General features: G+C 55.2%; 52 protein-coding genes (1 of these 52 only partly in view). 25 read left to right on the top strand and 27 right to left on the bottom strand.

Annotated elements, in window-relative coordinates; genetic code table 11:
- A protein-coding gene (locus H6F46_RS10700; protein WP_190355237.1) for a Mo-dependent nitrogenase C-terminal domain-containing protein crosses the window boundary here: on the top strand, positions 1–14 show its 3' end. Its footprint begins 247 nt before the window's first position; 14 of the gene's 261 nt are visible here — the last part of the coding sequence; the start codon falls outside the window, past its left edge; its stop codon occupies positions 12–14.
- 57 nt (positions 15–71) lie between these two features.
- Here H6F46_RS10700 and H6F46_RS10695 read toward each other — a convergent pair whose 3' ends face one another.
- The 5 genes from H6F46_RS10695 to glgA form a co-directional block, all read right to left on the bottom strand.
- A complete protein-coding gene (locus H6F46_RS10695; protein WP_190355238.1) occupies positions 72–773 on the bottom strand; it encodes a diacylglycerol/polyprenol kinase family protein in 702 nt (233 codons plus the stop codon).
- Positions 774–890: 117 nt separating this feature from the next.
- Positions 891–1,898 (bottom strand): hypothetical protein, encoded by a 1,008-nt coding sequence (locus H6F46_RS10690; RefSeq protein WP_199291505.1) that lies wholly within the window; start codon positions 1,896–1,898, stop codon positions 891–893.
- 29 nt (positions 1,899–1,927) lie between these two features.
- On the bottom strand, positions 1,928–2,068 hold the full coding sequence (locus H6F46_RS10685) for a hypothetical protein (protein WP_190355239.1): 141 nt from the start codon (positions 2,066–2,068) through the stop codon (positions 1,928–1,930).
- Positions 2,069–2,183: 115 nt separating this feature from the next.
- A complete protein-coding gene (locus tag H6F46_RS10680) occupies positions 2,184–2,420 on the bottom strand; it encodes a photosystem II protein, Psb35-related (protein WP_099532531.1) in 237 nt (78 codons plus the stop codon).
- A gap of 335 nt (positions 2,421–2,755) precedes the next feature.
- Positions 2,756–4,207: a glycogen synthase GlgA gene (glgA, locus tag H6F46_RS10675; RefSeq protein ID WP_099532530.1), complete on the bottom strand. Its 1,452-nt coding sequence runs from the start codon at positions 4,205–4,207 to the stop codon at positions 2,756–2,758.
- Positions 4,208–4,684: 477 nt separating this feature from the next.
- Between glgA and H6F46_RS10670 the strand changes: the two genes are divergently transcribed.
- The 7 genes from H6F46_RS10670 to H6F46_RS10640 all read left to right on the top strand — a co-directional run bounded on the left by H6F46_RS10670 (position 4,685) and on the right by H6F46_RS10640 (position 13,161).
- On the top strand, positions 4,685–5,641 hold the full coding sequence (locus H6F46_RS10670; RefSeq protein WP_099532528.1) for an RNA polymerase sigma factor, RpoD/SigA family: 957 nt from the start codon (positions 4,685–4,687) through the stop codon (positions 5,639–5,641).
- 329 nt (positions 5,642–5,970) lie between these two features.
- Positions 5,971–6,933 carry a glycosyltransferase family A protein gene (locus H6F46_RS10665; RefSeq protein ID WP_190355240.1) on the top strand — a complete coding sequence of 321 codons (963 nt, stop codon included), beginning with the start codon at positions 5,971–5,973 and terminating at the stop codon, positions 6,931–6,933.
- 767 nt (positions 6,934–7,700) lie between these two features.
- On the top strand, positions 7,701–8,582 hold the full coding sequence (locus tag H6F46_RS10660) for a CPBP family intramembrane glutamic endopeptidase (RefSeq protein ID WP_190355241.1): 882 nt from the start codon (positions 7,701–7,703) through the stop codon (positions 8,580–8,582).
- A gap of 163 nt (positions 8,583–8,745) precedes the next feature.
- Positions 8,746–10,674: a tRNA uridine-5-carboxymethylaminomethyl(34) synthesis enzyme MnmG gene (gene mnmG, locus H6F46_RS10655; RefSeq protein ID WP_190355242.1), complete on the top strand. Its 1,929-nt coding sequence runs from the start codon at positions 8,746–8,748 to the stop codon at positions 10,672–10,674.
- An 84-nt stretch (positions 10,675–10,758) separates the two neighbouring features.
- A complete protein-coding gene (locus H6F46_RS10650) occupies positions 10,759–12,270 on the top strand; it encodes a hypothetical protein (RefSeq protein WP_190355243.1) in 1,512 nt (503 codons plus the stop codon).
- Positions 12,271–12,507: 237 nt separating this feature from the next.
- A complete protein-coding gene (locus H6F46_RS10645; RefSeq protein WP_190355244.1) occupies positions 12,508–12,843 on the top strand; it encodes a nucleotidyltransferase family protein in 336 nt (111 codons plus the stop codon).
- 90 nt (positions 12,844–12,933) lie between these two features.
- Entirely contained in the window at positions 12,934–13,161 is a 228-nt protein-coding gene (locus tag H6F46_RS10640) for a DUF86 domain-containing protein (protein ID WP_199291504.1), read from the top strand.
- Between the two features lie 34 nt (positions 13,162–13,195).
- Here H6F46_RS10640 and H6F46_RS10635 read toward each other — a convergent pair whose 3' ends face one another.
- Complete coding sequence (locus tag H6F46_RS10635) at positions 13,196–13,453, bottom strand: hypothetical protein (protein WP_190355245.1); 258 nt, start codon at positions 13,451–13,453, stop codon at positions 13,196–13,198.
- Positions 13,454–13,567: 114 nt separating this feature from the next.
- Between H6F46_RS10635 and H6F46_RS10630 the strand changes: the two genes are divergently transcribed.
- The gene (locus H6F46_RS10630) at positions 13,568–14,086 is read left to right on the top strand and encodes a DUF2199 domain-containing protein (protein WP_190355246.1); all 519 of its coding nucleotides are present in this window, start codon (positions 13,568–13,570) and stop codon (positions 14,084–14,086) included.
- 24 nt (positions 14,087–14,110) lie between these two features.
- Here the strand turns inward: H6F46_RS10630 and H6F46_RS10625 are convergent, their stop codons facing one another.
- From H6F46_RS10625 to psbM, 6 genes are all read right to left on the bottom strand, one after another.
- Positions 14,111–14,788, bottom strand: a complete 678-nt coding sequence (locus H6F46_RS10625; protein ID WP_190355247.1) for a Uma2 family endonuclease — start codon at positions 14,786–14,788, stop codon at positions 14,111–14,113.
- Between the two features lie 347 nt (positions 14,789–15,135).
- Entirely contained in the window at positions 15,136–17,772 is a 2,637-nt protein-coding gene (gene alaS, locus H6F46_RS10620) for an alanine--tRNA ligase (protein WP_190355248.1), read from the bottom strand.
- Between the two features lie 66 nt (positions 17,773–17,838).
- Positions 17,839–18,792, bottom strand: coding sequence for a hypothetical protein (locus tag H6F46_RS10615; RefSeq protein WP_190355249.1), 954 nt, complete (start codon positions 18,790–18,792; stop codon positions 17,839–17,841).
- A gap of 64 nt (positions 18,793–18,856) precedes the next feature.
- Entirely contained in the window at positions 18,857–21,013 is a 2,157-nt protein-coding gene (locus H6F46_RS10610) for an alpha/beta fold hydrolase (protein ID WP_206753585.1), read from the bottom strand.
- 123 nt (positions 21,014–21,136) lie between these two features.
- Positions 21,137–22,282 carry an alanine--glyoxylate aminotransferase family protein gene (locus H6F46_RS10605; RefSeq protein ID WP_190355251.1) on the bottom strand — a complete coding sequence of 382 codons (1,146 nt, stop codon included), beginning with the start codon at positions 22,280–22,282 and terminating at the stop codon, positions 21,137–21,139.
- Between the two features lie 630 nt (positions 22,283–22,912).
- A complete protein-coding gene (gene psbM, locus H6F46_RS10600) occupies positions 22,913–23,026 on the bottom strand; it encodes a photosystem II reaction center protein PsbM (protein WP_099532510.1) in 114 nt (37 codons plus the stop codon).
- A 1,683-nt stretch (positions 23,027–24,709) separates the two neighbouring features.
- Here psbM and H6F46_RS10595 point away from each other — a divergent pair.
- From H6F46_RS10595 to H6F46_RS10580, 4 genes are all read left to right on the top strand, one after another.
- A complete protein-coding gene (locus tag H6F46_RS10595) occupies positions 24,710–25,123 on the top strand; it encodes a hypothetical protein (RefSeq protein ID WP_143472955.1) in 414 nt (137 codons plus the stop codon).
- A 118-nt stretch (positions 25,124–25,241) separates the two neighbouring features.
- Entirely contained in the window at positions 25,242–25,697 is a 456-nt protein-coding gene (locus H6F46_RS10590; protein WP_099532508.1) for a peroxiredoxin, read from the top strand.
- Between the two features lie 88 nt (positions 25,698–25,785).
- Positions 25,786–26,268 carry a glutathione peroxidase gene (locus H6F46_RS10585; protein ID WP_099532507.1) on the top strand — a complete coding sequence of 161 codons (483 nt, stop codon included), beginning with the start codon at positions 25,786–25,788 and terminating at the stop codon, positions 26,266–26,268.
- Between the two features lie 510 nt (positions 26,269–26,778).
- On the top strand, positions 26,779–27,354 hold the full coding sequence (locus H6F46_RS10580) for a DUF3747 domain-containing protein (RefSeq protein WP_199291503.1): 576 nt from the start codon (positions 26,779–26,781) through the stop codon (positions 27,352–27,354).
- A gap of 124 nt (positions 27,355–27,478) precedes the next feature.
- On the opposite strand, the gene H6F46_RS10575 is transcribed toward H6F46_RS10580, so the two are convergent.
- Both H6F46_RS10575 and H6F46_RS10570 read right to left on the bottom strand, forming a co-directional pair.
- Complete coding sequence (locus tag H6F46_RS10575; protein WP_190355252.1) at positions 27,479–27,859, bottom strand: hypothetical protein; 381 nt, start codon at positions 27,857–27,859, stop codon at positions 27,479–27,481.
- A gap of 42 nt (positions 27,860–27,901) precedes the next feature.
- Positions 27,902–29,479: a photosystem II high light acclimation radical SAM protein gene (locus tag H6F46_RS10570; RefSeq protein WP_099532576.1), complete on the bottom strand. Its 1,578-nt coding sequence runs from the start codon at positions 29,477–29,479 to the stop codon at positions 27,902–27,904.
- Positions 29,480–30,160: 681 nt separating this feature from the next.
- Here H6F46_RS10570 and H6F46_RS10565 point away from each other — a divergent pair.
- Together H6F46_RS10565 and H6F46_RS10560 are read left to right on the top strand one after the other, a co-directional pair.
- Complete coding sequence (locus H6F46_RS10565) at positions 30,161–30,520, top strand: DUF1830 domain-containing protein (RefSeq protein WP_099532504.1); 360 nt, start codon at positions 30,161–30,163, stop codon at positions 30,518–30,520.
- Between the two features lie 298 nt (positions 30,521–30,818).
- Entirely contained in the window at positions 30,819–31,292 is a 474-nt protein-coding gene (locus H6F46_RS10560; RefSeq protein ID WP_190355253.1) for a DUF4079 domain-containing protein, read from the top strand.
- 33 nt (positions 31,293–31,325) lie between these two features.
- On the opposite strand, the gene argH is transcribed toward H6F46_RS10560, so the two are convergent.
- From argH to pgl, 8 genes are all read right to left on the bottom strand, one after another.
- Positions 31,326–32,741 carry an argininosuccinate lyase gene (gene argH, locus H6F46_RS10555; protein WP_190355254.1) on the bottom strand — a complete coding sequence of 472 codons (1,416 nt, stop codon included), beginning with the start codon at positions 32,739–32,741 and terminating at the stop codon, positions 31,326–31,328.
- Between the two features lie 145 nt (positions 32,742–32,886).
- Positions 32,887–33,066, bottom strand: a complete 180-nt coding sequence (locus H6F46_RS19845; protein ID WP_370567123.1) for a hypothetical protein — start codon at positions 33,064–33,066, stop codon at positions 32,887–32,889.
- Between the two features lie 403 nt (positions 33,067–33,469).
- Positions 33,470–34,978, bottom strand: coding sequence for a PP2C family protein-serine/threonine phosphatase (locus H6F46_RS10545; protein ID WP_190355255.1), 1,509 nt, complete (start codon positions 34,976–34,978; stop codon positions 33,470–33,472).
- A gap of 205 nt (positions 34,979–35,183) precedes the next feature.
- Entirely contained in the window at positions 35,184–36,962 is a 1,779-nt protein-coding gene (ftsY, locus tag H6F46_RS10540; protein WP_190355256.1) for a signal recognition particle-docking protein FtsY, read from the bottom strand.
- Between the two features lie 75 nt (positions 36,963–37,037).
- Positions 37,038–37,676 carry a transcription antitermination factor NusB gene (gene nusB / locus H6F46_RS10535; RefSeq protein ID WP_190355305.1) on the bottom strand — a complete coding sequence of 213 codons (639 nt, stop codon included), beginning with the start codon at positions 37,674–37,676 and terminating at the stop codon, positions 37,038–37,040.
- Between the two features lie 593 nt (positions 37,677–38,269).
- The gene (locus H6F46_RS10530) at positions 38,270–38,647 is read right to left on the bottom strand and encodes a single-stranded DNA-binding protein (protein WP_099532498.1); all 378 of its coding nucleotides are present in this window, start codon (positions 38,645–38,647) and stop codon (positions 38,270–38,272) included.
- Positions 38,648–38,780: 133 nt separating this feature from the next.
- On the bottom strand, positions 38,781–39,527 hold the full coding sequence (locus tag H6F46_RS10525; protein WP_099532497.1) for an FHA domain-containing protein: 747 nt from the start codon (positions 39,525–39,527) through the stop codon (positions 38,781–38,783).
- A 137-nt stretch (positions 39,528–39,664) separates the two neighbouring features.
- Entirely contained in the window at positions 39,665–40,546 is an 882-nt protein-coding gene (pgl, locus tag H6F46_RS10520; RefSeq protein ID WP_099532496.1) for a 6-phosphogluconolactonase, read from the bottom strand.
- A 453-nt stretch (positions 40,547–40,999) separates the two neighbouring features.
- Here pgl and H6F46_RS10515 point away from each other — a divergent pair, with 453 nt between their 5' ends.
- From H6F46_RS10515 to H6F46_RS10505, 3 genes are all read left to right on the top strand, one after another.
- Entirely contained in the window at positions 41,000–41,812 is an 813-nt protein-coding gene (locus H6F46_RS10515) for an HpsJ family protein (protein ID WP_143472951.1), read from the top strand.
- A gap of 147 nt (positions 41,813–41,959) precedes the next feature.
- Entirely contained in the window at positions 41,960–42,733 is a 774-nt protein-coding gene (locus H6F46_RS10510; protein ID WP_099532494.1) for an HpsJ family protein, read from the top strand.
- Positions 42,734–43,074: 341 nt separating this feature from the next.
- Entirely contained in the window at positions 43,075–43,950 is an 876-nt protein-coding gene (locus H6F46_RS10505) for a glycosyltransferase family 2 protein (RefSeq protein ID WP_190355306.1), read from the top strand.
- Positions 43,951–44,065: 115 nt separating this feature from the next.
- Here H6F46_RS10505 and H6F46_RS19580 read toward each other — a convergent pair whose 3' ends face one another.
- Entirely contained in the window at positions 44,066–44,191 is a 126-nt protein-coding gene (locus tag H6F46_RS19580; RefSeq protein ID WP_255407529.1) for a hypothetical protein, read from the bottom strand.
- Positions 44,192–44,273: 82 nt separating this feature from the next.
- Here H6F46_RS19580 and H6F46_RS10500 point away from each other — a divergent pair, with 82 nt between their 5' ends.
- Positions 44,274–46,238, top strand: a complete 1,965-nt coding sequence (locus H6F46_RS10500; RefSeq protein ID WP_242027906.1) for a DICT sensory domain-containing protein — start codon at positions 44,274–44,276, stop codon at positions 46,236–46,238.
- A gap of 87 nt (positions 46,239–46,325) precedes the next feature.
- On the opposite strand, the gene H6F46_RS10495 is transcribed toward H6F46_RS10500, so the two are convergent.
- Together H6F46_RS10495 and H6F46_RS10490 are read right to left on the bottom strand one after the other, a co-directional pair.
- Positions 46,326–47,714 carry an LCP family protein gene (locus H6F46_RS10495; RefSeq protein WP_190355257.1) on the bottom strand — a complete coding sequence of 463 codons (1,389 nt, stop codon included), beginning with the start codon at positions 47,712–47,714 and terminating at the stop codon, positions 46,326–46,328.
- 304 nt (positions 47,715–48,018) lie between these two features.
- Entirely contained in the window at positions 48,019–49,059 is a 1,041-nt protein-coding gene (locus H6F46_RS10490; RefSeq protein WP_190355258.1) for a hypothetical protein, read from the bottom strand.
- Positions 49,060–49,364: 305 nt separating this feature from the next.
- Here H6F46_RS10490 and H6F46_RS10485 point away from each other — a divergent pair, with 305 nt between their 5' ends.
- Positions 49,365–49,982 carry a phycobiliprotein lyase gene (locus H6F46_RS10485; protein ID WP_190355259.1) on the top strand — a complete coding sequence of 206 codons (618 nt, stop codon included), beginning with the start codon at positions 49,365–49,367 and terminating at the stop codon, positions 49,980–49,982.
- A 453-nt stretch (positions 49,983–50,435) separates the two neighbouring features.
- Entirely contained in the window at positions 50,436–51,197 is a 762-nt protein-coding gene (locus H6F46_RS10480; protein ID WP_190355260.1) for a phycobilisome rod-core linker polypeptide, read from the top strand.
- A 345-nt stretch (positions 51,198–51,542) separates the two neighbouring features.
- On the opposite strand, the gene groL is transcribed toward H6F46_RS10480, so the two are convergent.
- Entirely contained in the window at positions 51,543–53,249 is a 1,707-nt protein-coding gene (groL, locus tag H6F46_RS10475; RefSeq protein WP_099532486.1) for a chaperonin GroEL, read from the bottom strand.
- Positions 53,250–53,489: 240 nt separating this feature from the next.
- Entirely contained in the window at positions 53,490–54,098 is a 609-nt protein-coding gene (locus H6F46_RS10470) for a hypothetical protein (RefSeq protein ID WP_190355261.1), read from the bottom strand.
- Between the two features lie 180 nt (positions 54,099–54,278).
- On the opposite strand from H6F46_RS10470, the gene pheS reads away from it, so the two are divergent.
- From pheS to folK, 4 genes are all read left to right on the top strand, one after another.
- Complete coding sequence (gene pheS / locus H6F46_RS10465; RefSeq protein WP_099534160.1) at positions 54,279–55,283, top strand: phenylalanine--tRNA ligase subunit alpha; 1,005 nt, start codon at positions 54,279–54,281, stop codon at positions 55,281–55,283.
- 56 nt (positions 55,284–55,339) lie between these two features.
- Entirely contained in the window at positions 55,340–56,089 is a 750-nt protein-coding gene (locus tag H6F46_RS10460) for a pantothenate kinase (protein ID WP_190355262.1), read from the top strand.
- A gap of 143 nt (positions 56,090–56,232) precedes the next feature.
- A complete protein-coding gene (locus H6F46_RS10455) occupies positions 56,233–57,006 on the top strand; it encodes an SDR family oxidoreductase (protein ID WP_099534158.1) in 774 nt (257 codons plus the stop codon).
- A gap of 96 nt (positions 57,007–57,102) precedes the next feature.
- Entirely contained in the window at positions 57,103–57,513 is a 411-nt protein-coding gene (gene folK / locus H6F46_RS10450) for a 2-amino-4-hydroxy-6-hydroxymethyldihydropteridine diphosphokinase (RefSeq protein WP_190355263.1), read from the top strand.
- Positions 57,514–57,518 lie beyond the last annotated feature (5 nt).

Here is a 57,518-nt window from a genome sequence, read left to right as displayed (position 1 = left end):
TGGCTTTGGGTTAACCAACACTGGGCTAATCAACGGTTCACCAACTAACCAGCGCACCAACTAGCCAACAATCAAAGCCAGAGCCGATCGCCCAACAGGGCAATCACGCTGCTCGCAATGGGCACGGTGAGGTTGTCGATTCCCCACTTGGAGAAGGCTTCCAACCCCGTTGCCAACCCGGCAATTCCCAGGGCGATCGCCCCAGCCGGCCAACTGAACCCTTGGGTGCTAAACAAAATACTGGCGGCCACCAGAAAACTAACGATGGCCATGGTGGCACTACCTTCCCAACTTTTGGTGATGCCGCCTAATTGATATGGATGGCGGCCAAACCGCTGCCCCACCAGGGCCGCCAACCCATCACCCCAGGCCATGACCAAAATGCCCAGCGCTGCATATTGGGGGCGATCGGCCGGCCAGCAAAGGGCAATGACAAGACCAATGCTGATGGCATAAAACAGCGTGCCCAAACTCCGGCGACCTACGCCGTTCACGCTGGGGAGCAGGGGTAGGTGATAGGACAGCCAGGCCCCCAAGGCGGCCAACAGAGAGGCCGTGATCCCCACCCAGGCCGGAATTTGCAACCACCAGGCCAAGAGCAACACATGGCCGGTGCTGATATGTACCACTTTGCGCCCCACTTCGGGCCCAGCAACCTGGCGGCGATAGAGCCATTCGGCGGTGAAGATGGTGGCTCCCAACCAGGCGGCCACTAGGGCGATCGACCCCAGCAAAGAGGGTGTGAGGTTGAGGTGAGGATCAAGAAAAGACATGGGAGTTGCAACGCAGCCGAACCCGATCCACTCTAGCCTGGATTGCGGCGCTCCCGATTTCCCCAACTGGGAGCTGCGAATTAACCAGCCGCCCGGTCAGCTTCGTTTGCAACTCAGCTAGCGGCGACGGCCGCTGCTGCCAAAACCACTGCGCCGACTGGAAGATCCCGAGCTACGCGATCGCTCCCGCGCGGAAGAACCGGACGATCGAAAGGTGCTGCTGCCAAAGCCGGCCCCGGTCGATCGGCTGCCATCGCGGCTTGGGGAACGAGTGGCGCTGGACGGCGTGGCGGTTGTGGTGGAGTCAGGGGTTGTGCTGGGCGTGGCGGCCGGAGATGAACCACTGGTGTTGGAACCAAAGCCGCTCGATCGGGAAGTGGGGCTAGGGCTGCGGGTGGGGCTGTTTGCTGGCGAAGGTCGCAAATTTTGGGTGGTGCGGAAGTTGCGATTTTGCACGGGCGCTGGGGGAGCGTTGTAGCGCTGTTGGTATTGCCCGGCGGCCTGTTCATAGGTTCCGCCATAGCCGCCAAATCCCGTCAGCACCGATCCCGATCGATAGGGCGGCGGCACGTAGTAGTAGGGCTGATAAAAATCCAGGTCAATTTCCAACTCCCCACCGCGCTGCATCGGTTGCCAGTAGGTAGGTTGCAGTCCCGCCTGTTGCACTTGGGTCGGTTCACCGCTCAACATTTCAATTTTGAAAGTGGGCAGCAGATGCAACACCGGAGAACTCGTGGGGCTGCTGACGGCCAGATAGCTGGTTTTGCCCGCTTTGGCTTCAGCTTCCGGAATCTGAGCCATTTGCAAGTTGCTGATCCGGTAGGGACTCATCCCCGGCGGCGCATTCAGCAACATGAGGGTATATTCCCCGGTGCTGTTGTTGTAGCTGGCCTGTTGCACGGGATAGTTACCCGCCACCGCAGGCGCAGCGGCCCTTTGGTTGACGATGCCATTGTTCGTCGAGCTGTTGGCATTATTGGCATTGTTGGCGGAACCACCGCAGGCCGCCACACCACCCCCCAGGGCGATCGCCAAAGCCAGCACAGTGAAACGCCGGAGGGCCACCGATCGCGATCGAGACCAAACGGGAGCCAAAGAGTCTGCCAACAACCGATGAGAAACCATAGCAACCACATCAATCAACCATCACGACTCTACAAAACTTTCGGGATGGCCAGCAATGGCGAAAAGTGAGTGATGACCGATGGCCGGCTATTGCGGCCCGACGAGTCCTGATCGCCCCACCGCCCGATCGCTTCCCGATCGCCCAAGGACTCAAAACAGCAAAACAGCAAAACGACGGCTCAGCACAAAGACTGAAGCCGTCGAGAGAGGAGAAAAGAAATGAGACGATTAACGCGGCTGAAATTCAGCTAAAGGCTTTTGAAGCTTGCAGTTCAAAACCTGCCCCTACTGTTGGGTCACCTGCTTGCTGGTATACGCATCCATGGCGTAGGCATAGGCGGGGCGGCGCTTGCCGTAATCGATCGAGGAACCCGTGATCGCTTGGGCCAGGGTTTCAAATTCTTGGGAATTCCAGTTGCGCGAGTGGATCGGTTTGGTCTGCTCGCCCAGGAAATAGGCTTGGGTTCCGAGGACGACGGCTGCGAGCCAGCCGATCGCGAACAGTGCGATGAGTAAAACCATGACAACCTCTCGGGGTGATCGCAACGCTTTGTTGCCTTATGTAAATAAATGTAACAACATATTTACGATCTGTCAAGCAAATCCCTCGGGACGGTTTTCCTCGCATTGCCTTACCATGCCCAAAGTCAGCTAATCCCGCCCGTTCAAGGGTTTCTGGTGACGGTAATGGCCGGGTTTGATCCCTCCAAAGTCCGGTTTTTTGCCCCGAGCCACCCAAGACAGCCCATCAAAAAGCGATCGGCCATGGCCGATCGCTGAGGAACAAAAGCCCGGATTCTGAGAATCTGGCTCAAATTGTTAAAGAACGTTGCAAGCTTGGGAAGCGGAATCAGCCCCTAGGACAAGGCCGCCTCCAGGCGATCGTGGGCGGCCGGTTCCGCCACGGGCGTTAGGATCCCCAGTTCCGATTCTGGGATTCCCAGCAGGTTGCCGTAAAGCTTCACGTATTCGATCGCGGATTTTTCCCAACTGAAATCTTGGCCCATGGCCCGCTGCTGCAACTTGAGCCATTCCGCCTTGAACCGGAAGGCTTCCGAAGCCCGCACCATGCAGGTAAACAAATCCAGCGGTTCATAGCGATCGAAACAATAGCCCGTGCCCGCTTGGCCCACGGGATCGTTATGTTGCACCGTGTCCACCAGGCCGCCGGTCCGCCGCACGATCGGGATGCAACCATAGCGCATGGCCAGCATTTGACTGATTCCGCAAGGTTCAAACCGCGACGGCATCAGGAACGCATCGCACCCGGCATAAATCCGGCGGGAAAGGGCATCGTTGTATAGCAAAAAGACTGAAACGCGGCCAGGATGGCGGGCCGCCAGTTCCCACATCTGGGTTTCATAGTAGCGATCGCCCGTTCCCAGCAGCACAAACTGCGAATCGGTGTAGGCCAAGAAGCGATCGATCGTTTGCATGATCAGATCCACCCCTTTTTGTTCCACCAACCGCGACACCATCCCCACCAGGAACGTGTTGGCATTGATCTCTAGGCCCATCTCCTCTTGCAGGGCCACCTTGTTCAACCGGCGATTCTCGATCGTCTCGGCCGTGAACGGTTTGACCAAAGCGCGATCGGTGGCTGGGTCGTAAACCTCCGTGTCAATCCCGTTCACAATTCCCGACAGCTTGCCGCTAATCCAAGACATCAACCCCTCCAACTGCTCGCCATAGGTGGGGGTTTGGATTTGGTGGGCATAGGTGGGCGACACCGTGGTGACCCGATCGGCATATTGCACCGCCGCCGCCAAGGTGTTGTGGCCCTGCATATACCAAGGACACCAGGTCATTTGCTCCAATTTCCAGCGCCAAGGCCCTTGGTAAGCCAGGTTGTGAATCGTAAAGACCGTCGAGATGTCCGGCGATTGGTGCATCCAAACCGGAATCATGCCCGTGTGCCAATCGTGGCAGTGAATAATCTGAGGTTTCCAATAGTTCCAGGCAAATTCCGAGGCGGCATTGGCAAACAGGGTAAACCGCCAATCCTCGTCATCCCCAGAATAGATACGCCGCGGCCAAAATGCCGGATGCCCCATTAGGTATAGGGGAACATCGGTTCCCGGCAGGGTTGTTTCATAGACGGCAAACCGCTGAAACATGGCATCGCTCCACCAAATTGGCTCCTTGGGCGCGTCCACTAACTTGTCAGCGATGAAGCCATAGAACGGCATAAAGATCCGCACGTCGTGGCCCATGGCCCGCAACACCTTGGGCAACGCACCAACCACATCGCCCATGCCACCCACCTTGGCCAGGGGAGCTACTTCAGCGGAAACAAACAGGATTCTCATGGGGCGATCGCTTCTATATAGAGATCAGATGCTATGCAGGGCTGTAACTGTTTTACCAGCGGTTCGGTGTTTTGGGAGTGCTTATTGCTGCCGATCCCCACCGATCCCCTGAAGCCGATCGCCCCGTGGGGCCCCATCAGGCAGTCACGAATTTTGCAAACCGGGTTTTGTGCGCCCATCCATCTTGCTTATTGCGAAAATCAGCACATTTTTGCCCGATCTCAGCCGCTGGTTTCCCTGATCGCCCTGGTTTTTTCAAACCCTGGCCAGCCGCACAATGACGGGCAATTCAGGATTTTGTGATTCAAGATGCAGACCACCTCGCCAAAGGTGGGTATCCTAAAATTAGAGAACGCAATGATTTCGAGTTTTGATATTTCTTTACTAATTTGCCGTCAAAACTGCAAAACGACTTCAAAATTCGTTACTATAGAGTTTCCTCAGTTGCCCAGCGGTCGTTCGCGGAGCCGAACTGCCATGAAAAAAGACCCCACAGCTACGGATCTCGTTCGCGCCTACCTTCGTGAAATTGGTCGCGTTCCCCTGCTCACCCACGAGCAAGAAATCGTCTTGGGCAAGCAGGTACAACGCCTCAACGTTCTGCAAGAGGAAAAAGACAAGCTGACCCTGCGCCTGGGCTATGAACCCGGCTTGGCGGAATGGGCAGCAGCAATTGGCTTGAGCCTAGATGAGCTGAAAGCCGCCATTCGCGAGGGCGATCGCGCCAAACGCAAAATGGTGGAAGCAAACCTGCGCCTCGTGGTGTCCGTTGCCAAGAAATACATCAAGCGAAATGTGGACCTTCTGGATCTGATCCAAGAGGGCACGATCGGGATGCAGCGCGGCGTTGAGAAGTTTGACCCCACCAAGGGCTATCGGTTCAGTACCTATGCCTATTGGTGGATCCGTCAGGCCATCACTCGGGCGATCGCGGAAAAGGGGCGCACCATCCGCCTCCCGATCCACATCACCGAGAAACTGAACAAAATCAAAAAAGCCCAGCGCACCCTGTCGCAACAACTGGGCCGCAGCGCCACCATCGCCGAGTTGGGCGACGAAATTGGCCTCTCTCCCAAGCAAATCCGGGATTACCTGGAACGGGCCCGCCAGCCCCTATCGTTGGATTTGCGAGTGGGCGACAACCAAGACACGGAACTTGGTGAGCTGCTCGAAGACGAAGGGCCCTCCCCGGAGGAATTCGCCACCCAGTCTTCCCTGCGCGGCGACATTGAAACCATCATGGCCGACTTGACCCCCCAACAGCGGGAAGTGCTTTCCCTACGCTTTGGGTTAAGTGACGGTCAGGCACTCACGTTGGCCAAAATTGGCGATCGCCTGCAAATTAGCCGCGAGCGCGTCCGCCAAATTGAACGCGAAGCTCTCACCAAGCTCCGCAAACACAAGGCAGACATCCGTGAATACCTAGCCAGTTAAGGATTTGGTGCTCATTTGTTGCTGAACTTCTGTTGCTGGACTTGAGTTCGTCTCTTAATCGACCATTTATATTACTATAGTACGCTGGGTCAAGTTGATCCGGCGTATTTTTTGGCTTTATAGGGAACGGGGCGATCGACTACCTCGGGGGTTCTTGGCGTGGAGCGAAATCCGGAGAAAATATAAAATCTTCATGAGTTTTTCACAATCCAAATCGCCATTATGAAGTGTTGATGAAGAGACTAGGCGAAAAAGGTCTCAAAATCTATGATTGGGATCAAGCGGTACTTAACCAAATGTTCTTCTACGTCTTCATTTGGTGACTCTTCATGAAATTCTCAGTTGTTATCCCCTGCTATAACGCCGAACAATGGATCAATCAGGCTTTGCAAAGCATTGCCGAACAAACCATTCCAGCTAGCGAAGTCATTGTGGTTGATGATGGTTCCACCGATCGCTCGATCGAGTGTCTCCGTTGCAGCCCAGTGCCAACCAAAATTTTGCGCACACCCAATCTGGGCCCCGGAGGAGCCAGAAATGCAGGAATTGCCACCGCCACTGGTGATTGGGTTGCTTTTTTAGATGCCGATGATTGGTGGAAACCAAACCACTTAGAACGCATTCAAGACTTAGTTGGCAACTCGGACGATGTGCTTTATTTGGCTGCCGCTGAGCACTATTCCATCAGTGCCGATCGAGTGGTTTCCATGTCCGATACAGGCCCATTTTCAGAGCCAACGGGGCAACTAGATCACGCCACTTATTTCCAGCTTTATCGCAAGCATGGCATCTTGGAACTGTCGAGTTTGGCCGCCCGTCGATCGCACCTGCAAGCCGTTGGCGGGTTTGATGAAAAAGCATCCGGTGCAGAGGATTTAGAATTGGTTTTGCGGGTCATTCATGGCCAAACCTGGGCTTACGATCCCGTGCCTTCCAGCCTGTATCGATGCAGCAATCCTGCTAGCTACTCCCGCACTGCCCATGCCAACGAGCAGCGCTTAACCGCTAAGTTTCGGGTCTTTTTGAAGCACCGCGATCACTATCAAATCAGCCAATCAATCTTCATGGAGCTGGGCAAAACCATGATGAGCAAGGCAATTATGAGCGGTGATTGGCAAATGCAACAGCGGGTTAAAGAGTTGGTTTATTACTACCTGTCAACTCCCCAGAAAGCTGTTTTCTCGATCGCTGGACAGTTACCCACCTTCTATAGCCTATTGAATCAACTGCGCAATCAACTGAAAGGAGAGCAGTACCGACCTCGCAAGGTGTTGAACCCGGTCAGTGCTTGATCTCTTCAACGTTGCTTCCTAGGCTTTCATACCATTGCATTGCTCTTGATTGGGGTCACTCCATTTCAGACCCAATTTCAGAGCCTGCTAAAAGCGGTTCACAGCTAGCTGTCAATCGAGTTCTGTACTTTCATCTTTCACAGAACCGGAGCATTCAATTTGTTCTGGTTCTATTTTATTTTTCGATTTTTCCTATATTTCTGATTGATTTCTATATTTTGAAGATGAATAGTAGCTCCGTTGACTTTGACTTTCTGGCAATCCAGATGACCATGCCACAGATAGGCCACTTAAACATCGCCAGACTTCGTTTGATCAGTCTCGATCACAAAGAAACCGCCTAATTTTCCTGATTAGTGGCGTGAGAAATTGAGCAAATTGCCGCATGATTGCCACATAATCGATCTCCGTCAAATCCGGTGAGGTCGTCTTGGCCTCGCCTTGGCTGGCAGGAGGTCTGAAAAACCAAAACTGCTACCCTGTGGATCGCCTCGATCGACGCAGACCGGGGGCTGAAGCTCCTTGAACCCGGGACTCTTGGCGCTTTGCCAGTCCCCCAAGTGACTTCTCAGGCATCTTCATTTAGGTCTAAATTGACCTGTTGATGAACCCTGAGTTGACCCTGATTTGGCTCTCAGTTAGTTCTGAGTTAGTTCTAAACTGACCCATTGGAACCGCAGCCCTCAGCTTCAGCCACCCGCACCAGCCTGAGTGCGCCGTGCCGTTGACTGCGTTAGTCCTGCCACGACGGAGAAACTGTAGCGCTCATGTTCGATCGCCTCTTGGCCCAAGCTCCCAAGCTCGCGGCCTATCCCCTGCCCTTGCGGATTGCCAGCTTCATCGGTGTGTTGTTGGTGTTGTGGTTGCCGGTGGCGGCCCTCACCTGCTGGCCGCTGGTGCTGTCCCTGGGTTGGAGCCACAACCTCACCAACCTGATGGCGGTGTTGACCTTATATTTGGCCATTCTGACCACCCTGTGGCTGTGGGGGCGACGGGTGCGCGGTCAGCAACGGCCGCTCTCTGCCTATGGTTGGTCTTGGAACCGGGGCATGGTGCAGGATTTGGCGATGGGCGTGGCGATCGCGATCGGGAGTTTTGCCCTGCTCCATGGTCTCTATTTCCTGTTGGGTTGGTTTTGGTGGGAAACGCCGCCTAATCAGTCCTGGTTAACCATTTGGCTGAATGGCATTCTCAACGGAGTGGGGATTGCGTTCCTCGAAGAACTGTTTTTCCGAGGTTGGTTTTTGGCAGAATTTCGCCACTCCATGCCCCGGAAGCAAGCGGCCATTTGGACGAGCGCAATTTTTGCGACCCTGCATTTTTTGAAGCCTTTGGATGCGGTTTTGGCCACTTGGCCCCAATGGCCGGGCCTGTGGCTGTTGGGAATGACCATGGTGCAGGCGCGGGCCTTGGGGCGGGCCCAACCGGGCAGTTTGGGTTGGTCGATCGGGATGCATGGCGGTTGGGTTTGCACCATTACTGTTCTGAGCCTCAGCGGCATGGGACACTACAGCCCGGCCGTGCCCGCTTGGCTCACGGGCATTGGTGGTAACCCATTGGCCAGTGTGTCGGGGTTGGCCTTCATGGCGATCGTGTTTGGGCTGTTGCGCTGGCGATCGCACCGGCAATCCATGCCCCCCATCCACTAAAAATTGCTTAGGAAATCCTTGGGAAAGCGCCTGGAAATCTCATCAAGATTTGGTCGCCATCTGATCACCTGAATGATCCTCTGATCAGCCCCATGGCGAATCCAAGACCTCAGCCAAATATGTCAAAATTCCTGTACGCCTTGATTTGCGCCCCAAATTTCCCATGACTGTCGCCGCTCTCGATCGCCCCGTTCAACCCGATTTCCAAGACGACTTCGATGTGATTGTCGTGGGAGCCGGCCATGCGGGCTGCGAGGCGGCCTTGGCGGCGGCCCGGCTCGGTTGCAAAACCCTGCTGATCACCCTGAATTTGGACAAAATCGCCTGGCAGCCTTGCAACCCAGCCGTGGGCGGCCCAGCCAAGTCGCAGCTTGTCCATGAAGCCGATGCATTGGGCGGCGAAATTGGCAAAATCGCCGATCGCACCTATCTGCAAAAGCGTGTGTTGAATGCCTCCCGCGGCCCAGCAGTTTGGGCGCTGCGGGCCCAAACGGACAAGCGCGAATATGCCGCCGAAATGAAACAGGTGGTGGAAAACCAGCCCAACTTGCTGATCCGAGAGGCGATGGTCACGGATCTGATTTTGGGAAACAACGACGAAATCATCGGCGTAGAAACCTATTTTGGCGTGGCGTTCCGCTGTCGATCGGTAGTGCTGACCACGGGCACGTTCCTGGGCGGGATCATCTGGGTCGGCAACAAGTCGATGCCCGCCGGTCGCGCCGGGGAATTCGCCGCCGTGGGGCTGACGGACACCCTGAAACGGCTGGGCTTTGAGACCGATCGCCTGAAAACCGGCACGCCCGCCCGGGTCGATCGGCGATCGGTGGACTTCAGCAAAATGGAACCCCAGCCGCCCGACCCCGATAACCGCTGGTTTAGCTTCGACCCGGCGGCTCACATTGAGCGGGAGCAAATGAATTGCTATTTAACCCGCACCACCGCCAAAACCCATCGCCTAATTCAAGAAAACCTGCATTTGTCGCCGGTCTATGGCGGCTGGGTTGATGCCAAGGGGCCGCGCTATTGCCCCAGCATTGAAGATAAAATCGTGCGCTTTGCCGACAAGGAATCGCACCAAATTTTCATTGAACCGGAAGGGCGCGAAATTCCAGAACTTTACATTCAAGGTTTTTCAACGGGCTTGCCGGAACGCTTGCAAATTACCATGTTGCGATCGCTGCCGGGGCTGGAAAATTGCACGATGTTGCGCCCGGCCTATGCAGTGGAATATGACTATTTGCCCGCCACCCAGTGCTATCCAACGATGATGACCAAAACCGTGGAAGGGCTATTTTGTGCGGGGCAAATTAACGGCACGACAGGTTACGAAGAAGCAGCCGCCCAAGGGTTAGTCGCGGGCATCAACGCAGCTCGGTTGGCACAACAAAAACCGCCGATTATTTTGCCGCGTGAAAGCAGCTATATTGGCACGCTGCTCGATGATTTGTGCACGAAAGAATTGCGCGAACCCTACCGAATGCTGACCTCGCGATCAGAATATCGGCTGTTGTTGCGATCGGACAATGCCGATCGCCGGTTAACGCCTTTGGGTCGCGAAATTGGCTTGATTGACGATCGCCGCTGGGATCTGTTCCAAACCAAACAGGCGAACATTGCCGCTGAACAGGAACGGCTGCAAACCTCGCGGGTCAAGGAAAATGACCCATCAGCTCCGGCGATCGTCGCGGCAACGGGTGGCCCGATCAAAGGCTCCGTAACCCTGGCGGAGTTGCTGAAGCGGCCGGGCTTCCACTACGAACAATTGGCGGAGTTTGGGTTAGGCAATCCTGATCTCGATCGCGCCGAAACGGAAGGGGCAGAAATCGAAATCAAATATTCTGGCTACATCCAACGGCAACAACGACAAATCGAGGCGATCGCCCGCCAAGAAAATCGCCGCTTACCGGAAAATTTGGATTACCAGGCGATCGACACGCTCTCGAAGGAATCGCGCGAAAAACTAGCAAAGGTGCGTCCCCTTACGGTGGGTCAAGCATCGCGAATCGGTGGTGTAAACCCGGCGGATATCAACGCGCTGTTGATCTATTTGGAACTGCGCGATCGGCAGCCTACGGCTACCATCGGCTAGTAGCTTTTAGGGTTTTCAATACTACACTCGTGCTGCTCTGCTCTATACGATTGGATTTAGGCTCTTCAAATTGCTAATAAAGGCATGAATATTTTTTTGTTTTCGCTGGAAAAGACAGAAAGTAAATTTACTCATGCTTCTCTTAGAGAACACCTTTTGGAGAATGAGGATTTTAAAATAGCTGTCAGCCTTCCATCTATTGGCTGGGCGCAGTCTCCTGTGAGTATTGCTGATGACTATCTATTTGCTTTGTATTTTGGTGAATCCATTAGCCCTTTTTGTCAAGAAATATCTTGTACTATAGAACATAGTCGAGAGTGTCATCAAGTAATTTTCGATGTTCATCCAATCAAAGAAGAAGCTACTTTGAATAGTCTAGTATCTGAAATATTGCGCTTCTCTGATGTGGATGATGAAAAGGAATCAGGTATGAGATTCTGGGATACTCTTGAAGAGTTTAGAATAGATTTATCCCCAGACCAAATACTGACCTTTCCTGAATTAGCTGATGAATACATGATCAACTCAATAGCTGGCATCAATGACTGGGATTTTAGTCCAGATGAAGAACGAGAGCACTATGAAAGATATCCCGAAGAAGAGTTTGGTTTCTTTCATTCATATGTCAGCCCCCATATTGGCTATGCTGTTTATACCTCTACATGGGCTTGGATAGTTCCTTCTTATTCTGCTCATAGGGAGTTTATTCCTGATCTCGATCAATTACTGCTGCTATATGCAGGCTTTGGAAGTAAGTTACCCGTGATGCAAGAAGCTAATGTTTTTTCAATTGGAGTTTTACAGCCGGTGGTTTTGAATAAATTGGTAATGATGTTTTTTCCTAGAGAAAATTACGAAATTGCAAGAGAATGTACAGATGCTATTTTGAGAAAAATGATGACTTTTACCAAGAAAGAGTGTTCACAAAAGTCCGTAGCAAGTCTCTTTCAAGCGCCAAGACCACTTCTTTCCTTCTCCGTAAAACTATCAGAGGATGGTCACCTAATGATTATCCGGGATGAGGTCGCACAGTATATTTTCTTTAGAAGCAGTCTTGCATCTCTCAGCAATTTACAAGAAGGGAGTTATGAATTTGCTCTTGAGCAATTATCAGAGAAGATTGGTGATCTAGCAGGACATAGTGTTGATATATCCTGTCCTTGGGAAAAAATAGATGATGATTTATTTGAACAACTTTGTTACGACTTGATTATACATTCTCCTGACTTTGACCCAGATACCAGGCAAAAAATGGGGAAGTCACGTTCCCGAGATGGTGGGCGCGATATTGAAATATACACTTACAGTCGGTTGAATCGACCAAGAAGAAAATGGATTATTCAATGCAAGTTATTAAAAAGAGGAGCAACTCTCGCAGGATCAAAAGTACAAGTTTCTGATGTCATCGATCAATATGGAGCTGGAGGTTTTTGCATAATGACTAATGGTGTTATTGATGCAACACTACATGACAAGCTAGATGGCATTTCCCGCAATAAAAAGATTGAAATAGAAAAGTGGGATTATCTTAAAATTGAACGCTTATTGGCAACTCCGAAATATCGCAACATTAAGAAGCGCTATTTCGGAATATAGAACCTTAATCTGCATTCGATATGAATCTGGAATACCTAGATTGCCTTCGTTTTCGAGATAAATTCAGAGGCAGCAGTAGGGTGGGAACTGCCCACCTCATAATCTATCGTTCAGCACATCTGATCACCTTTGGCAGAAAGTCATCATGGATTAGAGAATGGATACCACATGGGCCAGAGGGTGGTGGGCACTGCCCACCCTACTAGCTTTTTGTCAGTGGTCAATGGAAATTTGCTCATGCAAAGCTTTCGAGTCATCGCCTCAAAAGTTGCGATCAATGAGAACCAAATTTCAGCCTTCTGCCAGCGCTGGAAAATTACAGAATTTTCATTGTTTGGGTCAGTCCTAAGAGACGATTTCCAACCCGAAAGTAGTGATATTGATGTGCTTATTTCGTTTTCCCCGAATGCGCATTGGACACTGTTTGACTGGGCAGATATGGAAGATGAAATTCAACAAATTTTCCAACGAAAAGTTGATCTAATCAGTCGCCGAGGACTAGAGCGCAGCCGCAATGAGCAACGCCGTCAAGCCATCCTAGATTCTGCCCAAGTGATTTATGCAGCCTCGTGAACCAAACTACCTACGAGATATGCTAAACGCTGCACAATTGGCGCAAAGCTTTGTACAGGGTATTGACTGGGAAGTATTTGAACAAGATTAATGCGCCAAGCTGCGGTCATTCGTCAGTTTGAGATCATTGGTGAAGCCGCTCGTAGAATTTCTACTGAAACTCAAGCAGCTATTCCGAGCATTCCTTGGGCTAAAGTGATTGGGATGCGAAATCGCCTGATTCATGAATATGATGCGATCGATCTCGAAGTCATTTGGGACACTATTCATCTGGCATTGCCGGGGCTAATCACTGCCATAGAACGAGCCATTACCTGATTTCCAGGGGCTAACTCGATCGCGTTGGTTGTGCTCAACCGGGTAGCGAATCCAGCAAAGCAGTCAACATTCGGCCTGGATCGGCTTTCAGCTTCACCGCCACCAGACCCAACAAACCACTAGCCGCTAAACCCAAAAACCAACCGCCCACTGGCCAAGGCACATCTGCCACGCCATAGCAGTAGAGCGCAGCGAAAGCCAGTCCCAAAAGCCCCAGAACAGTGCCGCCCCAAAATCGCTGCCAAGTCGTCAGGTTCTGGTCTGGATTAAGATCATCAGGTTGCGTCTTCATCAATTCACCGGACAATAATAGGTGGACGATCAGGCGTTAAGTGCTGATCTGCTTCTCCAATGTAGCGAAACTCAGCTCAGGATTGTGTCCCCAAGTTCAAGATTCATAGATCAAATGGACTTTTCGTTTCAATGTACCTACTGCCATGAAGTGCATGAAGGATCACCAAGCTTTGGGTTCACAGCGCCCGATCCCTACGTGGCACTTAGCGAGGAACAGAAGCAGTCGATCGCTTCGCTGACCGATGATCTATGCGTGATTCGCTATGAAAATGGCACAGTCGATCGATTTGTCCGAGCAGTGCTGGAAGTCCCCATTCATGGCATTGATCGCCCCTTTCTCTGGGGAATTTGGGTCTCAGCAAGTGAGCAAAGTTTTGATCGGTATGTTGCCACGTTTGATGACCCGATTGAGGGCGATGGTTTCTTTGGGTGGATCTCAAATCGCATTCCTGAATATCCCGTGGAGTCGATGCGATCGGGTGATGTTTACATCCAAATGGGTCAGCAGCGCCCCAAAGTCCTGCTTCATCAGCCTAAGCAAGGAATTGATCAACTATTCATCGATCAGCAGCAAGGAATTCCAGTCGATCGCGCCCAAGTTCTAACCGAAAAACTCTTACACGGACTCTAGGGTGTCACGAATAAACCTCAGGAATTATCCGGCTTGCTCTGCCTGAGTCCACCGTTGCATCAGCCATTGCATTGTTTCCCCTTGGCTCTCCTGTTGGCTCCGTTGCAAGGCGTCGGAAACTAGGGCGATCGACAGGTTGGGTAATACTGCTGACGTTTCAATCACGCCGCTGCGACCCTGATCAATTCCAAATGCCATCACCTGGGATTGCACCGAATCCACCACCCAATATTCCTGAATTCCTAACTGTTCATACAACAGTCGCTTAAATCCCAAGTCTGTATTGAGGGAACTGGCGGCAATTTCGATCACCAACGTGGGCGGCGCATACTGATTCAGATCGACGATTGCATTATTAGCTGGTGGCAAGCGGCGATCTGCCCCCAAATAAAACGCAATGTCCGGCTGGGCTTCCCGTTCTCCTGGTTTCTGGAAGCTTGTGTTTGTGTAACCATGAACTCGTATGCCTTGCTGCATGGCATACAACAAAATGATTGCACTCAGCAATGTGTTATCTCGTCCGTGCAGTGGCCCAACTGGTGACATATCAATCAAAAACCAACCATCGTGATAAAAGCATCGAGCCGCTGCGGGTTCGGGGTGATCGGCTTGCTGGCGAAAATCTGTCCAGGAGCCAGCCAGCCAGCCTTCGTCTAAGGAAGCAATGGTTGGGTTCGGTGCGATCGTTGCAAGATCGATCATGGATTGTTAGCCTCAGTGCGATCGCCTCATTTGATTATGACTCAAGGCTTTAATGCATCTCAGTTGAATTTTTGACCAATAATCAAGTTCGAATTTGATAGCTGTTAATTGATCAACTGCGGTAGCGTTTGACTTCAACCATCAGCACCAAACGCCCATCTGCACCGCGCACGACCAAATCTGCTTGCATTTAAGGAGTTCCAGTTAATAGTCCAAGCACAATTCTTACCAGAAGTGCCTAGCTCCAGTATCGCTGATCCCATTGAGTCAGCATAAAAGTACAGATGCCGACCTAGGAGCGATCGGCATCTGCTGGTTAACGAGTTTTTAGGCAAATTGCGATCGCGTTACCCGATCGCCCCTTGCAATTGGGTTTTCGCGGCGGCGATCGCCTCGTCCAGTTTGCTGGCATCGCGGCCGCCCGCTTGGGCTAGGTTGGGTTTGCCGCCGCCGCCGCCGCCGCAGAGTTTGGCGATCGCCCCGATAAATTTGCCCGCTTGCAGGCCCTTGGCGATCGTCGCTTTGCCGAACGCCGCCACCAGGCTCACTTTGCCATCGTCGGTGGCCGAAGCCAGCACCACCGCCGCGCCGTCGCCCAGCTTTTGGGCCAGCCGATCGCCCGCCGTGGTCAGGGAAGCCGCATCGACCCCATCCAACCGCGCCACCAAAATGCGGAAGTCGCCGATCGCCTCGGCCTGGCTGGCCAAGCTGTCGGACTTGGCGATCGCCAGTTCCGCTTTCAGGGCATCCAGTTGCTTTTGGCTGGTTTTCAGCTCCTCTTGTAGGGTGCTGACCCGATCGAGCACTTCCTCGGGCTTGACCTTGAACCGATCGCTCAGGTCGCGCACCACCCGATCGCGCAGGTTCAAATAGTCCAAAATTGCCGGGCCCGACACCGCCTCAATCCGTCGGATGCCGGAAGCCACGCCCGCTTCGGAAATAATCTTGAATGCGCCGATTTCCGCCGTGTTGCTCACGTGAGTGCCGCCGCACAGCTCCATGGACACGCCGGGGAAGTCCACCACGCGCACCACGTCGCCGTATTTCTCGCCGAACATCGCCGTTGCGCCCTTGGCCTTGGCATCGGCGATCGGCATTTCCGCCACCACCGCGCCGTGGGCTTCCGCAATCCAGGTGTTCACTTGGCTTTCCACCTGGGCCACCTCGTCGGCGGTCAGGGGGCGGGGGCAGTTGAAGTCAAAACGCAGCCGATCGAAGTCCACCAGCGAACCGGCTTGGGAAATGCTGGGATCGATCAGCGTCTTCAGGGCCGCTTGCAACAGGTGGGTGGCGCTGTGGTTGGCTTGGGCCCGACGGCGACAGGCTTGGTCGATCGTTGCCGACACCGTTTGACCGGCTTTCAGGATGCCGCGTTCGACTCGCCCGAAATGCACGAAAAAGTCCGATTCTTTCTTGACATCGGTGATTCGCACCAGCAAATCATCGCCGCTGAAGTAGCCGCGATCGCCAATTTGTCCCCCCGATTCCGCATAGAAAGGCGTGCGATCGAGCAGAATTTGCACCTCGTCTCCGGCGTTGGCGGTTTCTACCACTTTGCCCGCCACCAAAAGCGCTTCCACTTGAGCGGTGCTGGCACTATTTTGGTAGCCCAAAAATTCCGTTTTCTGGACTTTCTCAGCCAGGGAATCGATCGAACCCTGAACAGTCAAATCGATCGTTTCGTGGGCGGCGCGGGCCCGTTCCCGCTGCTTGTCCATCTCCACTTCAAACCCATCGACATCCACGGAGATGCCTTGTTCTTCGGCGATTTCCTGGGTCAATTCCAGCGGGAAACCAAAGGTGTCGTAAAGAACGAAAGCATCGGCTCCCGAAATTTGCTGGGGATTTTTCGCCAGAATTTCTGCGAGCAGTTTCTCGCCCCGTTCCAGGGTTTTCAGGAATTGGGCTTCTTCTCGTTGCAGTTCCGATTTGATGTGGTCGGCCCGATCGCGCACATTCGGATAAATCGCTTCTGACAGGGCGATCGCCGTTTCGGCCACTTTTGTGGTGAATTCACCGGCAACTCCAATCAGGCGGCCATGGCGCACCACTCGCCGAATCAAGCGCCGCAAAATGTAGCCCCGACCCAGGTTAGAAGCCGTTACCCCATCAGCAATCAAATGCACCACGGCGCGCACGTGATCGCCAATCACCTTGAGGGAAACCTTAGTTTTTTCGTCAGCTTTGGCGTAGTCCACCTGAGCAATATCAGCCGCCGTTTTGATGATCGGAAAAATTAGATCCGTTTCATAGTTATTCGGCACTTTTTGCAGGATTTGGGCCATCCGTTCCAAGCCCATCCCCGTGTCGATATTCTGATTTTGCAGGGGTGTGAGGTTGCCGTCTGCATCGCGATTATATTGCATGAACACCAAGTTATAAAACTCGATGAACCGCTCATCATCTTCTAGGTCAACTTCGCCTGCTTGGTCGGGAAAAAAGTCGTAATAGAGTTCCGAACAAGGGCCGCAGGGGCCGGTGGGGCCAGAGACCCAAAAGTTATCGGCCTCGCCCATCCGCTTGATCCGATGTTCGGGTACACCGACTTGATCGCGCCAGATGGCAAAGGCTTCGTCATCGCTTTCAAACACACTAACGGCGATATTTTTGGGGTCTAAGCCAAAGCCCACTTCGGGATCGGTGGAGAGTTTCCAGGCCCAGGCGATCGCCTCTTTTTTGAAATAGTCCCCGAAGCTAAAGTTGCCCAACATTTCAAAGAAAGTGTGGTGGCGCTTGGTGCGGCCCACGTTTTCAATGTCGTTGGTGCGGATGCATTTTTGGGAAGTCGTCGCGCGGGGCGTGGCGGGCGCTTGCTGGCCCAAAAAGATCGGTTTGAAGGGCAACATCCCGGCGATCGTCAGCAACACCGTCGGATCTTCCGGAACCAGGGAGGCACTGGGCAGGCGCTTGTGGGCCTGGGCCTCGAAGAAAGCCAGGAATTTTTCGCGAATTTGGGAACCGCTGAGGGGGGCTGGCGACGGCATAGGGCGGGGGTAAGCAGGGCGATCGGGGACGGGAAATAGTTGCGAAAACCAGTCTATGAGTTTAACTCAAGTCGGGGCGGCGCTGGTTAACTCCAGGACTTGTTGATAAAACCAATGGTTACGATCGCGCGTTTCCTGCAAACTTTCGGGATAGGTGCGGCATTGTTTTAAAAAGCGTTGCCAGCCCGTCACATCACAGGTGAAGCGATCGTACCGACGACGATCGATCCAGGTTTTTCCCAGTAATTTCAGTTGCCAACCGGCGGGCCGCCACCGCTCGATCGGGAAAATGCCCGGCTGATGTTTCAGGGTGTGAGTTTTGCTGGTGAACGGAAAGGCCAAAACTCTCCGCCCCAACAATGTTCCCCAATAGGCTCCATGGTAGGAACTGGTGAGAATGGTTTCGCCGGATCCGAGGAAATTGAGAACCGTTTCAAAATCCGTTTCCTCGTTGGTCATGTGGGGAAAATCGGGGAAATCAATCTGGAATTTTTTGTGGGAAAACACCACAAATTCATGGCGAATCAGCCTCGGTTGGTCAAAGGCGGGATGCAGGCAACTGGCACAGGGCAGCCAATGGTAACCCAAGCCCAAATTCTCCACATGGGCATCCCGCAACCCCACTAAATCAAACCCATCCAGATAGGTTCGATAGTCAAAATTTTGAATTTGTTGGGGTGTAAATTTGCCGTAGATCTGCTGACCGGGGCCCCAGGCAATTAGTTTGGTTCGATCGGGCGATTGCTGTCGTTGCTGAACCAGGGCTTGGATTGCCTTTTGAAAGCGATCGAACAATAGGCCGCCTCCACCCACCACATGCACGATCGGGCGATCACCGAATAATAACTCTGCTTGGGTTTGGTCGCGGGTTTCTGGATCTAAGCGGCGCAGATCGATCGCCTGTTGATCGGCGGCTAATGTCAAATAACGACTAGGAGCCGCGAGCAAATCACCAATATTTTTAGGGTCAATGACATGCCAATTGAGTAACTGCCAAGCATCAGCAACAGGGGTATCCATAGGCTCCGGGCGGCTGCCGTAACTCCATGAAGGGATGATTCCCATTTTCCAAAGCGGCCCCCACCTAGCGGGACTGAATTCGGAAATTACTGAGCACCCCTTCCAAAACCGCATCCCGATGCCAAAGGGAATCGCTGTCAATCGCCACCACGTAGGTTTTGCCCTGGCGCGTGTACAGGGCAACGATCGAGGCCAGGGATGGATTATCGATCGTATACAGTTGCCAGCGCCGGTTCCGATAGCGTCGTTCTCCAAGCGATCGGGTGGGGTAAGGGAGCGATCGCAACACTTCCGCCGTGGACTGTTGGGCCACCGACACTGCCAACACCCGCCCCGTGGCAAACCCGCTGCCATCCACCTCACTCCAAACCGGAGCCAGTCCTTGCATACTCAAGCGCCAACCCGCTGGAATCACCATACTGATCCCGAGATTGTTGGCTGTGGCCGGCGTGAACCGCAGGGTCTTGGGCACTTCAAATTGCGTCCGCATTTGCGACACACAGGCCGCATTGGGGGCACGATCAGGCGCTTGCAAAAACCCTCCCATAATTTGGCTCACGCAATCGGAACTCCCGAACACCGCGTGACTCAGACCCGGCAGCACGTAGCGATAGTGGCGATTCAACCCCCGGGCCACCCGTTCCGCAAACTCCGGCGGCGTGACCTGATCCAACTCCCCAGACAACAGCAACGAGGGCACAGAGCTGCGCACCGGTTGATTCGCCTTAGGAGCCAGGGCCGGCACTTGCCAAGTTTGACAGGTGCGCAACAGTTCCTCAGGCGCTTGAAGCAGGGCCGGGGCAATTTCCGGATATACACCGCTGGCATCCACTTCCGCCAAGGTAAATCCGCCATCTTCCGAACACATCACGGAGTTATAAACCCCATCGGCCTGACTTTTGCTAAACAGCAACAGCGGCAACACGCGCAAAATTCCCGCATAACTGTTTTGGCGAGTTTCCCGCAGGGCCTGGGGCAACTTGGGAATGCTGGCGGAGGAATAAAACGCCGTGCTGACAGCAGAAATGAACCCATCCCCATCCAACAACACGGGAACCGCCAACCGATTCGGATCCAAATTCTCGATCGAGAGTCGGCCTTCCAACAAATCCTGAAGCTCCCCATAGTTGGGCAACTGAATCACCTGGGGGCGCGCCCGCAGCTTGGCCACGGCTCCCAAAAAGTCCTGTTCAAGGGTGGTGTAGGTGGAACCACAAAGGCGATCGCGCCGACAAGCTTCAAAAAACCGCCGCAGGGCCCGATCAGTATTGCGCGGTAAATGCACGATGAAGCTGGTATCCAGGGGCGCAACGGAATCCAAAATCACCGATCGCAGGCGATCGGGAAAATCGCGCATCAGGTGCTGGGCCAACATCGTCCCGTAGGACACCCCATAGAAATTGAACTGCCCCCCGTAGCCCGCCGCCTGCACCACCAAGGGCACATCCGCCGCACTTTCTAGGCTGTTGTAGGCTGCCAAATCCACGCCGGAATTTTTGAGCCGATCGCGACAGCCCGCCACGGCCGCTTGATAGCGATCGCGCAGGGCCAGTGAGTCGGGGAACCGCGCATTTTGCACCTTGAAATCATAGACTTCTTGGCAAAACAAAAAGGGTTCTGAATAGCGCGTGCCCCGTTGATCGAACAAAATAATGTCCCGATCGCGCATTCCCGCCAACGAGGGCAAAAAGGCCGGCAACAACTCCAACATTGATCCACCCGGCCCCCCTTGGGCCATTACCAGCGGATCCGGTTGCGGGTTGGCACTCTTGCTTTTCAAGATTGCCACCCCCAGACGAATGGTTTTTCCGGTGGGATTCCTGTGCCGCTCGGGCACGGTCACCATGCCGCATCGCACCGTTTCCCGGGCAAATTCCGGCGGCAGGGTAAAGGGGCAATTGTTCGGCTCAAAAGTTGGCGTGAAGTTGGAGTTAGCGCTGGAGTTGGGTGTGGAATTGGGGGCGGAATTTAGGTCAGGGCCGCTGGAATCTGGCGCGATCGGGGGTGCAGCCGGAGCATTGGGTTGCAGCAGCGGCTCGATCGCCTGAATCGTTTGACCCGTCTCTTGGGCCAACGATCGAGCAGCCATGGGCAACGTTGTGATCGTTGTGGCACAGGCGGCCAACAACATCCCCAACCGCCGATGCCAATTGCGCGATCGCCGCGTTCTCACCCCTGAAGTCGTCATGTTTTTGTATTGACTCCGCAACGTTGACCCCATGAGTTAAGGCAGCCGCGCTACTACTGTAGAAATTTGGTTTAGGAATTTTCTCGTTGGGGGCGCGAATCCTGTAGGGGTGTACGGCCGTACACCCCAATCCAGAGTTGCACTAACCCGCTGGAATTAGCCGATCAGATGCTTGGCCGCTGCTGCCACCCCAGCGCCGGAGGTCACCTCAGCGCCCAACTCAATCAAAGTGGCTTCCAGAGCGGCGATCGCCGTTAGCACGTCCCGATCGCTCACAAAGCCCAAGTGACCAATGCGGAAGATTTTGCCCTTCAGCGCATCCTGACCACCGGCCAAGGCGATGTCGTACTTCTTGCGCATCACCGATCGCACCTGTTCCGCATCCACGGACTGGGGCATCACCGCCGTGATCGCCGGGCTGGCGCAATCATCGGGTGCATAGAGCGGCAAATTCAGGGCCGCCACGGCCGCCCGGGTCGCGGCCCGCAACCGAGCATGACGCGCAAAGATGTTGTCCAGCCCTTCTTTCTTCATCAACCGCAAAGCCTCTTGCAGCGCGTAGAACAGGTTCACAGGGGGCGTGAAGGGCGTGCTGTTTTTGGCGGCATCCTTGCGATACTTGCCCAAATCCAAGTAGTACTTGGGCAGGGTTGCGGTTTTGTAAGCTTCCCAAGCCTTGGGACTAACGGCCACAAAGCCCAAACCGGGCGGAATCATGTAGCCCTTTTGGGAACCGGAAGCCACCACGTCCAAGCCCCACTCATCGATCGGGACGCTGGTTGCACCCAAGCTGGTGACCGCATCCACCATCATCAGCGCACCATGAGCCTTCACATGGCCATTGATAGTTTGCAGGTCGTTGATCACCCCCGTGGAGGTTTCGCTGTGGGTGACAATCACCGCCTTGATGCTCTTGTCGCTGTCGGCACTCAGGCGATCGGCAAAGGCTTGGGGATCCAAAGGTTTGCCCCAATCCGCCGTCAGGGTTTCCACCGTTAGCCCATAGGCCTCGGCCACCTCGGCCCAGCGTTCGCCAAACTTACCATTTGTGCCCACCAACACGCGATCGCCCGCGCTCAGGAAGTTGATGATGCCGGCTTCCATGGCCCCCGTGCCGCTCGAAGCCAAGATCAGCACATCATTTTGGGTTTGGTGCAGCCATTTCAGGTTTTCGGTCACTTCGGCCATAATCTTGCCAAAGTCGCCGCTCCGGTGACCGATCGGGTGTTTGGCCTGGGCCAGCAGCACGGGTTCCGGAACCGGGGTGGGCCCCGGAATCATCAGCATCAATTTGTTATCCATCAGCCGGATTGATTCGCTACAAAAAAGGGGTGGTTACTCAGTTGGCCGGGTTGCCGACCGGTCGCGGCTCATCAGTCACGGTTCATCGCCGGGCGATCGGCTGGGGGACGCGATCGCCCGGTTGCCATTGCCTTGTCGCCTGTGTCATCACTACGTCGTGAATAAGTTGGATCCACGCGAGAGACCATCCGAGAGACCATTAGTGTAGAGCCGGAGTGGGAACTTGCGATCGAACAGCGCCAATAAGTCAGCTTTTGCTTACGGATTTGCTTGATCAGATTTGCTCGATCGGATTTGCTCGATCGAGCATGGCATCATCCCATCCCCATCCCATCCTTCCCGCCCACCGATCGCGCACAAACCGCCATCGCCAACCACTCCGCAACCAGGCGATCGACCCTCAACCAGCAATCCCAGGCAATCCCGATCGCGCACAAACCGCCCCTCAACCAACCCAACAACCTCCATAAAGAAAGGGCCCGGCAGCGCCAGACCCTCTCCCAAACGGATTTTAAAAAACTTTCCTTGCTCACCGCCTCAGCGCCACCCCCGATCGCAACAGATCAGAACTGGCGAGTTGAAAACGATCACGACTCAACTGTTGATTAGCCCCAAGCGAGCTTTGGCCAATTAGCCCTTGCTGTTTTCGCGGCTGGCAGTTTGGATGTAAAGAATCAGCAAAAAGGCAGCAGGAATTGCCACAAACAGAATGCTGGCAATGAAGCCGAGATCATTAACTTGCATGGAATGATGCCTCTAGGTGTCTTTTGAAGTGTTGGTTGACCCCGCGCTAGGGCAGGGAGCTGAGACCCAAGCCGCCAAATTGATGGCTGGGGTTGATAGATGCTGTCCAGTCTACCAAAGGCTGCTCGCTCCATTGGCTGGAAGTCGGCCGGATTGGCCCAGGGCGATCGGGCAGCGGTTTCCCAGGCACATTCCTGCACGGTTTTGAGGATACGCCGGGCTAATTTGCGGTGATCGATGATGATCGATGGCGATTAATGACGCTTGATGGCGATTGATGGCGCTTGACGGTGCTCGACCCGATCGCGGGATGATCTCAAATCAGGGGCATTCCCGCAAGCACACGAAGCAAGCGCTGATTGGGCGACTGCAAATTGGCAGTAAATCAACAAGAAATCGCCGATCAATCGACGGCTGCGCGAGTACCGAATAATACCCCACTAACCCCGCCCAACACGGAACCACTCATTATTCAGCCCGATCGCCTTGCTTCAGGGGCGATCGCGTGCTAGGACTAGGCGGGGTGGTTGCGGACAATCCGCCATTAACCAAGACTTAACCCCTGCGGGTGCTCTCTTCATGCCGTGTTTGGGCATTTTAGCGGTAACATCCTGAAGGCTCTGACCCAAAGTCTCAACTCCCAGCCGATGGTTTTAAAGCTGTCAGCTTAGGGTTAGTTCCTCCGTCAAAGTCTTTTGATTTCACAGCGTTTGTTCAAGAAGATCACCCACTTAAATTCGAGTGAAATTTTCTGAACTAACGCTGCTGTTGCTGCTGATCATGATTAACCATGCCCAAACTCAAGATCTGAATCCTCTGAATCATTCTTCAATTAGCCCCCAAAGAATTAGCCCCCAAAGCCTTTCTCAGAAATTCTCAAAAGATTTTCCCAGCACCAAACATCATCTTGATCAAGTCCTTCCGCAGGATTGACAACACCTCCAAAAGCTTAAGGATCATAGACTTTCGCTTGCTTTAATTGCGTTGCAATTGCATTGATGCCAAAGAGCCAGGAATCTCAACAGGATTCAACAGTCCTCTAGAGGCATTTAGAGACATTTAGAGACATTTAGAGACATTGATGCAAAAATGTTGCTGAAAATGTCGCGTTCAACCGATCAATTGCCTGTTACTCAGGATTTCAAGATAGGTTTGCATCGGCTTCAAAATAGATTGGCTTGCAGTAGGCTGGCTTACTTCCAAGGCAAACCATGCACCATTCAAGGGTGATGCAATTCAAGGGCAATTAATGAATTGATTAATGAATTGATTAATAGTTTGGCTAACGAGCTGGTCTAATTAGTCTGTTTGATTACTCAATTCATTGATTTATGAGTCGTTAGAAATTCATCCGGATCTCATACCCCATTCTGGATGAACTAACTATGGGCAGCCGCCAGACTCAACGATCGATTGTTGCTGATTTTCTCTGATTTTTAGGGTCACGAATTTCAGTTCTGCCATCGTTAAAAAAGTCACCCCCATTGCACCAGTTTTACGGAGAGGGGTAATCCTCCCTACTGCCCCTAGCACATTGCCGAATCACAAGCAAATTGCTAGAACCTTGGGGGATTTGGGTTTCCTGAAACCCAGACCATGCTGGGGGATCACATCGTGTATCAGGGTGCAGCCCACTAGCTCAACTATCCATTTCTGCTTAACTGCGCTCACTCACTGGTTTTGATGAACGCTTTCCAGCCCCAGCACCGTCCTGATCCACCGGTACAACGCCGACCCAGGTTGCGTCCCAAGCAACTGCCGAAGTCTGCGTCCTATCGGTCGATCGCCCTGGAAAGCCTGTTCAAGCTGTCCGTTAACAGCCTGTTGGCGCTCATTGCGATCGCGGCGCTGGTGCAGTGGATCCCGCTCTATGCCACCCGTCGGGCAGAATTACGGCAACTGCAAGCGGAAGTGCGCCTGGTGGAAACCCGAGTGCAAACCTTGCGATCGGAAATGACCCAAAACTTTGACCCCGCACGCAATCGAGCCACCGTTGAAGCGGAAACGGGCCGCGTGCCCCTCAATCAGCGGCCGGTGCGGTGGCAGCCCGATCGCCCCAGTCAGCCCGACTTTGAAGAAGGGGACGGCTTGCCCTAGGCAATTCTGCAAATCGCTCCGCCGCCCGCTGCTTCCTTGGGCCGATTGGCCAGCCGCCATGGGCCCTGCGGTAGCATTAGCCATGGTTCACAAATCGCAATGATTTCCTTAGGTTCCTATGGCTATTCAAGTGGGCGATCGCGCGCCGGATTTTTCCCTGCCAGCTCAAACGGGCGAAACCATTACCCTGAGTCAGTTTGCGGGTAAGCAACCCGTCGTGCTCTACTTTTACCCCAAGGACGACACGCCCGGTTGCACGATCGAAGCCTGTGCTTTCCGCGATAGCTACGAAGCCTTTCAAGGGGCCGGCGCAGCAGTGATCGGCGTGAGCAGCGACTCCGTGGATTCCCACAAAACCTTCGCGGAAAAATATAGTCTGCCCTTCGCCCTCGTGAGCGATCGCGATGGGGCCCTGCGCAAGGCCTATGGTGTCCCAAACACGCTGTTTGTGGTTCCGGGCCGGGTTACCTACGTCATCGACAAAGCGGGCATTGTGCGCCACCAGTTCAACGATCTGTTGAATGCCAAGGGCCACGTGACCGAAGCGCTCAAAATTGTGCAAGGGTTGGGCTAGCCCCCCGAAGGGTCACCCCCGGGATCATTTCCATCCCAAACCGCTATCCTAGACAACCATCACCGGCGACACGACAAGCACACTCATCATGGCAACCATCACCGATCTCTCAGTCAAAACCATTGACGGCGAAGACCGTGCCCTCAGCAGCTATCAAGGGCAGGTGCTTTTGATTGTGAACGTGGCTTCCTATTGTGGCTACACACCGCAATATCAAGGCCTTCAGGCCTTGCATGAAAAATATAGTGCCCAAGGTCTGCGGATTTTGGCCTTTCCTTGCAACGATTTTGGTTCCCAAGAACCCGGAACCAATGACCAAATTAAGACCTTCTGCTCAACGCGCTACAGCGTGACTTTTGAGCTGTTTGACAAGGTACATGCCAAGGGAGCCGAGCAACACCCGCTCTATGCCCGCCTGACCTCGGGAGCCGAGCCGACTGGGGATGTGGCGTGGAACTTTGAAAAGTTTCTGATTGGTAAAAATGGCGAAATTCTGGGTCGTTTCCCCAGCCGCATCGCCCCGGATTCGGCTGAATTGATCGGCGCGATCGAGCAGGCCCTAGCTGCCTAAATCAGGTCTGAATTGAGTGCTTCATTCAAGCTTTGTGATTGCTTGATTCTTGATGCCTCATGCTTGATTTTGCTGCTTGATTGCCGCTGCTTGATTGCTACGGTTTGATTTTTGATGGGCATTACTTTTTGATGGACATTACAGTGAGGATAGGAACTTTTTCGATAGTCCCTATCCTTCTCTGTAACTTCTTGATCGCCCGTTGAGCTGCTCCTGATTTAGCCATTCTTGAGCCATTGATCGCCATCCCTCGGAACGAATCCAATCGCAACCAGCTTCTTCAGCATTCTCCAAGACCATCTCTAAGCGTTTGTTTGCACTTTTCCCGATCGCCCGCTGAGCATTCCGGCTAACCCTACTCTGCTTAATGACTGTTTGCACTGGTCGTTGATGATTGGTCAATCCAAGGACAATCCTATGGCTCCAAATTCTCGGAAATACTCCCTTAGCAACCCTGGGCTAGGGATCTTCTCATTGGCTTTGGGTCTTGGTTTGGGAACAATGGGAGCAATGGGATCATGGGCCGCAATACCCACCCCAGCCACGCCTAAATCCACTACATTTGATCAGCAGGAAGTTGACCAATCGCGCTTCATTGCGATTGCGCAGCCCCTCGGTACGGATTCTTTTAAGCTCTTGGTTTTGGAGCAAGTGTCTAATCAGCGGCTTTGCTGGGCCGAAAGTGGAAACTACCCCGTAGTGGTTGATCCGTTGCTGGTTAACTTCAATTTCACAGGCATTTGTGGACGCAGCATTGATAGCAATGGCTTCTCTGTGCGAGTAGCCAAACGTGATTTAGGGCTGCAATATTCCCTCCGTCTCAGTCGTCGATTTAATTCAGTGGTGTTGCAAGGGGTACCTTTCGGTGCGAATGGCGGCCCGGTAATGGACATTGCCAGCACCCGAGGATTTACTTCTGGATTTTTGAAGCTGCAACTTTTTCCCGGATGGCGATTTACCAAACGCTCCTATCAAGGCCGCCCGTTGGGCCATGTTTACTTCACCAACGATTCTTTTGATTCGGCGGTGACCCCCAAGGACAACCCGGAGCGATCGCCCGAGAAGCCTCAGCCTGCGGTCAATTGAACCGAAGCAAGGCTCAATAAGGCTCAATCCTGTTCATGGGCGATCGCGGTCAATTTCGCGGTCAATTTTGATCGCCTTCTTGGCCGCCTCAATGGTGATCGCGATGGTGCAATTGATGGGGCAATTATGGTGCGGTCTCGGGTTCGATTCCCGATCGCCCGATTTCCGGTGACCCAATTTCCGATTCAGATTGGGTTGACAACTCAGGCTCAAAAACCTGAGAAATTTGAGACCCAGACCACTCCGCAATCAGGGATTCTGCCCGATCGGGATTGGTGTAAATCAGTTCCAGCAAGGCCCCAGGATCTTGACCGATCGCCCGGGCATAGAACCCCACTTCGGCCATAATTCGCCCTTCCGACTGTCGCAAATACATCGACAAGCAGTGATGAGCTTGATTGTTGCGGCTGCGTTGGGTTCGGAAAAAAGCCAACGCCGACAGCAACCGATCTTCATAGGGGGCCAAAGGACGCAGGGCGATCGGCTCGGGGGTTGAAGGCTCCATGGCTCGGGGGGGTGAAGTGGAAAAGCAACCGCTCAAACATCCCTAGGGCGTTTTGATCAGCTCGCGGCTTTGGGTTTTTGGGGCGATCGGGGCCGAAAGGGCCGCCTCCAACGAGCTGCGGCCCAACCGACGCTCCAAAATTCGCATCACTTCCCGGCCGAAATCATTGCTGTTGCTGCGCCAAGCTTCCAGGCACACTTCCCCAAAAAACGACCCCAACGGTTCCGGATTCCAGAGCAGCTTCCGCGCCGTCCAAGGCATCAGGCTCATGGGGTCATAACCGGGTTTCAGAATTTCCTTCTTGAGGGCATATTCTTCCAGGTGAGTATGGGGTTGCAAACCAATGAAGAAAATTGCTGGCTCCACCTTGTCAGCCCCAAAAACTTCCTCCAGGGCCCGATGATAGGCGATGGTTTGGCGAATGGTTTCATAGGTTTCATCAATCACATTGAAGGAGTAATTAACCGAAACCACATCCTCAAAACCAGCCGCTTTTAGGTCACGACAATTTTGCAGAACCGTGCGCAAGTTATAGCCCATTCGCATTTTGCGCACCAGTTCTTGGGATCCGCTAGTAATCCCAATTTCAAAATAGTTCATGCCCGTTTTCACCATCAGATCACAGAGTTCTGGATCGAGGTTGTCGGCGCGAATATAGGCAGCCCAATGAATATCCGTCATGCCGGCCGCCAGGACATTTCTGAGCAATTCCTTGGCATCTTCAATGAAGCGCCGAGCCGGGATAAATTGGGCATCGGTGAACCAAAAGTTGCGAACACCCAATTGATAAAGCTGCTGCATTTCTGCAACCACTTCAACGGCCGGATTAATCCGAACTTGCTTACCCTCAATGACGGTATAGACGCAATAGCAGCAGTTATGAGGGCAACCGCGCTTGGTTTGCACACCGATATAAAAGTCCCGATCGCGAAAATAGTAGCTAAAGGCTGGCCAAATTGTTTGAATGTAGGCGTAGTTACAGGCGGTTTTTTCCAAGGGCGCAGGTGGTTCATGCACCAGGCCCGCCCGGGGCTTCGTTTCCCCGGCAATGTAACAGCGTTCCTGATCTAAGGACTCGCCTCGCAGCAGTTTTTCCAGCAGGGTTTCCCCTTCCCCAACGGAGACGATCGTGCCCTTGGGAAGCGATCGCTGCAACTGTTCATAAAACACACTGACGGCCCCGCCGCCCACCACTGCCCGGGCGCTGGAATTGTAGCGTCGGGCCCGGCGCAGTCCCCGCCGAATCAGGCCCTGATTGCGCCAAAGTTCCGCATAGTAGGCGCTGGTGACCCGCAAACCACCCAAGGCTCCCCGAAGCTTGATCAGGGGGTTTTTGGCGTAATAAAACTCGAAGGCATTTTGCAGCGGATTGCCACCGCGGCCGCCCACGGGTGCATAGATCTGAATGTCGCGCCAGGAAAAAACCAGCAGGGTGGGCCGGAAGGCATCGATTTCCGCATCAAGGGCCGCTTTAAAGTCCAAGGGCGGCACGGTTCCCAGGTCAAAAAGCCGCTGCTCGATCGCGGGAAACTGCTTGTGTACGTGGTCAGCGAGATAAACCACCCCGATCGGGAAGATGGGGTTACAGGGCAGTCGGACGTACAAAATGCGATCGGCCATCATCCACTTCCCTAACTGTCGCAACGGATCATTAAGGCTTGTTCATATAAGTTAACGATAGCATCAGACCTTGGCCGGATTTCACCCGAGCCACCATTTCAGGCTAATTTTCTTCAAAAATTGGGCCCGCAAGAGTCGTCCCTGGAGTCTCCAGATCGTAGCAGGTGGGTCTTGTCCGTTAGCAAATGGTGACGATTCCACACCTTGAATCGTCAAGCTCCCACGATTTCGGGAGCCTTGAGCTAGCATGAAAGAATAGATCAACTGGCAATTGAACCAATTGGTAAGAGTTGATCAAATTCATAGAATTTGCAGAGAACTTCACAAGAAATTCAAGGAAGTTTGAGGGAGATTTTATTTGAATTTTTCAGAAAAATTAGGTTCTTTTCAAGACCTGTACCCAATAGAGCTTGGGTTGTGGGAGATTGCTATTGAGCCGCCACTTTCAGCTCAATTGAGACCCGTTTTAGTTGAGATTTGGTTGATCCTTAATCGAGCCTTGGTCGAGTCTTGTCAGGATCTTGATTTGGAAAATTGATGTTCGTTAGATTTTCTTAAAGATTCGAAAATTGAAAAGCCGCTCGTTGGTAATCGGGTTTACAGCTTGTCGGCAAAGGGGGTGTTAGCGTAGCAAAATCGTTCTATTCCCTTGATCTACCCTTGGCTCCTATCCCTGCAACCATGGCACAAATTATCGATCCCATTCCCAATGACGATCGGCAAAAGCTCCTTTGCTGCTACGTCAATGCCACGAGCAAGATTCAAGTTGCTCGGATCACGAACATTGCGAATTGGTATTTTGAACGGGTGGTTTTTCCGGGACAACGCTTGGTTTTTGAAGCGCTGCCAGAAGCACAACTGGAAATTCACACGGGCATGATGGCTAGCTCAATTCTTTCTGATCGAATTCCCTGTTCAGAATTGTCTTTTGAGGAAGACATGGAGAGTCTAGTTGACTCGCCCGATCGTGCGAATGAAACCGTTAATCGGGAAACCGAAACCCGTTCAGATCCGGAACCGGCCGTTTCGGTTGGGGCCTAGTGAACCATTAGTTGCTGGTCCAAAGACCGCCCAGAGGAGTAATGAGGCGGTCAGGGGGGACAGCTCGGATTGGGCTGGGTGTGATGGATACGACGCTGAAGGTGGTGCTGAGTTCTGAGGCCATGGCACTAGATGAGCAGCGCGAGACAGGCAGCGTAGATGTTAGGCTCGATGGAAGCGCTGTTATGGGTCTCCGATGGTTAAGAAATGCTGTGACATTTTGTTAACTGATTGTTAATTCATCGGGTGCTCCATCTCATCTTGTCACTTCAGTTTTGAGCAACTTGAGCGAATTGATTTGAACCTGCCGGATTTTTTGTGGCTGTGGCGAATTGCCGCATGGTCAATGGGCCTGACGCTGACGGCCTATAGTTTGCTGGGTGTGACGGGAGTGGTGTTGAGGCGCGATCGCTTAAGGTCTAGCGATCGCGCCTTAGCTATGACAACGACTATGGCAACAACCCTTCCAAGCTGGCTGCGGCCGCTGCACATCACCCTGGGCATTGGGTTGGTGGCGTTGGTGTTGCTGTTGCTGGGGGTGGGAATTGTCGGCACGTTGGGGCATTTTGGCAGCTTGGGCCACTCGCCCCACCTGCTGGCGGGATTGACCGTGGTGGGGCTTGTCGGCTTGTCGGCTTGGAGCGCGAGTCGGATTGCGATCGAGCGCCCTTGGGCCCGATCGCTCCATTGGCGCACCAATTTAGTTTTGTGCTTGGCCTTGCTGTGGGTATTGGGAACCGGTTGGACTGTGGTGCAGAAATACCTGCCCTAGCCCTTGATTAACCCTTAATGAATGAACCCTTGATTAACCCTGTGGAGCAGCGATCGCGGTCTGGTGTCGATCGCGGGCGGCGGCCAAGGCCTCTCGCACCTGCGCAAACCCCGTTCCCCCAAAGCTATTGCGGGCGGCAATCACCTGCTGAGGCGCGATCGCCCCATAGATATCGGCCTCAAACGCCGGGTGCAGCGCCTGCCATTCTTCGAGGGTCAGATCCTTCAGCAGCTTGCCCGCCTCCAAACAGGTGCGCACCACCTTGCCCACCAGGTTGTAAGCTTCCCGGAAGGGTACGCCCTTGGCGGCCAAGTAATCGGCCACATCCGTCGCATTCGAGAAATCTTCGCTGACGGCCGCTTCCAACCGAGCCGTGCGGAAGCTCAATCCTTCGGAGAACAGAATGGTCATGGCTTCCAAGCAGCCTTGAACCGTCTTCACCGTGTCAAAGAGCGCTTCTTTATCCTCTTGCAGGTCTTTGTTGTAGGCCAGGGGCAAGCCCTTCATCAGCACCAACAGGGCTTGGAGATGGCCAAACACGCGCCCGGTTTTGCCGCGCACCAACTCCGGCACGTCAGGGTTTTTCTTTTGGGGCATGATGCTGGAACCGGTGGAGCAGGTGTCGCCCAGTTTCACAAACCCAAATTCCTCAGAACACCAGAGGATCACTTCCTCGGAGAGGCGTGACAGGTGAACCATGATCAGGCTGGCGGCGCAGAGGAACTCCACGGCAAAGTCCCGATCGCTCACCCCATCAAGGCTGTTGGCGTAGGGGCGATCGAACCCCAGCAGTTGGGCGGTGTAGTGGCGGTCGATCGGGAACGTTGTGCCCGCCAGGGCCCCGCTGCCCAAGGGACAAAGATTGGTGCGGCGGCGAATTTCGCCCAACCGTTCCCAGTCGCGAGCCGTCATTTCCACATAGGCCAGCAGGTGATGGGCGAGGCTCACCGGTTGGGCCCGTTGCAGATGGGTATAGCCCGGAATCGGCGTTTCCACATAGGTTTCCGCCAAAGTCAGCAGGGATCCTTGGAAATCAAGCAATTGCTGGCGAATTTGGTCAATTTGGTTTCGCAAATACAGGCGCGTATCGGTTCCCACCTGATCATTGCGCGATCGAGCCGTGTGCAGCTTTTTGCCCGCATCGCCAATCAGTTCCGTGAGCCGTCGTTCCACCGCAAAGTGGACATCCTCCGCTTCCACACCCGGGTTGAACTGACCGGCACGATATTCCTGGCGAATTTGCTCTAAACCCGCCACAATCTGCTCGGCTTCCTCGGGGGCAATAATCCCCTGGTGACCCAACATCCGGGCGTGGGCCTGGGAACCGGTCAAGTCATATTCAATTAGTTCAATATCAAACCCGATACTGGCATTAAAACGGGCGATCGCCGGATGCAACGCGCTTTCAAAACGTTGACTCCAGGTTTGGGTTTGGCTGGAATTGCTCATGGTGGGCAAAGGATCGACCGCCGCTCACGACAGTCAAAAGTGGCAATCAGGAACGGCAATCAGTATCCCATGCCAACGTTAAGGAAATGTGCTTATTGCGACGACAATCCAAAGCTTGCTGCCCGCCATCGAAGCGCCATCTTCCTTAGCCGTAGGTGGTGGCTTGGCGAATGATGTATCCCAACACAAGACCGATCAACAGGGCCCAAATTTGCCCCGTTTGCACAAAATGAGACCAAAATCGCTGGATTTGCCCCATGAAATCGGGAGTTTCAAACTGAGCCGCAAAAAGGGTGGGATGGGCCAGGCTGGGGCCGCCGGCCATCGCCCCTTGGGCCAAGCTGCCCAACAGGAACACCACTAAGCAGCCAATCACAGCCCAAAGCAAGACACTGACCCAGCTCGATCGTCGATCGAACCGCAGCCAGCGCCGTCGCCCAGTGGAATTAACGGGCGGTTGGGAAGACGTTTCATAATCCATGGGATGACGCATGATCAGTACCTCTGCGACAACGATCCTTCAGGGCACCCCCCTCGGGTTGAGTGATTCCACAGTAACCAGTTTGCGAGAAAATTCAACCGATTTGGTCAATCGTCAGGAGTTCTGGCTGGGGAGCCTGACCTGCAAACCCAGTGGGCAATCTGCCTGGGAAATGCTCGCTGCTCTTCAGCAAACGCTGCTCTTCAGCAAAGTTGATTAACTCTCCAAAATACTCTTGAATCTTGCCTCAGGCTAGCTGCATGGCGGTCGATCGCGGTAAATCTGGTAGTTGCGGCTCCTGGGTAATGCGCAGAACAATGCCGGTCATGTCGTCGGAATTGCGATTTTCGGAGCCGATGAACTCCTGCACCCGATCGAACAAGTGATTCAGAATTCCTTGGGCGTTGTCGTAGTTGTGGCAAGCCCAATAAAACCCATCCCGCAGGCGATCTTCCTCAAACCGTTGGCCACGGGGATCAGCCGCATCGGTGAAGCCATCGGTGAAAAAGATGATCGTGTCGCCCGGATAAAGCTGAATTTGGGCATCGTTGAATTCACTGTTGGCATCTAGGCCAATCAACATGCCTTCGGTATCTAGAGCCACGATTTGATCCGATCGCGATTGCCAAAGCAGCGGTGGGTTATGGGCCGCGTTGCTGTAGGACAGAATCCGCGTTTTCGGGTCATATTCCGAATAAAACAGGGTGACGAACCGGTGGGAATTTTCCAAGTCCGCATACATCACCCGATTCAGATGGTGCAAAATTCGTGCGGGGGAGTGGCCGTTCAACACCTCAGCCCGCAACATGCCCCGGGTCATGGTCATGATCAGGCCAGCGGGCACGCCTTTGCCCATCACATCCCCGATCGCGATGCTCCAGGGGGTGGTTTCCGTGCCGCCGAGTTTTGTTTGGGCGTTGCGACCCAGGCTGGGGGAACCATTGCGACAAACGGGGATGAAGTCGTAATAATCGCCACCCACCCGATCGGCCGTTTCGCAACGGGCCGCCAGATCAACACCTTGAATTTTGGGATATTGGCGCGGCAGCAACCGCAGTTGAATTTCGGCCCCAATTTCCAATTCCCGATCGAGCCGTTCCTTTTTCCGCAGCTCAACGGTTAAGTCGGCATTGTCGATCGCCACGGCCGTTTGATCTGCCACCAGTCGCACCAGTTTTTGGCGCTTGGAAGTCCAGGCAAAATCCGGCGCACAACAGAAGGCATAGAGCCGGCCCCGCTCCACCTCGTTCACCAAAATGGATGCCCCAAAAACCCGCACACCGGCTCCCAAGGAATCGGCCACGGTTTGATCCAACAGGGCGATCGCGCCGGGATCAAATTCCACCTTGTGATCCTTGGTGGCATTGGCCGTCAGCACCCCTGTCACCTTGCGTGTGGCCAACTCCAGGGCCCGCCGGATGGGCCGCACCTGACAGCGGTGATCCCCTAACTCCTGACAGTGCAACTGTTCTAGGCGTACTTGCCCATTGGGCCGAAACAGCACCAAAGCCCCGCCGTCCGCATCGGCAACTCGGGTGGCAATTAGGGGAATCAGTTCCAGAAACTGATTCAGATTTTTGAAGCTCCGGAGGGCAAACCCCAGGGAGCTGAGCAGGTCTTGGACTTTGTATTGTTCGCGGTTGAGGCGGGCAACCAGTTCCTTTAGGGCAAAGACAGGGGTATTGTCGCCCGCCGCTAACAGATCAGCCGGGTCAGGAGGTTGCGATGAGGTGTGAGGGGCAGGGGCAGCGGACATTTCAAGGATCGATGAGCGATCGTGCCAGAGCGCCCAGTTTTGAGTTAGCTATGGTAGCGCCAAATCACTGGACTGCCAACAAAACAACAGAATTCAGGGAGGGCTTGTCAGTAGGACTGTTCGATCGGGTCGATCGGGTGTTGGGTTTTGTTGGTCAATCCCACCCCCCCCGATTGCCACGGACTACCCGTTGACTAACCATCGCTTAACCGTTAAGCAGCGCCTCCACAAATTCGTAGCTAGAGAAGGGGCGCAGCGCTTCAATGCTTTCCCCCGCACCAATGAACCGGATGGGGAGATTGAGCTGCTGGGCGATCGCCAGGGCAATCCCCCCCTTAGCGGTGCTGTCGAGTTTAGTGAGGACTACGCCGCTCAGTTTAGCGGCTTCTGCAAAGACCTTAGCTTGCTGAAGGCCGTTTTGTCCTTGGGTGGCATCCAAAACCAACAGCGACTCCACGATCGCGCCGGGGGCCTGCTTGTCGATGATCCGGCGAATTTTAGCCAGCTCATCCATCAAATTCTTTTTGTTTTGCAGACGGCCAGCGGTGTCCACCAACAGCAATTCCGTTTCGCGGGCAGTGGCGGCGGTAATTGCATCGAAAACCACGGCGGCGGGGTCGGTGTTTTTGCCGGGGTTAGCGATCGTTTCCACACCGGCTCGATCGCCCCAAACTTTCACCTGCTCCACGGCGGCGGCCCGGAAGGTGTCCCCCGCCGCAATCAAACAACGGTAACCGGACTTGCTGCCCAGGCGGGCCAACTTCCCGATCGTGGTGGTTTTGCCTGCGCCATTCACACCCACAATCAGCCAAATATTCAGCTTGCCTTTTTCGGGAGCCAATAGGGGCAAGGTATCTGCGCCCGCCTCACGGATGGGGCGATCGAGCAAATCCCGCAAGATCTGTTTCAGATAGGCGATCGCCGCTTCGGGGGGCAGGGCTTCTTCGCGCACCTTGTCTTGCAAAGCGCCAATGATCGCATCCGTCGCTTCCACGCCCGCATCGGCCTGGAGCAGCAGGGCTTCGATTTCTTCAACCGCATCCGCATTCAGCGGCCCCTGACCAACCAAGGACTTAAGCTGATTCACCAGGCCGCGGCGGGTTTTGTCTAGCCCTTGGCGCAAACGGGTGAGCCACTCAATTTCCTCGGCGGAAATATCTTCCGGGCGACGACCCTGGGCCGCCAAAATTTCCGCCGACCACAGGAAGTTTTCATCAAAAACGATCGCCCCCGGTGGCAGGGCTGCCGGTTCCGCTTCGGCCACGGGTTCCGGCTCCGGTTCCGGTTCCACAATCGCCTCGGCCTTGACCCGTTCCAGCCGTTCCGCGCGATCGGCCTCGGCCCGCTCCAGCAAGGAAGCCGACTCCGGAAGGGTGGGGCTAGCTGCCGCGATCGGCTCCGTTGGCTCAACGGGTTCCGGTTCCGGCTCTGGGGTAACTGGCGGTTGCTGAAGGTTTTGGTAAGCCGCTTTGGCCCACTGCAACAACTCATCCGCGTTGGAAGGAGCCGTTATCACTGCTTCCGGCTCTGGGGCGGGTTCCGGCGCTTCAGCCACCAACGGGGGAGCGGCCACGGGCGCAACCGGTGCGGCGATCGGTTCCGGCTCCGGTGTTGATTCTGGCTCGGTTGGTTCTGGTAATTCTGGTTCGGTTACTTCTGGCTCTGGGGCGATCAACTCTGGGGCGATCAACTCCGGCTCCGGTTCTGGCTCCGGTTCCGGCTCCGGTTCTGGCTCCGATTCCAAAGCAGCGATCGGTTCCAGTTCCGGCTCCGGGGTCAACTCCACCGTCAGCGCCTCAACCGCGACCGGCTCCGGTTCTGGCTCGGACTGAGGCTCAGGGTCGGGTTCCGCTTCCCCTTCTGGAGCCGTGGGGGTCGTTTCCGGGGCTGTTTCCGTGGGCTGGGCATCCGTGGGCTTGTCGGAGTCAAACTCAACGTAAAACTTCTCTTGGGAAAACTGACGTTGGAACCAGTTAAAAACCATCGATCGCGACCTTAGCAGTGACAGGAAGGCAAAGGAGCCAGGAAACAAAAAGTTGAAGACAGAGTAGCGCGGCCCCTAGGCACGGGTGGCCTTCATTTGGTCGATCGCCCGGCGCAACACCCCGTTAATGAATCGGTAGCTGTCGGCCTCACTGTAGCGCTTGGCCAGCTCCACTGCTTCGTTAACCGCCACTTGCGGTGGCGTTTTCAGATAACAAATTTCCGCGATCGCCATGCGCAAAATATCCCGATCGATCCGTGCCAATCGGCTTAATTGCCAATCCACCATGCTGTCCGTCAAGGTTTGGTCAATCTCCGCCTGGTAGCGAGCCACCTTCGTCACCAAATCCAGAGCGTAATCTTGTACGTTCAGTTGTCCCGCCGCTTGCAGCATTTCCGGCAGTTCCACGGCCATACCCAAGCGATTGATTGCAGATTGAGTGAACTCGATCGCCTCCTTCACCATGGCCACCGATCGCTGAGCATCGCTGGCCCGAATTTCCTCCCGCAACAGTTCCGTTTTGAGCAAACGCTCATTGCCCCGTTGCAATTCTGCGCTGGCCATCTCCAGGGTTTCTCGTACCTCAGCCATCAGGGTACGCACGGCCGCTTGCAACAGATCTTTTAGATCGCGGTCTTGGAGTTTTTCAGGTTTATTGGGGAGCTGGCTAATGCTGAGGAGAGCCAGTTCACGGGCAATTCGGCGAGCTTGCATGGGGTTGAAGGGAAAATGCAGGGTGAAAGAAGCGCGATCGCCCAGGATAGCGCTCTTTGCCGCACAGCGATCCGTCACGCGGCCAGCACCATCAAGGGCGGCTAATTGCTCTCAAGTGTTGCACCGGTCGGAACCGCCGACAAGGTACGGAACTCACCCACCAAGCGATCACGCGCCCTAACGAGTTTTGGCGTTGTTCAGATTACTGGTTTCGAGCGCTGGTTTCGAGCGCCTGTTCAGGGGCCGCTGGCAAGGTCTTTTGCGATGTCAAATTTTGCGATGTCAAACCCAAGGCCAGCAGCCCTCAGGAAAGGGAGCCGAAACCACATCATCAAATCGCCTTCAATCTTGATGTTCTGATTGGGCGATCGTCAGGGGCAAGGGGCTTAAGCCCCTTGTCTTCCTTGACTGTTGGAGTTAGTAAAGGATCGATTTTGGATAGTCAGATTTGAAGTTTCAAACAGCCTTCTTAATCAGAAGTCGCAGCGCCGAATTGCATGTTAACCAACCGCTGCTTATGGCTAATGCTTCAGATCCATCCCAGAACAATTGCAGGTCAATTCCCAATCAATTGGCAGAAACTAACTTGCAGATCAAAATTCGTCGTAGTCGCTATAGCCGCCACCATTGCCGCCCCCTTCACTGGCATCCCGCTTGGAACCCAAAAGCTGCAAATCTCGCACCACCACCACGGGACTAGTCCGCTGGGCCCCAGACTGGCGATCGGTCCAGGTATCAATTTTGAGGCTGCCTTGCACTGCAATTTCCTTGCCCTTGCGAACATAGTTGGCGGCTACCTCAGCGGTTTTGCCCCAAATTTCCAAATTGAACCAATCGGGCCCATCATCGCGATTGCGTGAAGGGCGGTTCACCGCCAGGGTCAAGCGACATTTCACCGATCCAGACTCGAAATAGCGCACATCGGGATCACTGCCAGCGCGGCCCACCAGATTGACAACATTGATGCTCATGGTAACTACCGATTACAGCCATTTCATTCAAGCAACTTGCGGCAGCCAATTCAACTGAATACTGATGAATACTCAGCAAATGCTAGGCAATTTGTAGGGCAAACCGAGAAAGATTAAAAGATTAATCGCAGGCTTAACTGCCCAGTTGGAACCAAAACGACACCAGATCATGCTTGCCTAAGGCAATGCGATCGCCCGGCCGCAGCCGATGCCGATTGCCCGGAGCCAAAAACAACCCGTTGACATAGGTTCCATTAGCGCTGCCCGTATCCTCCAAATAATGGGCATCGCCCTCCACTCGAATGTCCGCATGGATCCGAGACACCACTTCCGCGTGGGGAAATCCTGAAACATCAATGTCCGGCGGTACGCGATCGTTGGGTTTACCCAAATGGATGAGACTGATCTGCTCCGGCAGCATCACAACCGCGCCGCTATGAACATGCACCAATCGGGCGATCGTCCGCTGCAATTGCGTCACGGCTCCCGGAATGGGCGCTGCTTCGGGGGTGGCTCCCATCAAGGCCGTGGGCGGCTCGGCGGGATCGCCCAAAGACCCGATCGGCTCGATTTCGGGACTGACTGGAAACAGCGATGCCCCGATCGGCTGTGTGAGATCGGTGATCTCTTCGTCACTATCGGGGTGCGCAGGCGGCGCTGGCAAGGGAGGCGGAGCCGCCACGGGGCTGGGGGCCGGCAAGGGCGCGATCGAGGGAGCCGCCTGAAGATTGTGACCACATTGCCCACAGAAGTTGGCATCACTCAGAACCGGCGCACCGCAACGGGGACAGCTTTGCAGAGTGGGAAGAGCCGTGAAGCAGGCTTCACAAGTTACTGCATCATCGGGGTTGGCGTGATTGCAATTAGGACAATTAACCATGGAGCCGATCGCGCCTGGGCGCTTGCAAAGGAGCAAAGGAACCAAAATTCAGTCGTTCAGTCAATTACGGACGAGTTCGGATGATTTCGGACTCCAGACCACCGGGCTTGACTGCTGATGAACCGATCAGCCAGCGCCTAGAACTCCAGTCGCTCTCCGGCCGATTGATCAAACAGCCACCACAGTTCCCCCGACACCGGGCGCACCAATCGGGCTGGATAGGTTTGGTCTAGCAAAGCCGCCAAGGTGGGATCGTCACAAGGTGCAAACACCTGGGCGATCGCGGGTTGCTTGCTTTCCCCCGAGACCAAGAAAATCGTACAGCTTGCCTGGTTCAACACCGGCACGGTCAGGGTAATGCGGGGATCGTCACCCCGATTGCCCACCGTCACCCACCGATCGCGCACGGCCAAGGCAGCGGTGTTGGGAAACAAGGAAGCCGTATGTCCATCATCTCCCAAACCCAGCAACACCAGATCCAGGCTGGGAAAGTCTTCCTCTAGCCCCCACTGGTCGCAAAACAAGGCCCGCAATTGAGCCTCATACCGCGCCGCATCCTCCGCTGGGCTGGCTCCGTCGGTGGGCATGGGCCAACAGTTGACGGCGGGAATGGGCACCCGATCGAGCCAAGCCTCCCGGGCCATCCGCTGGTTACTGTCTGGGCTGGTGGGCGGCACATAGCGCTCATCTCCCCAAAAGATAAAGAGCTTTGACCAATCCAAATCCGCTTGCGCCAACTGTTCATAGAGTGGCTTAGGGGTGCTGCCGCCGGCCAGAGCCATGGTGCAACGGCCTGATCGCTTCAGGGCATGGTCAATTTGACTCAAAACCACTTCCACAGCCCGCTCAATTAGCTCAGGGCGATCGGGCCAAATTTCCACCGTTGGCAGTTGGGCCGGAAGCGATTCAGCAGGAAATGGGAATGATGGACTAGACGAATTCACCGACTCCGATCGGGCATCGGCCCCGGAAGCCGCATCCGTTGCCCCACTGGCAGGATCTGGGAACGCTGAGGTCATGATCGAAAAATGCTAAAGACCCGAGCCGCCACCCGGCCCGGTCAACTCCCCTAGCCTAACCGATTGATCGGAAATTCAATAACAGCTAATCGAAAGACCCGCCCAAGATCCACCAAAATTAAGATCCACCAAAGTTCGAAGCCAAAATTGGGAGCCAAAATTGGAAGTGTAAAATTTCATCGAAATCAGCGGGCGATTATCCTAAGTTGCTGAAACAATAGGGCACGGGAAAAGCCATGAAACGCTGACTTCAAATTTTGGCCGCAAACTTTGGCCGACCTTGGCTCAAAAACTTTGGCTGCAATTTTTGATCTCATTCGATCTCAATCGTGGCTCGCAACCCATTGCGATCGCCCGTTGGCCTGGCGCAATGGTAGCCGGTTTGATCGCCTCCTGATTTGGCTGCCGGCTCTTGTAATCCCCTTCTGTAACAGCGCTTCCTAAGGACGCTCCATGACGACTAGTACACATTCCTCCCAGACTTCCGCCCCCATAGCGGCCGTTGTGCTGCAAATCGGGGGCGCAGTGGCGATCGCCCTTGGATTAATTGATTTCCTTTCCGTTGCCGTTCCATTCGATTTTGCCAACCGAGGCTGGGTGATTGACACCACCCGCCAATTGATCGATCGGGGCATCGTGCCAGCCATGGGTGTCAGCCTCCTGTTTTGGGGCTTCTGGATTGAAATCAAATCCGGTGTCAGCCGGTCTTGGCGTAGGGGTGTGGGTGTTGCGACCCTGGCATTTTCGGCGCTGATGGGACTGTTGTTTTTGGTGATGGCCCCCACGCACCTGCTGTCTGTGCGGGCCGAAGCCCAATCCACCCTCGCCGCCATTACCCGCCAATCGAGGGAAGCCGAAAAACAAATTGATACACCCGAATTTAAAAACAGTTTGCAGCGCCAGCAACAGGTTTTTCGGGAGCAGATGCAGTTTTTGCTGCAAGACGATGCTCGGTTTAATGAATTTATTAACAGCCCGCAGTTTGATGAACGCCAGAAGGAGTTCATGCGGCGGCTGAAGGCGAATCCGGCTGACTTGGAAACGGTGATTCGCCAGCGGGTGAATGATTTTCCCCTGCAATTGCTGGCCCGCATTCGATCGCGGCGGCAGGAGCTAGAAACCCGCGCCAGAACGACGGCCCTGCGGTTGGGCGTGCAAACAGGAACCAGCGGCATTGCCCTATCGGTGGCCTACCTGGCAATCGCCTGGTTAGGGCTGGGGGGATCGGGTGGTCGTCCTGCCCCGCGCCGCCGTCGATCGGCTTAAGTTCGCCTTCGGTTCGACTCAACATTTCGACTCAACATTTCGATGCGAACCTCAATCTTTTGACCCTTGTTTTGGCCCTTTTTGGCCCTTCTTGACCATTCCGATCCAGACGTTCTGCGCAACCCGAGAGTTTGAGAGTTTAAGACTATGACGAAAGCTGGTAAACGCCCCTCGCCCCCCTTGGCCGCCCTGATTGCCATTGTGGTTGGAACCGTGTTGGTCATTTCCTCGCTGCTGGACTATTTAATTCTGATCTTCCCGCCGGATTTGCAAAATCCTCAATGGTTGCTCAACACCATTTCTGAAATTGTGGGTCGCGGCATTGTGCCCATGGTTGGAATTTGCTTCCTGTTTGCGGGGCTGTGGATGAATTCCCGATCGGGCTTGCCCTCCGCCAAGAAAACATCGCTGATGAATCCTCGGCTTTGGGTTTTGATTTTGTCGAGCGCCTTGGGTGTGTTGTTCCTGGTGCTATCACCGATTTACATCAACGGCGTGAACAAGGCCAGCGCCAAGGAAGTGGAAAACATCGAAGCCCAAGCCAAGGCCGCCCTGGATCAGCTAGGAGAACCGGCGGAGCAATTTCGCGATCGGCTGAAGACCCTGCTGAAAAATCCCCAAGAACTCGATCGATTGATCAAGAGCGGTCAAGTGCCGCCGCAAGTGGTGCAACAACTGGAACAGGCGCGATCGAACCCGGCCGTTTTGGATTCTCAATTCAACCAATTCAAGCAAGAACGGCAACAGGAGATTGACAAGCGGAAGACCGAGCTTGTGCAGCGCACCAAAACCGGCTCCATGAAAACCACCCTCCGCACAGGTCTCAGCAGCCTGGTTTTGGGTGTCGGTTATTTGTTCATGAGCTGGATGGGCTATACGAAACGCGGCTCCCGCGCACGTCCGGCCAGCCGAGCCAGCTAGGGCAATCTTTGGACTGGCTTAACTGACCGGCTCAACCAACTGACTCGCCTCGCCCATTGGATTCAGTTTGAATTCAGTTCAGGTTGATTTTGAATTGGAGAGAGTGGATTGGAGATTGATCGCGGTGTTCAAGTCGCGATCAATCTTCCAAAAGCGGCCAGCCTGATCATGATCCACCCCAATTGCAGACAAAGCCGACTTCGCCACGCCATAACAGGAAGCATCCTGATTGCAGTACTCGTTAGCGAATTACAGCAATTGTTGGGAAAGTCATAACGGAATTAACGGTGCATCGACTCGATCGGCCATCACCGCTCGATCGCCCACCGATTCAAATCACCATGTTTTCGATCTATATCCTCACCCACAACGAAGAAATCGATATTGCAGATTGCATCGAGTCTGCATTGCTGTCCGACGACATCATCGTCGTTGACTCCCTCAGCACCGATCGCACCGTGGAAATCGTGCAAGACTACGCCCAGCGATCGCCCGTGCGGTTGGTGCAACATGCCTTTGAAAGCCACGGCAAACAGCGCACCTGGATGCTCGATCACATTCCCACGCGCCATGACTGGGTTTACATCCTGGAAGCCGACGAACGGATGACCCCTGAACTCTTTCAGGAATGTTGCCAAACCATCCAACGGGCCCACCATGAGGCCTACTACGTGGCCGAGCGGGTGATGTTCATGGGGCAATGGATTCGCCGCAGCACCCAATATCCCCGCTACCAACTGCGACTGTTTCGGAAAGATGCCGTCCGGTTCGATGACTACGGCCACACGGAGCGGGAGGTGGTGCAAGGAACCACGGGTTTTTTAGAAGAAACCTATCCCCACTTCACTTGCAGCAAGGGTCTGAGCCGCTGGCTGGATAAGCACAACCGCTACTCCACCGATGAGGCCCAGGAAACCTTGGCCCAACTGACGCGGGGCAACGTGTCTTGGTACGACTTATTTTTCGGTAAAACGGAGGTGGCAAGGCGGCGGGCTCTCAAGAATTTGTCCCTGCGGTTGCCCTGTCGCCCCCTGGTGCGATTTGTGTATATGTATTTTGTGCTGGGGGGCTGTTTGGATGGACGCGGGGGATTTGCCTGGTGTGTGCTCCAGAGCTTTTACGAGTACCTGATTGTGCTGAAGGCTTGGGAGATGCGCTATGGCACAACCACATCCCGATCGACCCCGCGCCTAGGCAAGAAATTACGCAAAAAATAGGGTTAGTCAACGGCTCTCAGCGGCCAGCCTGTGAGCAGCCGGCCTGTAAACAGCCGATCGCCCAGTAGCAGACTCGGGGTCGATCGCCTGGATCAGCACCAAACTGATGCCGGATTCAATTCCCGGCAAATTCCCAAAAATCACGAATCCGGCGCTCGGGCAATGGCAGAATGGTGAAACGGCGGTTGCGGCCCCCTTGCCCCTGCCCAAGTCCTAAAGCAATGTCTGAAACGGATCGCATGGAAGGCGCTCCTCCTGTGGGTTCTTCAATCAATCGTGCCCGCCGTTCCAGATCCTCGAAGCGGGCGGGTGGGCCTCAGCGGTTGGCTGGGGTCAAAACCGCGTCAATTCTGGATCTGCTGTTGGGCCAATTGCCGCAACTGCGCACCCAAAGCTATTTCAAAGCGTCCCTGACAGCCCTTTCCCACGCGATCGAGGATTTGGTGTTGGCGGGGCCGGGCGATCGCCCCTTAGTGATTGCCAGCTTTCAGCGAGAACGGTTCTATCGTCAGGAAGCCCGCCGCTACCATCGGATTGCGCACCAGAGCGATCGGGTCTATGTGCTCTCGGCCCCGGAGGCGGAGTTTCGCAGTGCTTCGGGGGAATACGAAACGGTGGCCTTTGAACCCACCGATGCGTTGGCCAACGAGTGGCACTTGGTGGTGTTGGGCGATCGGTACGCGGCTTGTTTGATCTGTGCGGAGCGCCAGGGCGGTGAGTCCCAGGCCGATCGGGCCGGCAGCTTTGGGGCAGATGATCGGGTGCGGCGGTTTGAGGGGGTCTGGACGTTCGATCGACAGGCCACCCAAGTAGCCGCCAGCCTCTTGTTGGAGCGAATTCGCACCTATCGCCCCGAGTTGGGTGACAAGATCGATCGCACCCTGGCCGAGTTTTCCGAAGGTGGCGGCCCCACCCTGCCCGAAATTGACCCGGAACCCTTTGCCCACCGGCTCGTTACCTATCTGCAAGCGGGGCAATACAAGCTTCTGAAAGCCTATCGCTCCATTTCCACCCAAGAGCGCAAGGAGCGGTTGATTAACCTGATCACCTCAGCCATCCGCCAATCTTTGGATCCTTCAGAGGTGATGGGGGTGGCCGTGCGCCAGTTGGGCCAAGCTCTCCGCTCCTGTCGCTGCATTGCTTACCGCTGCAAGGACGGAGATGCTACGGCCACGGTGCAGTATGAAATGTTGGGAGCCACTGTGCCCTCCCTGTTGGGACAATCCTGGCCGCTGATCAGTCAGGACTGTTTTCAATCGGCCCTTCAGAACCATGGCGGAGTTTGCGTTCTGGATCTGAATGAGGAACCCCAACCGGGCTTGGTGCAGGCGATCGCGGAACAGTATGCGATCGCCTCCTGGTCGATCGTGCCCGTGTGCTATCGGGACAAACTGTTGGGGGCGATCGAACTGCATCACTGCGGGAGTTTGCCGCGCCTTTGGTCTGCCGATGAAACGGGGTTGATGGATGCGGTTGCCACTCAGTTGGGTGCGGCCCTGATGCAGGCCCAAACCTACGCCGATCTCGAAGATCTCAATCAGCAACTGGAAGCGCTCGATCGCACCCGTAGCAACCTGATTGCGATCACCGGCCACGAACTGCGCACGCCCCTTTCCACGATCCAGGTTTGCCTTGAAAGCTTGGCCTCGGAACCGGATATGCCCCTGGAATTGCGCCAAGTGATGTTGGATACGGCCTTGGGCGATGCGGAGCGAATGCGCGTGCTGGTGCAGGATTTTCTCACCTTGTCTCATCTGGAGAGCGGGCGCGTTAATTGGAACCTGGAAGCCTTGCCGCTCACGGAATGTGTGGAACTGGCCCTCAGCAGTGTTCGGGCCCGCGTGCCCCGCGATCGACTGCCCCGCATTGCCTCGCAAGTGTCTGAAGCGTTGCCCCCCGTGCGGGCCGATGGGGAATGGTTGGTGGAAGTGCTGTCCAAGCTGCTGGACAATGCCTGTAAGTTCACCCAGCCCGAAGGAGCCGTGACCATTGAAGCGGGCCCCACCCTGGACGGGGCGATCGAGGTGGTGATCACGGACACGGGGCGCGGCATTGAACCGAACCGCCTGGAAACCGTGTTCGATCGGTTCTATCAAGAAGAAGGCTCCCTCCGGCGCACCGTGGGCGGAACTGGCCTGGGTTTGGCGATCTGTCGGCAAATTATCCTCGGTCTGGGCGGGCAAATTTGGGCCGAGTCAGACGGCAAAGATCGCGGCAGCCAATTCCACTTCACAATCCCAGTTTTTGAGGGCGATCGACCCAGTTCTCTCAGCGACTTGATCGGTTAAACCTTCGGACTCTTAAATTCTTATAAAATCTAGAGCTTAAGCAATATCACTTTAGGTGATCAAAATTTTGAGCCATTTCATCCAACCTTAGGGCGCGGCATCACTGCCCAGGCGCACCGTAATATCGGAACCTAAATCACCCGTCGCCGATCGATCCAAGGAACCGTAGCCTAGCCGCCGTTGCACCAACTCAGCCAGATCCAAATCGCCGCCCTGGACAATGATTTGGGTGTCCCGTTGCACTTGGGGCCAAGCATCGATCGCTCGCACTTGCTGGAACCCCGCCCGCCGCAATTGGGCGATCGCGGCCGCCGATCGGGCTGGATCGCCGCTGGCATTTTGCACGGAAATGCGGCTGAAGGTTTGACCATATTGATCGCGGGCGCTGGCGCTGAGGAGTTTGGTGCGCCGACCAATGCCGGGTCGATCGGGCGGAAAGTAGCTTTCCAAGAGGCGGGCAACGGCCTTGGGATCGGGGTTCCAAAAGTTGCTGGCATCCATCTGACCCGGCAACAGCAACAGACGCACCTGCTCCGGCTCCTGCTGAATCAACAGGTGAACGAGGGCCAGCACCTCCGGGCGCGCCAGATCCGTGCGCAGGTACTTGTGAACCCGTTGGGCAATTTGGGGCAATTGGGGCAACACACTGGGGCTGAGGGCCCGATCGCGCAGGGCCCGTAACAGCAATTGCAACCGCTGCACCCGATCGAGTTCGCCCCAAGCACTATCCACTCGGTAGCGGGCGAATTGTTCCGCAGCACTGCCATCCAAGCTTTGCCAACCGCTATCCAGTTGAATTTTGAGCTGTCCCGCCCGATCGCGGTAGCGCATCGCCTGGGGCACAGACAGTTCCACCCCACCCAGCAGATCGACCAATTCTCGCAAGCCTTCGGGGTTCAACCGCACAGTGCGATCGATCCGCAACCCGCCCAGGGTGTTGCTCACGGACTGCTGCACCAGGGCCGTACCGCCGATGCTGTCCGCTTCGTGCAATGCGCCCACGGATCCGCTGGGAAACACCACCCGCGTATCCCGAGGCAACGACATCACCGTCACAGTGTCATCGGTGGGATCAAATCGGGCCAGCCAAATGGCATCCGCATGACCATTCAAGGCTTCCGGCGCGCCCAGGGGAATTCCGGGCGAAGGCTCCACCCCCAAAACCAAAATGGTGAGCGGTTGCAGGAGGCGATATTGCAACCCGCTGTGCCACAGGTGCTCTAGGGTTTCGTGGCGCATGAGGGGCATCACGGCCGGATCCAGGGGCATGAACAGGGCGGCGGCGGCTCCCAAGGTGGCTGAAATCGTGCCGATCGCCACGCCGGCCATGCCCCAAAACAGCAAGCGGGCCAACCAGCCCGATCGCGGTTGTTGCCAATCGGCAGCCATCCACCGCCCCAACCGATCGGGATAGGGAGTGGCGGGCGGCTGAGCCGGTTGATCCGTGGGGGAGGAAAAGGGAGAAAACTGACTCAACGCTGACCTTGGACCCTAATTACGAATTGAAATTTACGAAATGGGATTTGGGATTTGAGATTTAGGATTTGGAATTTGGGACTAGGGCGTGTCGTCAAATCGTCTGAAACCTTGATTCCGCCGTTGGCAGATCGTGGGGGACAAGGGGCTTAAGCCCCTTGTTACAACGACTGGGACATGAACTGGGACATGGATAATCAATCGTTGCCACCTGATCCCAGGAAATGACGACAGTCCCTAATAAGAAAATGTGATTTCTGGTTCTTTTTCCTGCTCTTTGGATGAGTTTTCTAGCCGATCGCGCTCACGTCTTGGGCGACAAGCGCATTGTAAGCCGTAAATAGATGGCGATCGGCTGACCTGTGGCAGTGAGGGCCGGCAAAAATCGCAGTTGGGCAGCGCGGGCTTCGAGGGCCTGTTGGGTTGTCGAACTTAAGCCCGGGGTCAGCAATCCCGCAAAGCCAACGGAGCCATCGGCCATTACGGCTAACCGTAAATCCACCGCTCGATCGGCCCAATTGGCTAACTCTGGATAGTCTCGCAAGTTCAAACTCGGCGGCGCGGATTGCAACTGGGGCAGGCGACTCAGGTCGGCCGCTTGGACGATCGGGCTGCCATCTCCCGGTGTGGTTAGTTCTAACCCAACAATCGCCAGGCCGAATGCTTGGTTTCCCCCCTGGCCTGGATTGGGGTTGGTGCTTGGGCCGCCAGAATTCCCGGCATTGGGAGCGGGCGGGCTATTCGAACTTGGCCCCGTGCCATTGGGAGCAGGATTCGGGGCGATCGGGCGATTTGGGGGCGCATTTTGCCAACCGGGAGCGGCATAGTCCGGGGGCATGTTCGGATCGATCGGGTCGGGGTTGAAGGGCCGATCGGGAATCGGGGCCCCACCAGTCGGCTCGCCGGGCCAGCGGGGTTGGCTGGCGGCCCCCGAGCCTTGCAGTTGACCCGGATCCACTTGCCGCAAGGGAGCCAACGGCCGCAACGGTTGCCCCGCAGTGGGATTTACCGGAGAAGCACCGGAAGCAGCCGGATTAGCCGCCACAGCACTCGCGGGATTAGCGGGAACGGGGTTGGCGGGATTATTGGGAGCGATCGGCCCCGTTGAAGTTGCCGAGCCACCGGCCGCTGGCAAGGTCACCCGCACCACCGGCAAGGGCCCCGCCGTCGGCCCCGCTTGGGCCCCCGATCGCCCCACACTCCAGAGGGCTAACCCGTGAAGGGCGATCGCCCCCAAAGCCGCTCCCCACCAAAACCGGCGCGATCGGGTTGCCGGTTGGTAGTGAATGGGCAAGCCTTCCGGAGCAACGGCATGGGTCGATCGAGCAACGGGGCGATCGGGCATGGTCTTTCACCAACTGTCCAACTTGATTCCAAATTCGTCCGTTGATTCAGAAAACCATTCGGACAATCATCCCGAGATTCAGCCCAAGATTTCCGGCAAAATCCAAAGTGGGGTTTCCTGCTGGTCGCCACCTGTTTCAAAATTAACGATTAATCAAACCATTCATCAGCCCATTCGCTAGCCGATTCATTTACCCGAAATTCTGCCACCGCGCTTTCGCGTCTTCAAGAATCCCACTTTGGCCCGCTGCCCAAGCGACTTCAAACCGGTCTCAACCTGTTAATTAACCTTTGCCAACCAATCCTATGACCGCCACCAGCACCGCACCTCAGCTCACCAGCGCCCTCGACTATTTCCGCCAAAGCGCCGGCCAATGGCAATCCCAGCGGGTCACCCACCACCTGGCCTTTCGGCGGGCCGAAGTGGGCGAATCGGAAATTCAGGTGGAAATGCTAGAGGTCACCGATCCGCGTTTGGCCGAAATTTGCCAGATGTATGACATTGACCCTGCCGCCGCGGCCGGTGGGGCCCTGGTGACCTGGAAAAGCTTGATGGCCTGGGATGCTTCCGAAGAAGACAACCACGAGGGACAAACGGTGATGGTGATTGTGCCGGATGCCACGGACGATCGCCGGGGCAAGCTACTGCGGGAACGGGGCTATGCGGAAACGGCTCCCGTGGCCGGTGAATATCACCTGGACGAGGAAGGGGGCATGGTTTTAACCACGGAATACGAAACCATGAGTTCCGTGGAGCGTTTTTGGTTTCCCAATCCGGATTTACGGATGCGCACCAGTGTGCTGAAGCGGTTTGGCGGCTTCAATACGGCCACGTTTTGCACGGAAGTGCGGGTGGGTTGTGATCAATCGGCGGTGGCGGCCGGGGGCGATCGGGAGCAGGCAATCTCGGCCCTGGGTTGGTAATGCCTGAGTGGGTCACGATCGGGTTAGCCAATCCCGGGTTGGCCATTGAGGGGCGATCGCCCGCCAAATTCCTCAGAATCCGACTTGGTTCGTGAAGAACCACCAGCGACGCGAAACGCTTTGGTACAATTTGCGATAGCTAGCAATGCTTTTAAACAGTGGAGTGCTTCGGCGCTTCTGCTGACCGGGCGATCAACGCCTGGCCCCATCCGGCCAACACAGGCGCGATCGCACCATTCCCACAGCGAACCATGCGCGGCTCCCCGTGCATGTCAAGCTTTATTAAGCGTTTTTCAGGAACCGTGCTTGCCCTCGCGGCAATCTCGTAACCTGAAAAATGGCAAATTTGGCAGCGTCACCTTGTTGGTTCCTGCCAGCCGATGTGCCTTTAACAAGCGCACGTTAACAAAGCCCGTGACTTTTTGAGACTACCGAGACTACGGAGATTCTGACGTGGCTATTCCTGTATTGAGCTTCTCCCCTTCTTCGCAAAACCAACGTGTGGCTGGTTACGAAGTGGGCAGTGAAGAGCAACCGAAAATTTACGCAATCGAAAACGTCTTCTCTGGCGGTGACATGGACGAGCTGATCTGGGCGGCCTATCGCCAGGTCTTCAGCGAGCACCAAAACATCGCTAACAACCGCCAAACCTTCCTGGAATCGCAACTCCGCTACGGTCAAATCACCGTTAAGGATTTCATCCGGGGCTTGGCCACGTCGGATAGCTTCCGCCGCCTGAACCTGGACACCAACAGCAACTATCGCTTCGTGGAAATCTGCGTCCAGCGGATTTTGGGCCGCGACGTGTACAGCGAGCGGGAAAAGATTGCTTGGTCGATCCTGCTGCCCACCAAGGGCCTGCAAGGTTTCATCGATGCACTGGTGGATAGCGAAGAATACGCCGCTAACTTTGGCGACAACACGGTTCCTTACCAGCTTCGTCGTGTGCTGCCCCAGCGCACCGAAGGCGAAACCCCCTTCAACCTGAAGACTCCTCGCTACGAGGCTTACCACCGCAGCCAACTGGGCTTCCCGCAAGTGGTGTGGCAAAACTCGGTGCGTCGCTTCACTCCCCAAGAGAAGAAGGTTGGCGCTGGCAGCCCCGCTGGGTTCCTCGGCATGGCTCGTTCGGTGACTCCCTCGCTGCCGGTGGTGCCCCGCACGCCGTTGGCCAACATCAACATCGCTACCGCTGTGCCCTATCGCAAGCGCTAATCGCAAGTGCTAGGTGGGGCGATCGGGCGATGACTGCCAGGGTCTTGGGGCCCCTAGTCATTGCTCGGTTCCTGGGTGTTGCAGGACGAAGCTCAACAACTCACCACAATGCAACAGAGGGCCGGGATAATTCCCGGCCCTCTGTTTTTGCGTTTGCCTCAACGTCTCAACAATCGAGACTCAGTAACTACAACTCAATTGCTGATGCGATTGCCAATGCGATCGCTGATTCAGTGTTTGAGCTGGGGCGCTGGCGAGCTTTTGAATGATGGGAATTGCGATTGGGCCCATGAAGATGGGCCCAATCACAGCTAGGGAAACTGGAACGGGTGATCGAGCCAGGAATTACATCCCGAAACCGCCCATACCCATACCGCCCATACCCATGCCACCCATACCCATACCGCCCATGCCACCCATGCCGCCCATACCGCCCATGGGATCACCACCAGCGGGAGCAGCGGGTTTCGGTTCGGGTTTGTCAACCACGATCGCCTCGGTGGTCAGCACCAAACCGGCGATCGAGGCGGCATTTTGCAGGGCCGTCCGCAACACCTTAGCCGGGTCAATGATCCCCGCCGCTTGGGTGTCTTCGTAGGCTCCGGTCAGCGCGTTGAAGCCGATGTGATCGCCCTGGTTACGCACCTTTTCAACCACCACAGCGCCTTCGTAACCGGCGTTTTCGGCAATTTGGCTGAGGGGCGTGGTCAAGGCTTGGGCCACAATACCGGCCCCGATCGCCTCTTCCGCGTTTAGGGTGGCCTTGAAGCTTTCGGCCAGCTTGGCCAGGCGCATCAGGGTTGCCCCACCACCGGCCACCACCCCTTCCGCGATCGCGGCTTTGGTGGCGTTCACGGCATCTTCAATGCGCAGCTTCCGTTCCTTCAGTTCGGTTTCGGTGGCCGCGCCCACTTTAATCACAGCCACACCGCCCACCAAGCGGGCGATCCGCTCTTGCAGCTTTTCGGTGTCGTAGTCGCTGTCGGTGGCGGCCAGTTCGTCCTTGAGCTGTTGCACGCGCGCGGCAATGGCGGCTTGATCTGCCCGATCGCCCGCCACGATCGTGGTCGAGTCCTTGGTGATCGTCACCTTTTGGGCATATCCCAAAACGCTGGTATCACAGGATTCGAGCTTCGTGCCCGTCTCTTCGCTCACCACCTGGCCATCGACCACGAGGGCGATATCTTCAAGCATGAACTTGCGGCGCTCGCCAAAGCCCGGAGCTTTCACAGCGGCCACGTTCAGCACGCCCCGCAGTTTGTTGATCACCAAGGTGGAAAGTGCGTCGCCTTCAATATCTTGGGCAATGATCAACAGCGATTTGCCATCGCGCACCACTCCTTCCAGAATGCTCACAATTTCCGCGAGGCTATTGATTTTGCCGTCTGTCAGCAGCACAGCCACGTTGTGCAACTCCGTGATCATCCGCTCGGAATCGGTCACGAAGTAGGGCGAGGTGTAGCCGCGATCGAACTGCATCCCTTCCACCACATCCACTTCGGTGGTCAAGGATTTCGACTCTTCCACGGTGATCACGCCGTTTTGGGTGACCCGATCGAAAGCGTTAGCAATCGTGCTGCCGATTTCTGGGTCGCTACCGGCGGCCACGGCGGCAATTTGGGCGATCGCCTCGTTGCTGCTGATCGGTTGCGCCAGCTCGTTAATTTCCGCCACCAACCGGGCAACGGTTTTGTCAATCCCGCGCCGCAGGGCCACGGGGTTGGTACCGGCGGTCACATTTTTCATGCCCTCACGCACCAGGGCTTGGGCCAACACGGTGGCCGTCGTGGTTCCGTCACCAGCAATATCTTTGGTTTTGGTGGCCACTTCGCGCACCAGGCGAGCACCCGTATTCTCCAGGGGGCTTTCCAGTTCAATTTCTTTCGCGATCGTGATGCCGTCATTCACGATGCTGGGAATGCCAAATTTCTTTTCCAGCAAAACGTTTCGGCCTTTAGGGCCCAGCGTGACGCGCACGGCATCGGCCAAGGCGTTAACACCGTTTTCGAGGGCGCGGCGCGATTCGTCGCTGAAGGAGACGATCTTAACCATAGGGGTGTGGGGTCGCTATCCGTGATTTACCAATGGTTCACCCCAAGACTGTATGCAAATTTGGCACTCTCGGAAAGGGAGTGCTAACCGAACCTATGGCTTGCCATTAGTTGCCCAGCTTTCCCGATCGCTCGCTCGATCGCGTGGCGTTTGCAGGATTATTCGCAGGGTTAAAGCGGCCATTAGTCCTTCAGTCCCTCCCTCAAGTCCCATCTCTCAACTTGTTTGCCCGATCGCGCCTTAAATTTCCTCAAAGCGAATGTTGGTGTTCATGGTGTCAGGAGACAGCATCGTTCCTTGCAACACCAACACCACCGAGGGGCTGCCGCTGCCTTGAACCGTCACTTGGTCGCCCACTTCCAGGGTGTTGCGCGGGGCGGTGCTGCTGGGTTTGAGGCCCAAGCTGGCCGGCGGGTCAAAAACAATGCTGAACCCCCATGGCCCGATCGTGGTGTTGGTGGTGCGTTCGGTGTAGCCCAAGCGGCCGAGCGCTTGGCGATAGAACTGGATGGCGGCTTCTGCGTTGGATTTGCTCTGGAAGTTCAGGCTTTGCTGACCGTAGGCATTGGCCGCAAAGATGGCGGGCCGGTTGGCGGGGGCGGTGGTCGGTTGGGGCAACCCGCGCAGAATATTGAGGACGTTGGGGGCGCTGGGCTGGCTAGGGCGGGTTTGGGCGATCGCCCGGGGGGCTGATAAATTCAAAATCCCGATCGCCCCGCCTAGCATTCCACCGGTCACCAGCAAACCCAACAGCCCGATCACCAGGGGATTCGCCAGGGAATTCGGGGTTTGGCGCTGGCTTGTCTGGCCCAGATAGCTGGTCTCAACCGTTTGAGGTTCGCTCATCATTGAAATTAACCAAATCCTAAGGCCAGGATCTTAGGCCAGAAAACAAGCGGGCGATCGCCCGATGCTCTATCCTTTGATGGGACGGGTGATGATTTCAGCCGATCGCTTTGCGATTTTTTGGCGCATTCGGCGAATTCATCAAGCCCAACTCCATGCCGCCTTTCTCAATTGTTTTCAGCCATGACTGCCACCCAGGTCAGCGACCTCGAAGCCCAACTGAGCCAACTGCAAGCCGAAGCCCAAAGCGCGATCGGCCAAGCCCCTGACCTCGACGCGATCGAGCAGTTGCGCGTTGCCTTCCTGGGCAAAAAAGGCAAAATCTCCGCAGTGCTGGGGGGCATGGGCAAGCTGCCCGCCGAAGATCGGCCGCGGATTGGAGCCAAGGCCAACGAAGTGAAAGACGCGGTGCAAGACCTGCTCGATCGGCGACGGGCAGATCTGCAAGCGGCGGCCATTCGGGCCCGGCTGGATGCGGAAACCTTAGATGTGACCGCGCCGGGAACCTATCGCCCCTTAGGCCGCAAGCATCCCCTCGCCAGCACGATCGACCGGGTAGTCGATATCTGCGTTGGCTTGGGCTACACGGTGGCCGATGGCCCCGAAATGGAAACGGACTATTACAACTTCGAGGCCCTGAACACCCCCGCCGACCACCCGGCCCGCGACATGGCCGACACCTTCTATTTGCCCGATGGAAACCTGCTGCGCACCCACACTTCCGCCGTGCAGCTTCGTTACATGGAAGAGCGCGAACCGCCCATCCGCGTTGTGGCTCCCGGCCGGGTCTATCGACGCGACACGGTGGATGCAACCCATGCGGCCGTGTTCCACCAAATTGAGCTGCTGGCGATCGATGAGGGCCTGACCTTCACGGACATGAAAGGCACGATCGAAACCCTCCTGGGCGAAATTTTCGGGGAAGTGGAAGTGCGGTTCCGCGCCAGCTACTTCCCCTTCACGGAACCCTCGGCGGAGGTGGATGTGAAGTGGAAAGGGCGCTGGCTAGAGGTGCTGGGTTGCGGCATGGTGGATCCCAACGTGATGAAATCCGCTGGGCTGGATCCGGAGGTCTATTCAGGCTTTGCGGCGGGCTTTGGGGTGGAGCGATTCGCCATGGTTCTGCACCAAATCGACGATATTCGCCGGGTTTATGCCAGCGATCTCCGGTTTTTGCGCCAGTTCTAAGCAAGTCTCATCCCATCAGGTTTAATTCCCATCAGGTTTAATTAATTGTGCTCCCGATGGCGACGAGCAACGATGGGGCCGATCGCTGGCGATCGCTGATGGTGGGGAATTCGCGCTGGCATTGGGGCGATTGGACGGGCGATCGGCTCGATCGCACCTGGGATGATGCACAGCCGCCCCCGGATCATTTGGCCCTAGAGCGACCCGTTTGGGCCGCCTCAGTGGTTCCGGGGGCACTCGATCGATGGAGCGATCGGGCTGACTGGCACATGATCACGTTGGCCGATCTCCCGATCGGGGGGCTGTATTCCACCTTGGGGATCGATCGCGCCTTGGCTGTGCTGGGCGCGGGTCAGCGCTACGGCTTCCCGGCCCTGGTGATTGATGGCGGCACGGCCCTGACCGTGACGGCTGTGGATCCAAACCGACAACTAATCGGCGGGGCAATCGCGCCGGGGTTGGGGTTGCAATTGCGCAGCCTCACGGAAAAAACTGCCGCCCTGCCGGCCGTGCTGCCACCCACCCAACTCCCAACCCTCTGGGCCCAGGACTCGATCGGGGCGATCGCCAGTGGGGTGGTCTGGGGCGTGGCCGTCCTGGCGCAAACTTGGTTGCAAACCTGGCGATCGCGCTATCCCCACGGCACGGCGGTGATTACCGGCGGCGATGGCCCCGCGATCGCGCAATATCTCCGGGCAATTGACCCAACCCTCACGGTTGACTTACGCCAGGATCCTTCCATCATCTTTGCAGGCATTCAAGCCGTTCGTTCTCGGAACAAACCAGAATTTTTCCAAAGCCCTTAAGCGCTCATCCGCGACAGACCAACCACAGATGAGCCAGAACGTAACAGAATATTAATAATCAGTTTAAACTGCTTAATTGCGTTGTTTTGAACTCGTTGGGTCGCGATTGCCCAGGACATTCTGATACTTTATTTCCCCCAATCATGACCCAAACTCAAGGTACGGCACTGGTTACGGGTTCCGCCATTCGGCTTGGCAAGGCGATCGCCCTCGGTTTGGCCAAAGCAGGTTACAACATTGCCCTGCACTATGGTTCCTCCCACGATGCAGCCCAGGAAACGGCGGCGGAATTTCGCGCTTTGGGAGTGGAATGCGAGCTGTTTCCCTTTGACTTGCTCCATGAACCGGACATGCAGCCTTTGATCGATCGCGTGCGATCGCGCTTTGGCGATTTAAACCTGTTGGTTAACAGTGCTTCCGTGTATGACGCAGCCCCGATCGCAGAGACAACGCCTGACCTGTTTGCCAAGCAATTTAAGGTGAATTTTGAAGCCCCCTACTTCCTCACCCAAGCCTTTGCCAAAAACGGCGGAACCGGCTGTGTGATTAACATCATCGACAACAAGGTGGCTTTCAACCAATATCAATATTCAGCCTATTTGCTCTCCAAAAAAGCCTTGGCAGAATTTACAAAATTGGCAGCGATCGAACTGGCTCCCCAAGTGCGGGTTAATGGCATTGCTCCGGGTGTCATTTTGCCCGCCGGGAGCCGCACCAGTGACTATATTCAGTGGCGAGTTCAGGGCATTCCCGTGAAGCAACAAGGCTCTACGGAAAACATTTCCCAAGCGGTGAACTATATCCTGAATAATCCTTTTGTGAATGGGCAAATTTTGTTTGTGGATGGGGGAGAATCCCTAACCAATGTGGGGCAAAATGCCGTGACCTACGAGCAGACCACCCAAATTAAGCAATAAACACAAGGGCGATCCCAACCGGTGATCGCCCTTTTTTCCAGCGATCGCCTGTTCCCGTTTAACCAACGTTTGATTCCGCTTCTGAGGCTAAATTCCATGTATCAAGCAATTTTGTCCGTTGGTTCCAACATTGAACCCCAGCACCATTGCCAGCAAGCGGAGCAAATTTTAGCCCAGGAACATCAACTGGTTGATAAATCCGCTTACATTGTGACCGCTCCCGTTGGCTATCAAAATCAGGATGATTTCTTGAATGGGGCCTATTGGGTATCCACCCACTTAAGCTATTTGGAATTTAATCAATATTTGAAGGATTTGGAAAAGCGCCTAGGGCGTGTCAAGGGGCCAATTAAGTCTGGCCCCCGGACGATCGACCTAGATATCATCATTTGGGATGGGCAAGTGGTGCATGATGATTTCTACAGCAAGGATTACACCAAGATTCCGGTGCAAGAGCTGCTCGATCGCCACGGAATTCAATTGGCGGCATCCCAGGCGATCGGCTAAATCTT

It is taken from the genome of Limnothrix sp. FACHB-1083, from assembly GCF_014696485.1.
Lineage (GTDB): Bacteria > Cyanobacteriota > Cyanobacteriia > CACIAM-69d > CACIAM-69d > CACIAM-69d.
The sequence above is the reverse complement of the archived record's forward strand: the minus strand, read 5'-3'. Positions and strand labels throughout refer to the sequence as shown.

Bases quoted from the DNA above. Each gene is read 5' to 3' on its own strand.
- H6F46_RS10615 (WP_190355249.1), bottom strand. From the start codon at position 18,792: ATGGATACCCCTGTTGCTGATGCTTGGCAGTTACTCAATTGGCATGTC.
- H6F46_RS10565 (WP_099532504.1), top strand. From the start codon at position 30,161: ATGGCACAAATTATCGATCCCATTCCCAATGACGATCGGCAAAAGCTC.
- H6F46_RS10605 (WP_190355251.1), bottom strand. From the start codon at position 22,282: ATGGATAACAAATTGATGCTGATGATTCCGGGGCCCACCCCGGTTCCG.
- H6F46_RS10630 (WP_190355246.1), top strand. From the start codon at position 13,568: ATGGACTTTTCGTTTCAATGTACCTACTGCCATGAAGTGCATGAAGGA.
- H6F46_RS10695 (WP_190355238.1), bottom strand. From the start codon at position 773: ATGTCTTTTCTTGATCCTCACCTCAACCTCACACCCTCTTTGCTGGGG.
- psbM (WP_099532510.1), bottom strand. From the start codon at position 23,026: ATGCAAGTTAATGATCTCGGCTTCATTGCCAGCATTCTGTTTGTGGCA.
- H6F46_RS10660 (WP_190355241.1), top strand. From the start codon at position 7,701: ATGTTCGATCGCCTCTTGGCCCAAGCTCCCAAGCTCGCGGCCTATCCC.
- argH (WP_190355254.1), bottom strand. From the start codon at position 32,741: ATGAGCAATTCCAGCCAAACCCAAACCTGGAGTCAACGTTTTGAAAGC.
- H6F46_RS19580 (WP_255407529.1), bottom strand. From the start codon at position 44,191: ATGCGATCCGTTTCAGACATTGCTTTAGGACTTGGGCAGGGGCAAGGG.
- H6F46_RS10575 (WP_190355252.1), bottom strand. From the start codon at position 27,859: ATGGAGCCTTCAACCCCCGAGCCGATCGCCCTGCGTCCTTTGGCCCCC.
- H6F46_RS10515 (WP_143472951.1), top strand. From the start codon at position 41,000: ATGACGACTAGTACACATTCCTCCCAGACTTCCGCCCCCATAGCGGCC.
- H6F46_RS10595 (WP_143472955.1), top strand. From the start codon at position 24,710: ATGAACGCTTTCCAGCCCCAGCACCGTCCTGATCCACCGGTACAACGC.
- H6F46_RS10610 (WP_206753585.1), bottom strand. From the start codon at position 21,013: ATGGGGTCAACGTTGCGGAGTCAATACAAAAACATGACGACTTCAGGG.
- H6F46_RS10530 (WP_099532498.1), bottom strand. From the start codon at position 38,647: ATGAGCATCAATGTTGTCAATCTGGTGGGCCGCGCTGGCAGTGATCCC.
- H6F46_RS10505 (WP_190355306.1), top strand. From the start codon at position 43,075: ATGTTTTCGATCTATATCCTCACCCACAACGAAGAAATCGATATTGCA.
- folK (WP_190355263.1), top strand. From the start codon at position 57,103: ATGTATCAAGCAATTTTGTCCGTTGGTTCCAACATTGAACCCCAGCAC.
- alaS (WP_190355248.1), bottom strand. From the start codon at position 17,772: ATGCCGTCGCCAGCCCCCCTCAGCGGTTCCCAAATTCGCGAAAAATTC.
- glgA (WP_099532530.1), bottom strand. From the start codon at position 4,207: ATGAGAATCCTGTTTGTTTCCGCTGAAGTAGCTCCCCTGGCCAAGGTG.
- mnmG (WP_190355242.1), top strand. From the start codon at position 8,746: ATGACTGTCGCCGCTCTCGATCGCCCCGTTCAACCCGATTTCCAAGAC.
- H6F46_RS19845 (WP_370567123.1), bottom strand. From the start codon at position 33,066: ATGGCCGGCGGCCCCAGCCTGGCCCATCCCACCCTTTTTGCGGCTCAG.
- H6F46_RS10590 (WP_099532508.1), top strand. From the start codon at position 25,242: ATGGCTATTCAAGTGGGCGATCGCGCGCCGGATTTTTCCCTGCCAGCT.
- H6F46_RS10485 (WP_190355259.1), top strand. From the start codon at position 49,365: ATGACCGCCACCAGCACCGCACCTCAGCTCACCAGCGCCCTCGACTAT.
- H6F46_RS10455 (WP_099534158.1), top strand. From the start codon at position 56,233: ATGACCCAAACTCAAGGTACGGCACTGGTTACGGGTTCCGCCATTCGG.
- H6F46_RS10670 (WP_099532528.1), top strand. From the start codon at position 4,685: ATGAAAAAAGACCCCACAGCTACGGATCTCGTTCGCGCCTACCTTCGT.
- H6F46_RS10460 (WP_190355262.1), top strand. From the start codon at position 55,340: ATGGCGACGAGCAACGATGGGGCCGATCGCTGGCGATCGCTGATGGTG.
- H6F46_RS10635 (WP_190355245.1), bottom strand. From the start codon at position 13,453: ATGAAGACGCAACCTGATGATCTTAATCCAGACCAGAACCTGACGACT.
- groL (WP_099532486.1), bottom strand. From the start codon at position 53,249: ATGGTTAAGATCGTCTCCTTCAGCGACGAATCGCGCCGCGCCCTCGAA.
- H6F46_RS10525 (WP_099532497.1), bottom strand. From the start codon at position 39,527: ATGGTTAATTGTCCTAATTGCAATCACGCCAACCCCGATGATGCAGTA.
- H6F46_RS10650 (WP_190355243.1), top strand. From the start codon at position 10,759: ATGAATATTTTTTTGTTTTCGCTGGAAAAGACAGAAAGTAAATTTACT.
- H6F46_RS10570 (WP_099532576.1), bottom strand. From the start codon at position 29,479: ATGGCCGATCGCATTTTGTACGTCCGACTGCCCTGTAACCCCATCTTC.
- H6F46_RS10490 (WP_190355258.1), bottom strand. From the start codon at position 49,059: ATGCCCGATCGCCCCGTTGCTCGATCGACCCATGCCGTTGCTCCGGAA.
- nusB (WP_190355305.1), bottom strand. From the start codon at position 37,676: ATGCAAGCTCGCCGAATTGCCCGTGAACTGGCTCTCCTCAGCATTAGC.
- H6F46_RS10585 (WP_099532507.1), top strand. From the start codon at position 25,786: ATGGCAACCATCACCGATCTCTCAGTCAAAACCATTGACGGCGAAGAC.
- H6F46_RS10640 (WP_199291504.1), top strand. From the start codon at position 12,934: ATGCGCCAAGCTGCGGTCATTCGTCAGTTTGAGATCATTGGTGAAGCC.
- H6F46_RS10680 (WP_099532531.1), bottom strand. From the start codon at position 2,420: ATGGTTTTACTCATCGCACTGTTCGCGATCGGCTGGCTCGCAGCCGTC.
- H6F46_RS10690 (WP_199291505.1), bottom strand. From the start codon at position 1,898: ATGGTTTCTCATCGGTTGTTGGCAGACTCTTTGGCTCCCGTTTGGTCT.
- H6F46_RS10665 (WP_190355240.1), top strand. From the start codon at position 5,971: ATGAAATTCTCAGTTGTTATCCCCTGCTATAACGCCGAACAATGGATC.
- H6F46_RS10580 (WP_199291503.1), top strand. From the start codon at position 26,779: ATGGGATCATGGGCCGCAATACCCACCCCAGCCACGCCTAAATCCACT.
- H6F46_RS10510 (WP_099532494.1), top strand. From the start codon at position 41,960: ATGACGAAAGCTGGTAAACGCCCCTCGCCCCCCTTGGCCGCCCTGATT.
- ftsY (WP_190355256.1), bottom strand. From the start codon at position 36,962: ATGGTTTTTAACTGGTTCCAACGTCAGTTTTCCCAAGAGAAGTTTTAC.
- H6F46_RS10545 (WP_190355255.1), bottom strand. From the start codon at position 34,978: ATGTCCGCTGCCCCTGCCCCTCACACCTCATCGCAACCTCCTGACCCG.
- H6F46_RS10625 (WP_190355247.1), bottom strand. From the start codon at position 14,788: ATGATCGATCTTGCAACGATCGCACCGAACCCAACCATTGCTTCCTTA.
- pgl (WP_099532496.1), bottom strand. From the start codon at position 40,546: ATGACCTCAGCGTTCCCAGATCCTGCCAGTGGGGCAACGGATGCGGCT.
- H6F46_RS10470 (WP_190355261.1), bottom strand. From the start codon at position 54,098: ATGATGAGCGAACCTCAAACGGTTGAGACCAGCTATCTGGGCCAGACA.
- H6F46_RS10645 (WP_190355244.1), top strand. From the start codon at position 12,508: ATGCAAAGCTTTCGAGTCATCGCCTCAAAAGTTGCGATCAATGAGAAC.
- pheS (WP_099534160.1), top strand. From the start codon at position 54,279: ATGACTGCCACCCAGGTCAGCGACCTCGAAGCCCAACTGAGCCAACTG.